This window comes from Caballeronia sp. INML1, from assembly GCF_023631085.1.
GTDB classification, from domain to species: Bacteria; Pseudomonadota; Gammaproteobacteria; order Burkholderiales; family Burkholderiaceae; genus Caballeronia; species Caballeronia turbans.
This window is the reverse complement of sequence record NZ_JALQDT010000013.1, coordinates 57,672-111,752: the sequence shown is the minus strand read 5'-3', so window position 1 is coordinate 111,752 and position 54,081 is coordinate 57,672. Positions and strand designations below refer to the sequence as shown.

Below are 54,081 nucleotides of genomic sequence, written 5' to 3'. Positions count from 1 at the left end.
GGCTGAGTCCTGTAATGTACAGAACTCAGCCCTCACGGCCTTAGCCCAAACCTGTCCAACTTTGCGGGGTCAGTTCATTGACCGGGCTTTTTGAGTAATGCTGGACGGTGTTGGTTGCGGGGGTAGGATTTGAACCTACGACCTTCGGGTTATGAGCCCGACGAGCTGCCAGACTGCTCCACCCCGCGTCCGTCGAAGAAAAGATTATAAGTCCTCGCTTAGTTTGCCGCAATACCCCGTTTGCTTCGATCTTCCAAAAAGAAGAAACGAAGCTGCGTCGCAGCGTCTCGCGTCGAAGCGAAGCCATGGAAACACGCGTGGCATAATCGTCCGTTCGTCATGGTCTCCATATCGACAACGGATCAAACGCGGCATGCATCACTTGCGTCGGGGCATCATCGGAAAGATCAGCGGGTTCGCGGCGATATGCGCGATCCTGCTGCTCTCGCTCGCGCCCGTCGCATCGCAGGCGTTCGAACATGCGCGCATCGAATCGCTGCTCGCTTCCGTGTGCGCATCCGATGCGCAGGCATCGCGCGATTCGCATCCAGCGAACCACCACGTCGCCGATCATCTTCAGGCATGCGCTTATTGCGATCTCATCGCGCACGCGCCAACGCCGCCGGTATCGCTCGATCGAGCTTTCTCCGCGTTTTCACCACGCGATGTATTCCCTTCCGCCCCGCTCACGGATGCGCCGCGACGCGAGTTGGTCAACGCTGCGCAACCGCGCGCCCCGCCCGCTTTCGCCTGAATCAATTTCCCATGCACGGGCTTCGTCCATCGCACAGCGCGAGAGAAGTCTTTCATTCGCATGCAGCAAATATCGCCCGAAGCGTCGACTGCTTCGAGCACGCAAGGAACCATCATGCTTTCATCATCGTTCAGGCGGGGCGCGCTCGCGCTGGCGTTCTTCGGCTCGACGCAACTCGCGTTCGCGCACGCATTGCCTAAGCTGCAACAGCCCGGCCCCGGCGCGACCGTCAGTGGGCCGCACGAAGTCGCGATCGACTTCGGGGAGGCGCTCGAGCCGACCTTCAGCAAGCTCATCGTCACCAATGCGCGCGGCACGCAGGTCAACACCGCGAGCTCCACCGTCGATGCCGGCAACAAAAAGCACATGAGCGTCGCGCTTCCCGATCTCGCGCCGGGCGTCTACGAAGTGCAATGGACCGCTGTCGCGGCGGACGGTCATCGGACGCAAGGTCACTACAACTTCACCGTCAAGTGAGGACAATATGAAAAAAATCGCTGTACTCGTGGGCACGCTCGCCTGCGCATCGTTCGCCCAGGCCGCCACGCTCGAAGCCCGCGATTGCTGGATTCGCGCGATGCCGCCGAACCTGCCATCATCGGGCTACTTCATCGTTACGAATAACGGCGACAAGCCCGCCACACTCACGGCCGCCGAGACCCCCGCCTTCGGCATGGCGATGATGCACAAGTCCGAGAGTAAAAACGGCACGGCGACGATGTCGCCGGTCGACTCGGTCGACGTCCCCCCGCACGGCACGCTGAGCTTCGCGCCCAAGGGCTATCACCTGATGCTCGAAGAACCCGGCAAGCCGCTCAAGGTAGGCTCGACGATTCCCCTCACCCTTTCGTTCGCGGACAAATCCACGCTCAACGCGAACTGCGAAGTGAAGTCGCCGGCGACGGTCGGTCATTGAGATCACGCAGCTCACGCTTCTTAAAAACAAAGCGCGCCGGATTTCCAGCCCGGCGCGCTTTTTTAGCGGCTACACAGCATTACTTCACGGCCTGCTGAACATGTCCATGATCTGCTTGCGTTCGTCGGTCGTGACTTGCGGCGTTGGGGGCGCCTGCATGCCGGCCGGTCCCACGCCGCCCATCGTGGTCGCATCGCTCGCCATGGGGTTGGTGTTATCCAGTCCGATGCTCGCGACGAAGCCGGCGCCCGGCGTGCGGTCGGCATAGAACAACTCGCCGTCGACAGTCGTAATGCCATCGGGCTTCGCCATCTGCTCCTGCGGAATCCCCCGCAGCGCGCGTCCCATGTATTCGACCCAGATCGGCAGCGCGAGCTGCGCGCCGAACTCGCGGCTGCCGAGCGTCTTGGGCTGGTCATAGCCCATCCACGCGACCGCGACGAGTTGCTTCTGATACCCGGCGAACCAGCCATCCTTCGCGTCGTTGGTCGTGCCGGTCTTGCCTTGCAGGTCGTTGCGCTTCAGGACGTTGGTGCCCGAGCCCGTGCCCTGCGTCGCGACCGTATGCAGCAGGCTGTTCATGATGTACGCGTTGCGCGGCTCGAGCGTCTGCGGTGCGTTGCTGCCGGCCGTGAGCGGATTCGCGCGCGAGATCACGGTGCCGCGCGCATCGGCGACATCGGCGATGAGATAAGGATTGATGCGATAGCCGCCGTTCGCAAACACCGAATACGCGCCGCTCAGTTGCAAAGGCGTGACGAGCCCGGCGCCGAGCGCAAGCGGCAGATAAGGCGGCGTCTTGTCCTTGTCGAAGCCGAACTTCTGGGTGACGAAGTCCTGCGCGTAGCCCGTGCCGATATACGACAGGATGCGGATCGACACCAGGTTCTTCGACTTCTGCAGGCCGGTGCGCATCGACATCGGGCCGTCCGGCTGGTCGTCGTCCTTCGGTTCCCACGCGTCGCCGCCGCCGGCCGCGGGGAAGTACAGCGGCGCATCGTTGATGATGGTCGCCGGTCCGAGACCCTTGTCGAGCGCCGCCGAATAGATGAACGGCTTGAAGCTCGAGCCCGGCTGGCGCCAAGCCTGCGTGACGTGATTGAACTTGTTCTTGTTGAAGTCGAAGCCGCCGACGAGCGCGCGGATCGCACCGTCCTGCGGCGTCATCGACACGAGCGCGCCCTCGACCTGCGGCAGTTGCGTGAGCTGCCAGTTGCCCTTGTCGTCCTTCGCGAGACGCACGATCGAGCCCGGCTTGATCGCAAGCGCCTTCGTCGCGTTGCTGCGCAGCCCCGCCGCCACAAAGCGCACGCCTTCGCCGGAAATGGTCGCGGTATCGCCGCCGACGAACTGCGCCGTCACCTGCTTCGGGCTCGCGCTCGTCACGACCGCCGCAACGAGCTCGCCGTTGTCCGGATGTTCGACGAGCGCGTCTTCGATCGCCTCGGCGCGGTCGTCCGCGTTCGACGGCAGATTGATGTTGCCCTCCGGGCCACGATAGCCATGCCGGCGCTCGTAATCCATCACGCCCTTGCGCACGGCCTTGTAGGCGGCGTCCTGATCGGCGGAATCGATGGTCGTCGTCACCGTGAGGCCGCGCGTATAGGTCTCTTCCTTGTACTGCGCGTACATCATCTGCCGCACCATTTCCGCGACGTATTCCGCATGCACGCCGTACTCGGTGCCCGCGGACTTCGTGCGAATATCCTCGGCGATCGCCTGATCGTACTGCTCGCGCGTGATGAAGTTGAGGTCCAGCATGCGCTTGAGAATGTATTGCTGGCGCACCTTCGCGCGCTTCGGATTGACGACCGGGTTATACGCAGACGGCGCTTTCGGCAGGCCCGCGAGCATCGCCGCTTCGGCGAGCGTGATGTCCTTCAGATCCTTGCCGAAGTACACGCGCGCCGCAGCCGAAAACCCGTAGGCGCGCTCGCCGAGATAAATCTGGTTCATGTACAGCTCGAGGATCTGATCTTTCGTCAGCGCGCGCTCGATCTTGTACGCGAGCAGCATCTCGTAGATCTTGCGCGTGTAGGTCTTCTCGCTTGACAGGAAGAAGTTGCGCGCGACCTGCATCGTGATCGTGCTCGCGCCCTGCGATGCGCCGCCGTGCGTCAGATCGGTCACGCCCGCGCGCAGAATCCCGACGAAGTCGACGCCGCCATGATCGTAGAAGCGGTAATCCTCGATCGCGAGGACGGCCTTCTTCATCTGGTCGGGAATGTCCTGGAAGCGCACGAGGCTGCGCCGTTCCTCGCCGAACTCGCCGATCAGCACGTGATCCGCGGTGTAGACGCGCAGCGGCACCTTCGGCCGATAGTCGATGAGCGCATTGAGCGACGGCAGGTTCGGCCCCATGACGACGAGCGCATAACCGACGATGAGCGCGCCAATCACCACGCCGATCGCGGCGAGGCCCGCAAACCAGAGCGCGATGCGCGCGAAGGGCGAACGCCCTCGCCCGTCGCCGTTACGATCGTTGCGGCCGCCGCGGCCATTTCCGCCGTTGCGTCCGCCGCCGTCGCGGCCGCCCGAGTCATTGCGTGAGTCGTTGCGAGAGTCGTTCCAGCGGGGCTCGCGATCGTATCGCGAAGACTTCGATGAGTCGGGTCGTTTGATGATAGGCATGTGTGGTTTGTTCAGCGTGCCTTGAAGCGCGCGCGCTGCCGGGCTGCGATGCGACGCGCCGAAGCCTCGGCGCTACTGCAAAGACGGGACGAACGAATGGGGCCGGTTTCGACCGAGAATAACTGCCCATTTTAAAGAATTCGTGCGCGCCCCTACAAAACCAGCGGGAATTTTTTGTAAGTAAATGCCGCGCGCCTGGCGAACGCCTGCGTATGTCGGGTTACCCACAGAAAGTGTTGAGAGCCTTGTGGACAACCGTATGAGAAAATATCCAAGTTGTTGATCGCGCGCCGTTTTTGCGCGACGCTCAAACGCGTGCGATGCGAGGTGGCTCACACGCACGGCCGGCGCGCAAACCGATATGATGGTTGAGTGGATCGCGGGTTCCCCGCAACCACTCGGGCGTGCCTGAGATATAGATGTCGTGCCGTTTGATGAACCGAAGCCGCGATCTTTCCATACGATCGCCTTACTGTTTGCGAGCCGCTCATGACGACCAAACCCAGCGAACGCATCGTTGTTTTCGTGACTCCCGCGCAGAAGCTGGCCATCAGCAATACAGCGGACACCCTCGGCATCAGCGTGAGCGAGCTCATGCGACGCGCGGTGCTGAACTTCAACGCGACGAGCGAGCAGATCAAGGTGGCTGGCATCGTCGATCGTCTGCGTGCGCCGAAGGCCCCCGATCCGCTCAACGCCGCGCTGAAAAGCGTCGCCGCGAAAGCAGCCGCGCGAGAAGCCCGGGAAGCTGCGGCGAGCGCGACCAAGCGCGCCGCGCAGGCGCGCACCGTCACCGAGCCCCTTCCTGACCCCGCTTTAGCCGAAGATGAAGTCGTGCACGACACCGATCACGACGACGATGCCTCCCTGACGGACGACACGCGTTCCGAACGCTAGCTCTGCCCCGCTGCGGCCGCGCGCGTCGTTACACTCCTTAACCTTCCGTTAAGGCCCGATTAAGTCACGGCATGATTTAATGAGCGGGTAAACCCGGCGTGAACGCAAGGCTCACGCCGCTTGCAATCCCGCGCGTTGCGCCTCACATTCGAGCCGCGTGGCACGCTGATGAGCGCGCACGCCGCCGTCTTCATCCAGGAGAAATACATGTCGCTTTTCGATTCCATCACGCGCACCGTCAGAGGCCTCTTGAACGACGCCGCCGATACCATGCAGGACCCTTCGCGCGACGCGCGCCAGATCGTGCGCGAGCTCGACGACAGCATCGCGAAGGCGGAGAACTCGCTCATCGAGATAGAAGCGCAGGTCGCGACGCAGCAAAGCAAGCGCGACGCCGCCGCCGACAAGGCGAAGAAGTACGGCGACGGTGCGAAGCGCGCACTGCAGACAGGCGATGAAGGACTCGCGCGCGAAGCACTCGCGGCGCAGGCGAACGCCGAATCCGAACGCGACGCGCTCGCGGCGGAACTGCAGACGCTGGAGCCTTCGGTCGAGCATCTGAAAAAGCAGATCGCGGACATGCGTCAGCGCCGCAACGATCTCAACGCGCGTTCCAATATTCTTCAGGCAAAGCAGCAGATCGCGCAGGCGAAGGACACCGCGGCGACGGCGCTGGGCGGCATCGGCGGAAAAAATCTTTCAGAGGACTTTCAGAAGCTCGAAGACAAGGTTCAGCTCGCCAACGCCCGCTCGGACGCGCGTCTGAATTCGGCGGACCAGAAATCCGGCAAGGCGCTCGACGACAAACTCGCGGAACTCAATCGCGGGCCTTCGGTCGAGGATCGTCTCGAGGCGCTGAAGAAGCAGTTGAATACGCCGGCGCAATAAGTGCTGGTGTTGAAGGCGTCGACGCATGGCGAACTCCTGGGTTCGCGACGCGTTGCACGAACATGCGCTACTTTGAGTATCACCACTTGCATCACTCGTTCGCAGCATCGACAGGAGACGGACGTTCATCGCGTCCGGCCCGCATCATGAAAAAGACTTTGACGGCTCTGGCGTTGTCGCTGTCGCTTGCTTCCCCGCTCGCGTTCGCCGTGCCGACCGCGCAGCAGGTAGAGCAGTCGATGACGCAAGGCAACTGGCAACAGGCCGACTCCCAGTTGAGCGAAGTGCTTGGCGCGCATCCGAAGAATGCGCATGCGCACTATCTCTATGCGCAGGTGCTCGACCGCGAAGGCCGTTACAGCGATGCTCTTTCGCATCTTCAACAGGCGAAATCGCTCGATCCTTCCCTGAGCTTCACGGATCCGTCGCGCTTCGCCGCCACGCAAGCCCGCATTCAGGCCGATGCGACGCGCGCCAGCATCTCGCCGCGCTCGAGCAACGGCACGACTACATCGAGCGCGCAGAATCCCTTCAATCAGGATCAGGCCGCCGCGGCACCGCAAAAGCACGGCATCGGCATGGGCGCGTGGATCGGTTTGGCGCTGCTGATCGCGGCGATCGCGCTCGTGCTGCGCTGGGGCTTGCGACGCGCCCGCGCACGCGACGACGGTCAGGCCGAAAACGACCGCCGCTCGCAGATGAAGCGCGCGACCGAACTGCTCAACGACGTGCGCACGCTCAAGCTCGATGTACGGCTGTCTACTGCGCCCGGTCACGAAGCGCTGCTGAGAGACGTCGAAGGCGCCGAGACTCAACTGCGCGAGATGGTCGAGTCGCTATCGAACTCGAAGAATCCGGTGCCGCCGTATGCGATCGAAGATCTGGAAAATCAGGTCGCGAGCCTGAAGGCCCGTGCCGAGGGCCGTCCCGATCCGAACGTTGGCAACAACGCTCAGCCGGGCGCGCCGAACGGCTCGCCCTATGCGCAGGAAGCCGAGCGTTTCGGGCGCGGCCAGCAGTATCCGCAGCAAGGGCCTTATCCGCCTTATCCGCCCCAGCAGGGGCAGCAGCAGCCGCCCGTCATCATTCAGCAAGGCGGCGGCGGTTTCGCCGGCGGCATGGGAGGCCTGCTCACCGGCGTACTGCTCGGCGAAGCGTTGTCACATGGACGCGATCGCGTGATCGAGCGCGAGGTGCCCGTCGATCGTCCGCCGCAGAACGATAACGGCGGACTGGATTTCGGCAACAACAGCGGCGGCGGCCTCGATCTCGGCAACGGGTCGAACGACTGGAACGACGGCAGCGGCGGCGGCGGGCTCGATCTCGGCAGCAACGACGACAACTGGCGCGACTCCTGACCTTGCCACGCACGCATCAATGAGGGCCCCGTTTTCGCGGGGCCCTTTTTCGTTCTGACTTGAAGAACCGGCGCGCAGAAGTCAGCGCGTCACCCGCCGCCGAGAAAGCGCAGCAGGCCCCACAGAAACCTGAAGAAGCCGACGATGAACTCCCAGATGCGCTCGAGCTGATCCCAGCTCGCGACGTGCAGGATGGCGCGGAGGATCATGCCGTCGGCGTCGCGCGGCCTTCGACGAGCGCGCGTTCATGCTTGAATGAAACATCCATCGTGGAAAAAAGAAGGCGGCTCTCGCCGCCTCCTGTGCCTGTCGCAAAAATCGCATGATACCCGGTCGGGCATGGCGGCCCGCCGAGTCGAGCTTCACCCCTGCGCTTTCTTCTCCTCGCTTTCGGGCGGTGCTTCGTCGGTCAGCGCCTCCTCCAGTCGGTCAAAGATTCGCTTCGTTGCGCCGCGCGGCTGAAGCGCGAACAACAGCAACGAGCGGCCCGTCACCTGATATACGTCGTCCGAGCCGAACTCGGGCAACTCCTCACGGATCGGCGCGTTCGTGTCGATCAGACAAATCCACTCGTCCGGACCCGGGATGTCCGGCAGCGTGAAATCGACCACGTCGTGATACGCGTTCACGATGAGCAACAGCGTCGCGTCCGATGCCGGCTTGCGGATGCCTGACGCCCGCGCGCGGCCGTCGAAGACGACGCCGAAGCAGCGCATGTTCGGATCGTCCCATTGTTCCTGCGTGAGTTCGTCGCCGGTCGTACCGAGCCATCTGACGTCGGCCACCTGCAAGTCGGCGTTGTACTCGCCCGTGAGGAAGCGCTGGCGGCGCAGCACCGGCAGCGTGTGGCGCAGCGTCGTGAGCTTGCGCACGAACTCGGTGAGCGCGCGGCCATCGTCATCGATTTCCCAATTCACCCAGCTGATTTCGTTGTCCTGGCAGTACGCATTGTTGTTGCCCTTCTGCGTGCGGCCGAACTCGTCGCCCGCGAGCAGCATCGGCGTGCCTTGCGAGAACAGCAGCGTCGCGAGCATGTTGCGTTTCTGGCGCTCGCGCAGCGTGCGGATTTCCACATCGTCGGTCGGGCCTTCGGCGCCGCAGTTCCACGACTTGTTGTCCGAGTGGCCGTCGTTGTTGTCCTCGCCGTTCGCCTCGTTGTGCTTTTCGTTGTACGACACGAGATCGTTCAGCGTGAAGCCGTCGTGCGCCGTGATGAAGTTGACGCTCGCCCACGGCCTGCGTCCGCGCTTGTTGAACTTGTCGCCCGACGCGGTGATCCGCGTCCCGAGCTCCGGCGCGACGCCCTCGTCGCCCTTCCAGAATTCGCGCACCGTGTCGCGATAGCGATCGTTCCATTCCGCCCAGCCCGGCGGAAAGCCGCCGACCTGATAGCCGCCCGGCCCGCAATCCCAGGGCTCCGCGATGAGCTTGACGCTCGAGAGAATCGGGTCCTGCCGGCAACTGTCGAGAAAGCCGCCGCCTTCGTCGAAGCCGTACGGCTCGCGGCCGAGAATCGTCGCAAGGTCGAAGCGGAAGCCGTCGACATTCATCTCCGTCACCCAGTAGCGCAGGCTGTCGGTGACCATCTGCAGCACGCGCGGATGCGAGAGATTGAGCGTGTTGCCCGTGCCGGTATCGTTGATGTAGTAGCGCGTCTCTTCCGGCATCAGCCGATAGTACGACGCATTGTCGATGCCGCGGAACGACAGCGTCGGCCCGCGCTCGTTGCCTTCGGCGGTGTGGTTGTACACGACGTCGAGGATCACTTCGAGGCCGGCTTCATGCAGCCGGTCGACCATCTCCTTGAACTCGGCGACGGCGCCCGGCCCGCGCGCGAAATAGCGCGGATCGGCGGCGAAAAAGCCGATCGTGTTGTAGCCCCAGTAATTCGTGAGACCCTTGTCGAGCAGGTAACTGTCGTTGACGAACGCGTGAATCGGCATCAGTTCCACCGACGTCACGCCGAGGCTCTTGATGTATTCGACGACCTCTTCCTGCCCGAGCCCTTCGAAGGTGCCGCGCATGTGCTCCGGAATCGCCGGATGCAGCTTCGTGTAGCCGCGCACGTGGGTCTCGTAGAAGATCGTGTGCTCCCACGGCACGCGCACGCGCGTCGCATGGGTCCAGCTAAAAGTCTGATCGACGACCTGGCACTTCTGCATGAAAGGCGCGCTGTCGCGTTCGTCGAAGGTGAGATCGTCGCCTTCGGCGTCGAGCGTGTAGCCGAACAACGCCGGGTCCCATTTAAGCGTGCCGACGTGCGCCTTCGCATAGGGATCGAGCAACAGCTTGTTCGGGTTGAAGCGATGTCCGGCTTCCGGTTCGTATGGACCGTGCACGCGGTAGCCGTACACCGTGCCGGGTTCGAGCCCGTGCACATAAACGTGCCAGACTTCGTCGGTATATTCGGGCAGCTCGATACGCTGCGTTTCCTTCTCGCCCTTCTCGTCGAAGAGGCATAGTTCGACCTTGGTCGCGTTCGCGGAGAAAAGCGCGAAATTGACGCCCGTTCCGTCCCAGCTCGCGCCGAGCGGAAACGGGGAGCCTTCAGCAATGCGGAGTTCTTTCGGCATGAGATGATGTGTTCGAGTGGTTGACACGCGGTGCGTCGGGATCGTGCGTGGGCATTGCGGGGCTTCCAACGGATCGTAAGGAGCATTTAGCGTGCCCATGCGCTGATTCGGCGCGCGGCTCGCTTCGGATTGGCTGCAACGTCCGAAGCGTTACGCGCCCACCGCCCCGCGTGTAAAACGTTCGCTTACCGGAGCGCGAAATGCTCGGCGCCCGAATGACGTTCGACACACCCGCCCATCGCAGCAGGAGAACACGCCTTGTCCACACGCCCAGGTCCCGCCATGTCGATTTCCCCGATCAACGGCACAGCCGAAGACAGCCGCGGGGCCGGCCGCGCGCTGCGCGACGCCGTTCCGTTCGAGGCCCACGGCGCGTGGTCGCCCGAGCCCGACCGGCCCGACCCGGTCGAGCGCGTACTCGCAGGCAACGCGGGCCGGCAGGAGCGGCTCATTCCGCTACGCATGCAGCGTATGGCCGAGTCGCCGTTCGCCTTCCTGCGCGGCTCCGCGACCGTGATGGCGTGGGATCTGGCGAAGTCGCCGTCGATCGGGCACAACGTGATCATCGACGGCGATGCGCATGTCAACAATTTCGGCCTCTTTCGCACGCCGCGCCAGGACGTGGTGTTCGATCTGAACGATTTCGATGAAACGCTCGTCGGCCCGTGGGAGTGGGATCTGAAGCGCCTGACGGCGAGCATCAACGTCGCGGCGCGCGAGAACGGCGTGGACGCCGCGGGGCGCGAGCGCGCGGTGCGCTCGGCCTGCTTGGCGTATCGCACGACGATGGCCGGCCTCTGGCAAGTGAGCCCTTACGATCTCTGGCAGATGCGCTCCTACGCGAGCGCGCTGCACATGGACGCCCCGACGAAGCTTAACGCCGAAGAAAAAGCGACCATCGAAAAGACCGTCGAGCGTGCGATGAAGCGCTCGCACGCGACCATGCTCGCGAAAGTCGCGGAACCGGTCGGCAAGAGCTATCGCTTCAAGGTCGATCCGCCGATCCTCACGAGCCTCGACGCCGCCGAGAAAAATCATGTGATCGACGGCCTGAAGGCGTATCTGCAGACCATCGCGGGCGAATGGCGCATGATGCTCGAGCGATACGACGTCGTGGATGTCGCGCATCGCGTCGTCGGCGTGGGCAGCGTCGGCACGCGCGCGTATCTCGTGCTGATGCTGAGCCGCGCGCTCGGCGATCCGCTTTTCATTCAGGTCAAGGAAGGCATCGTGCCCGCCGCCGCGCCGTTCGTGCCGCCGCTCGAGGAGCCGTATCGGCACCAGGGACGGCGCGTCGTGCATGGCCAGCGGCTCTTGCAGAGTTCGTCGGACGCGCTGCTCGGCTGGACGACCATCTCCGGCCGCGATTTCTACGTACGACAGATGAAGCAGATCCGCGGCTCGATTCCGATGGACTGGCTGCACGGCGCCACGTTCGATTTCTACGCGTGGTGTCTCGGCCTCCTGCTCGCCCGCGCCCACGCGCGCACGGGAGACGCCGCGCTCATCGCGGGCTATTGCGGCAATTCGGATCGCCTGGATGCCGCGTACGCGACCTGGGCCGAGCGCTACGGCGCACAGACGGTCGCCGATCACGCCGCCTTTTGCGCGGCGATCAGCGTGGGCCGCGTCCCGGCCGCCTGACGGTCGAACGGGCGCGATTCTCAGCGCGCGGGCGGTCCGCAGTCGAATTGACTATCATTGTCGGAGCCCGCAATGGAACGCACTTTGCCGCATGTTTCGCGGGCTTTTCAATGGCATAGCCCTTGCTGCCGCTTTGGCCCGCACAACCGTCTAACTCAAACTGGAGGAAGCCGCGCATGAGCATGATCGATGAATTCAAGAACTTCGCCTTGAAGGGCAACGTCATGGACCTCGCGGTCGGTGTGATCATCGGCGGCGCTTTCTCGACGATCGTGAACTCCGTCGTGAAGGATCTGATCATGCCGGTGGTCGGTCTCGCCACCGGCGGCCTCGACTTTTCGAACCTCTTCGTAAGACTCGGTCAGATACCGCCTACCTTCAAGGGCAATCCGGATTCGTACAAGGATCTGCAGACCGCGGGTGTCGCCGTGTTCGGCTACGGTTCGTTCATCACGACGCTGATCAATTTCATCATCCTCGCGTTCATCATCTTTCTGATGGTCAAGTTCATCAACAATCTGCGCAAGCCCAATGAAGCCACGCCGCCGCCCGCGACGCCGGAAGACGTGCTGCTGCTGCGCGAAATTCGCGACGAACTCAAGAACGCGCCGCGCGTCTAGCCGGACAAACCCGCTCGAAACAGATTGAACCCACGCGGCTCGCGCGGGTCTGCCCGGGTAGCCCACCCCCGCTCGCTTGGTGCGCCCACCCGCTTTTTTCTTTACGAAAGCTGTTCGCGCGGGTAGCAGCAGGACTATTATTGGGATAGATGCTCAGAGGGATGCCAAGCGGGCCGCCAAACGGTCATCGGCACGAATCATGCGCCACGGACGTGCACCGGCACCTTGCCGGTCACGACGAGATGGCCCGATTCACCGTGACCTAATCACATCGATGCGCTATAAAAGATCGACGTGCGGCGCGCAAGACGGGAGTGGCCGCATGAGGACGCTGCGTTTCTTGCAAATCTTTTTCAGGCGAGTTTTTATGTCCTTCCCGAAAAGGCGTAAGCGCGTGAAGGCCGATGGCGACGAGTCTTTTCTCGCCGTGCTGCGGCATTTCAAGCCATTTGGTCAGCTCGACACGAAGATCGCCCGGGCTCGCGCCCAGGATGAACCGGTGCTCTACGCACACGTTCTGCCCGGTCTCGATGTCCTTCTGTGCAGCGTGCGAGGCGCACAGCCACCGTACCCGGCCATCGACGAGTTACACAGGCGCTGCGTCGAATCGATCACCAATGCGCTCGAGCAGCCGCTCGACGGACTGGAGAACGGCGGCTACTGGTACGAGGCAAACGGCTTTGGTTTCCTCGTGTTCGCGAGCCGCGCCCGTGCGCAGATCCTGAGCGAATTCGGTGCGACGGTGTCAGCGCGCAGGCGTCGCGGCACCCGCCGGCAGGACGCGGGCGATGCCGCATCGCGGCCGCTGCGTTGATCCCTCTCTGACCTTTCCCGTGTGTCTTTGATGCGCGCGGGCCTCGTGAACGAGGCCCGGCGTGCCGTCGGCTGCGCGTCGAGGCGCTTCGCGCAAACCCCGACTACTCCCGCGCGCTTTCGTGTTCTTTAATGGAAGCCACGCGCGAAAGCGTGATGGCGCGTGCCTTGCTGCGTCGGGATTGCAAGCTGCCTACCCGATCCATCATGCCCTGAGGAAATCGCCTTGGGGACTACAAGGAGAACACCATGTCGGAACACGTCTACAAGCAGATCGAATTGACCGGCTCCTCGACGCAATCGAGCGATGACGCCGTACGCGTCGCGCTGGACAAGGCGTCGAAAACGCTGCGCAACATGCACTGGTTCGAAGTGGTGGAAACACGAGGGCACATCGAGGACGGCAAGATCCTGCACTGGCAGGTGACGATCAAGGTGGGATTGCGCATCGATTGATCCGCTCGCTGCATCGCATGAAAAAACCGCGCTTCGTTTTGCAACGAAGCGCGGTTCGTCATTGCGCGGACTGAAGGTAGAGACGCGAGCTTACTTCGGCAGCGAGCCGTCAACGCCCTCGACATACCAGTTGATGCGCTGCAGTTCCGGATCGGTCAGCGTCTTGCCAGCCGGCACTTTCTCCGCGCCCGACTGATCCTTGATCGGACCGCTGAACACATCCCACTTGCCCGCGTGCAGTTCGTCACGCTTCGCGGCAACCGCCTGCACCGCCTTCGCCGGAATCACGCCGGTGTTCAGGTCTTCGAGATCCACGGCCTTCTGCGGAATGCCGAGCCACACCGGATCGTTTTTCCACTTGCCGTCGAGCACTTGCTGGATCACCGAGTTGTAGTACACGCCCCAGTGCGCGACCACCGAGCCCAGATGCGCGCCCGGGCCAAACTTCTTCATGTTCGAATCCCAGCCGAACGCGAAGACCTTCTTTTCGGCGGCGGTGTTGAGCGTCGCGTTCGAGTCCGTGTTCTGCAGCAGCACGTCGGCGCCCTGGCCGATCAGCGTCTCGGCAGCCTGCTTTTCCTTGCCCGGATCGAACCAGCTGTTGATCCAGATGACCTTCGTGTGGACCTTCGGGTTCACGGAGCGCGCGCCCATCGTGTAGGCGTTGATGTTGCGCACGACTTCCGGAATCGGCACCGACGCGACGAAGCCGAGCGTGTTGGTCTTCGTCACGTAGCCCGCGGCGACGCCGGCCAGATACGCGCCCTGATACATGCGCACGTCATAGGTGCCGAAGTTTTTCGCTTTCTTGAAGCCGGTTGCCGTCAGGAAGATGGTGTCCGGGAAATCCTTCGCGACCTTCAGCGCAAAATCCTGATAGCCGAAGCTCGTAGCGAGGATGACCTTGTTGCCCTTGTTCGCGAGGTCGCGGAACACGCGTTCCGAATCCGCCGACTCCGGCACGTTTTCCACGCGCGTGATCTTGATCTTGTTGCCGAACTTCGCTTCGGCTTCCTTGCTGCCCGCATCGTGCGCGAAGGTCCACCCCGCATCGCCCGGATTGCCGAGATAGACGAACGCGACGCCCGGCGCATCCGCCGCCTGCGCGCTCAGCGCCGCGACGGTGGCGGACAATGCGACCGTCGCGGTGATCGCCTTCAGCCATGGTTTATTCATTGTGATTCTCCTGGTCGATGTTGTGTGTGAAACGATATTTCAGGCCCGCATCAGTGTGGTCGGTCAAAAATGAGAGCGGAACCGCGATGCTGCGCAAGAACAACAGCATCAGCTCGCCGCGAAAAACGGCTTGCCGAGCGATGCGGGCGCGTTGAGCTTGATGGTGTTCGGGTTGCGTGAGATGAGCACGAGGACGACGATCGTCGCGATATAAGGCAGCATCGCGAGAAATTGCGTCGGGACGGGCACGCCGATCGCCTGTGCGTAGAACTGCAGCGCCATCACCGCGCCGAAGAGCAGCGCGCCGATCAACAGGCGGCCGGGGCGCCATGTCGCGAACACGACGAGCGCGAGCGCGATCCAGCCGCGACCCGAAGTCAGTTGTTCCTGCCAGACATGCAGATAGACGATCGAGTAATAGCCGCCCGCGATGCCGGCCATCGCGCCGCCGAAGAGCGTCGCGCCATAGCGCACGCCGACGACCGGAAAGCCCACCGCATGCGCGACCGCCGGCGACTCGCCGACCGAGCGCAGCACGAGGCCCGCGCGCGTCTTGTAGAGAAACCAGCCGATGACGGCGAACATGATGAACGCGAGATAGCCGAGCGGCGTGAGCGAGAAGATCGCGGGTCCGAGCACGGGAACGTTGGCGAGGCCGGGAATCGGCATCACGTCGATGGTCGAGCGCACCGCCGCCGACGTATAAGGCTTGCCGACATACGCCGAAAAGCCGATGCCGAAGATCGTCAGCGACAGGCCCGTCGCGACCTGATTGGCGAGCATCGTGATGGTGAGAAAGCCGAAGAGCAGCGCCATCGCGAGTCCCGCGAACACGGACGCGACGATCCCGAGCCACGGACTTCCGGTGATCGCCGTGACGGCGTAGCCGGTGACGGCGCCCATCAGCATCATTCCTTCGACGCCGAGATTCAGCACGCCGGATTTTTCCGCGACGAGTTCGCCCGCGCCCGCGTACATCAGCGGGATGGCGGCGATCACGGCGCTCGACGCGAGGTTGCTGGCCTGATTGATGTCCATTTCTTATTGCCTCGTCATGCGGCGTGATGCGCAGGCGTCCTGCGCTTGATGCGGAAATTCACGAACAGATCGCAGCCGAGCAGGCAAAAGAGCAGCAAGCCCTGGAACACGCCCGCGAGCGCTTGTGGCAATTGCAGCGAGGTCTGCACGGCTTCGCCGCCGAGATACAAGAGCGCCATCAGCAGGCTGGCGAGCACGATGCCCACCGGATGCAGACGTCCCACGAACACGACGATGATCGCCGTGAAGCCGTAGCCCGGCGACCAGCCCGCCTGAAGCTGGCCGATCGGGCCGGCCACTTCGCCCATGCCGGCGAGTCCCGCCAGGCCGCCGGAGAGCAGGAGCGAAGTCCAGATCGTTTTCTTGTCGGAGAAACCGGCGTAGCGCGCGGCGAGCGGCGCGAGACCGCCGACGTTCATGCGAAAGCCCGCGAAACTCTTGCGCATGAAGAGCCACACGCACGGAATCGCGATCGCCGTCAGAAACACCGACGCATTGATGCGCGTGCCCTTGAGCCACGTCCAGTGCCAGTCGCCGTAGAGGCGCGGGAACAGCGCGTCGTCGCCGAACATCGCCGAGATCGGGAAGTTCATGCCTTCCGGGTCGCGCCACGGGCCGCTCACCAGATAGATCAGCAATTGCGTCGCGACGTAGGTGAGCATCAGGCTCGTCAGGATTTCGTTGGTGTTGAAGCGGCTCTTGAGGAGCGCGGGAATCGCCGCCCACACCATGCCGCCGACGACGCCGCCCGCCATCATCAGCGGCAGCGTCCACCAGCCGGACGCATCGCCGGCGTGAATCGCGATGCCGCCCGCGACGATTCCGCCGAGCAGCATCTGCCCTTCCGCGCCGATGTTCCACACATTCGCGCGATAGCCGACCGCGAGTCCGAGCCCGATCAGGCACAGCGGCGACGCCTTCAGCACGAGCTCGGACCAGCCGTTGATGCTGGAAAGCGGCTCGATGAAGAACGCGTGCATCGCGCGCAGCGGGTCCTGTCCGACGAGGCTGAAAATCAGAAAGCCGATGACGAGGGTCGCGACGGCGGCAACTACCGGCACCGCGAGCTGCATGACGCGCGAGGGCGTCGGGCGCGCTTCGAGTCGATAAGGAAAGGTCATCGTGCTTAATGCTTCAAGAGAGAGTCGGGTTCGGCGGCGGGCGCGGTCTTGCCTTCGAAAAGACCGGCCATGAAGAGGCCGACCTCCTCCGCGTTGGTTTCGCTCGTCTTGCGCACCGGCGAGAGCTTGCCGCGCGCGATCACGGCGAGCCGGTCGCAGATGTCGAAAAGTTCTTCGAGCTCTTCGGAAATGACGAGGATGGCGACGCCGCGCGCCGACAGATCGAGCAGTTGCTGACGAATGAAGCCCGCCGCGCCCACATCGACGCCCCAGGTCGGCTGCGCGACCACGAGCACCTTCGGCTCCTGAAGAATCTCGCGCCCGACGATGAACTTCTGCAAGTTCCCGCCCGACAGGCTCTGCGCGAGCGCACCGCTGCCGCCGCAGCGCACGTCGAACGCCTTGATGCAACGCTCGGCGAACAATTTCACCGCCGCAGTTTTTATCCAGCCGCCGCGCACCATGTTTTCGCGGTGCGCGGTGAGCAGACCGTTATCGGCGAGGGACATCGCCGGAACCGCGCCGCGCCCGAGGCGTTCTTCGGGCACGAAGGCAAAGCCGAGCCTGCGCCGTCCGCCCGCGGTCAGACGTGCGGCGGGCTTGCCGCAGATTGAGACGGCATCGGGCGCGACGTGCCGGTCGCGGATCTCGCCCGAGAGCGCCGCGAGCAGCTCCGCCTGTCCATTCCCCGACACGCCCGCAATACCGAAGATCTCGCCCGCGTGCACGGCGAACGAAACGTTCTCCAGCGACGTGCCGAACGGATCGGGGCTCGCCACCGACAGGTTCTTCACCGCGAGCCGCACGTCGCCCGGATTGTGCTCGCGCCGCGTGTAGTCGGGCAGCGAATGGCCGACCATCAGCTGCGCGAGCGACGCCTGCGTCTGCTTGCGCGGATCGACGTTGCCGGTCACGCGCCCGCCTCGCATCACGGTGGCGTTTTCGCAGAGCGACTGAATTTCGTCGAGCTTGTGGCTGATGTAGAGAATGCTGCAACCTTCAGAGGCGAGGCGTCGCAGTACTTTGAAGAGCTTCTGGACGGCCTGCGGCGTGAGCACCGAGGTCGGCTCGTCCATGATGAGCAGACGCGGATTCTGCAGCAGGCATCGCACGATTTCCACGCGTTGCCGCTCGCCGACCGTCAGGCTGTGGACGTGCCGCTGCGGATCGACATCGAGACCGTAATCCTTTGAGACGTCGCGGATGCGTTTGCCCAGCGCCTTCATGTCGAACTTCTCGTCGAGCGCGAGCGCGATGTTCTCGCCGACCGTCAGCGTCTCGAAGAGCGAAAAGTGCTGGAACACCATGCCGATGCCGAGCTTGCGCGCGGCGGCCGGGCTGCCGATCTCGACCGCTTGGCCCTGCCAGCGGATCTCGCCTTCGTCCGGACGCACCGCGCCGTAGATGATCTTCATCAGCGTGGACTTGCCCGCGCCGTTCTCGCCGAGCACGGCGTGAATTTCCCCCGGCATGACGACGAGATTCACGCCGTCGTTCGCCTTGACGGACGGATACTGTTTGCTGATACCCGACAACGCCAGGCGCGGTGGCGTCATCGACGTGGAAATGGCGTCGCCCATTGAGATCCAGAAATGCGCCCGGCCACCGAGCAGGCCAGGCTGGAAAGATTACCGCTCATGAGCGCGAGACAGGTCATGTCGCACGAACTCATATCGCGGGCAGAATTTACAGAATTCGGGGCCCTAAGTCGATAACTCAAAATTAGTGTTGCGTGCCGGTAAAGCCAGTGTTTGCGGGTATCCCACACCTTGACGAATTTTTCACGTCATATTAAAAACGATATGTCGCACCCCCGCGTCGATCAGCCAGAACATATAGTGGAGATAACATGAGTCAGCAGCGCGAGGCGATCGATACGTATCTGTTACGCGTCTTGCATACCCTTCTGATGGAACGCAGCGTGACGCGTGCGGCCGTCAAGCTCAATCAGTCGCAACCCGCCATCAGCGCAGCCTTGCGCCGGCTGCGCGATATCACCGGCGACCCGCTGCTGGTACGCGGCAAGTCCGGCATGGTGCCGACCGAATACGGTCTGCGCCTGCTCGAGCCCACGCAGAACGCGCTGCGTGAAATCGAGCGCATCAAGGTCCAGCAGCACAACTTCGATCCGTCGACCTCCGTGCGGTGCTATCGCATCGGCTGCCCCGACTATCTGAACGTGCTGTTCGTGCCGACCGTCGTCGAACGATTCCGGCAGGCTGCGCCCAACGCGACGCTCGAGTTCCATTCGCTCGGCCCCGCGTTCGATTACGAACTCGCGCTCGAGGACGGCAAGCTCGATATCGTCGTCGGCAACTGGCCTGAGCCGCCCGAGCAGTTGCATCTCTCAAACTTGTTCGTCGACAAGATCGTGTGTCTTGTCAGCAACACGCATCCGTTCGCCAAGCGCGGCGGGCTTACGCTCGATCAATACCTCAACGCGCCGCATCTCGCGCCGACGCCCTATTCCGTCGGCCAGCGCGGCGCAATCGACGTGCATCTCGCGCGCGAGCGCCTGAAGCGCCATGTCGTCGTCACGCTGCCGTATTTCAACCTCGCGCCTTACGTGCTGATCAAGTCGGATCTCGTCTTCACGACCACGCGCCTTTTCGCGGACCATTACGCGCGGTTCCTGCCCCTCGCGGTCGTGCCCGCGCCGCTCGATTTCCCGCCGATGCAGTATTACCAGCTCTGGCATGAGCGCTGTCATTATTCCGACGAAGTCCGCTGGCTGCGGGGGCTCGTCGCGGAAGCGACGCGGTCGTTGATCGATCAGCCTTAGGGCGTGGTTGCCGCTTGTTTGATCGTCGCGAAAACTGGTGTTCGTGTTGGTGTATTTGCACTGCCCCTGTGCGGGGCGCAGTGCTCATAACCAACACGTAGACAGGTTTCACGAACGCAAACCAAACCAGACAAGTCAAGCCACCGCGCAGCCGACCCTCACACACCCGAAGCCTCAACCAGCCCCCGCGCCAGGCGATTGTGGCGCTCCACCACCACGCCCAGATCGACTGTCGTCAGCCGCCCTTCCTTCACCACGATCTTCCCGTCGATGACACTCGTCGACACCTGCGACGGCGCGCAAAACACGAGCGCCGCCACCGGATCGTGCAGCGCGCCTGCAAACGCCGCCTGCGACAGGTCGAACGACACGAAATCCGCCGCCATGCCGGGCGCGAGCGCACCGATGTCGTCGCGATTGAGCACTTTCGCGCCACCGAGTGTCGCGATTTCGAGCGCCTCGCGCGCAGTCATTGCGTCCGGCCCGAAGCCGACACGTTGCAAAAGCAGCGCCTGACGCACTTCCGCGACCATCTGCGCACCATCGTTCGACGCCGAGCCATCCACGCCGATACCCACCGGCACGCCCGCGTCACGCATCGCGCGGATCGGCGCGATGCCCGACGCGAGGCGCATGTTCGAGCAAGGGCAATGCGCGACCCCCGTGCCCGTGCGCGCGAACAGCTCGATGCCCGCCCTGTCGAGCTGCACGCAGTGCGCATGCCATACGTCGTGCCCGACCCAGCCGAGGTCCTCCGCATATTCGGCGGGCGTCATGCCGAATTTCTCGCGGCTGTACGCAACATCGTTCACATTCTCGGCCAGATGCGTGTGCAGCGACACGCCGTATTCGCGCGCGAGCAGCGCCGAATCGCGCATCAATTCGCGGCTCACCGAAAACGGCGAGCAAGGCGCGACGACCACGCGCAGCATCGCGCAGCGGCCCTCGTCGTGATACGTCTCGATCAGGCGCTGCGAATCCTTCAGAATCGCGTCTTCCTTTTCGACGACCGAATCGGGCGGCAAGCCGCCATCCTTCTGCCCGACGCTCATGCTGCCGCGCGCCGCGTGAAAACGCATGCCGATTTCCCGCGCCGCCGCGATGCTGTCGTCGAGCCGGCTGCCGTTCGGATAGATATACAGATGGTCGCTCGACGTCGTGCAGCCGGACAGCAGCAGCTCCGCCATTGCCGTCTTGGTCGAAACGTCGATCATTTCGGGCGTGAGATGCGCCCAGATCCGGTAGAGATTCGTGAGCCAGCCGAAGAGTTCGGCGTTCTGCGCCGCGGGAATCGCGCGCGTCAGGCTCTGGTACATGTGATGGTGCGTGTTGACGAGGCCCGGAATGACGAGATGGCCGCGCATGTCGAGCACCTCGTCGGCGGATGGCGGAAGCTCGCTCGTCGGTCCCGTCTGGACGATCCGGTTGTCTTCGATATACATGCCGCCGTCGCGAATCTCGCGGCGATGCTCATCCATCGTGACGAGCATGTGGGCGTTCTTGACCAAAAGACTGCGTGGCATCAGCGTTATCTCCAGAGACGGTGAGGGAAACCAGTAAAAGCCCCGGTTACCCAGCGTGTGCCGCCGTCTTCGGGACGCGGCCAATATGCATCAGATATTGCGCGCTTCGCCACTGTCCGCAACCAAAAAATCGGACGCAATCAAGCCGCCGTCATAGTCGTCTTCACGGCGGCGATATATTCCCGAATTTTGGCGCGGGTAGCATCGCCGGAAAAGCCGTCGGGAGCCGCCGGAAACGCCGGCGAACCCTTTGCCGCAGGGCTTACGCGCCGCTGTCATGCGTTGGGCATTATCTTTCCTATCGCGGGCGCACAGCGCGTCTCAAATTCCTACAATGCTGTACACGGCGCGCATCTGAAACGCCGACGGGTATGTAGCCACTGACGTGGAGCCTCGATCCGCCGCAGACGCACTGATGTTTCAAGGTGCCGAATTTCGGATCGATGCGCAAAGCCGGATCTCGCACAACTCAAGGAAACTGCGAATGGGCAAGCTCACCACCCACGTCCTAGACACCGCGCACGGCCGCCCGGGCGCAAACATCAAAGTCGAGCTGTTCGCGCTCAACGGCGACGTCCGCCGCGCGATCAAGACCATCCACACCAACGACGACGGCCGCGCCGATGCGCCGCTGCTCGAAGGCGCCGATCTCGAAACCGGCGAATACGAACTGGTGTTCCACGCGGGCGATTATTTCGCCGCGATCGGCGTGAACGTGCCCGAACCGCGCTTCGTCGATCGTGTGGTGCTGCGCTTCGGCATCGCGGATTCCGGCGCGCATTATCACGTGCCGCTGCTCGTGTCGCCTTGGGCGTACAGCACGTATCGCGGCAGCTAATAAAAAAGACATCCAGGCACATCGCGCCCGTCCCCATCAACTCGACGATGTGCGCATAACGAATCGGTAGTGGAGGAGTACATGGAAGGCTTTGTCACCGACTGGCTCAATCTCGTATTGCGCTGTCTGCACGTCATCGTCGCGATCGCGTGGATCGGCGAATCGTTCTATTTCGTTGCGCTCGATAACAGTCTGAAACCGCCCACGGATCCGAATGCGCGCCGTCGCGGCGTGTTCGGCGATTTCTGGCACGTCCACGGCGGCGGCTTCTATCACATGCAGAAGTATTCCGTCGCGCCGCAGGACATGCCCGAGAACCTGCACTGGTCGTTCTGGCCGTCTTACACCACGTGGATGTCGGGCTTCGGCCTCTTCTTGGTGCTGTATCTGTTGTCGCCGAGCACCTATCTGATCGACAAGAGCGTGCTCGACATGGGCCCGGTCGTCGCGGTGTCCGCCGCGCTCGGCTTCCTGATGGCCGGCTGGATCGTGTACGACACGCTGTGCCGCGTACTCGGCACCAACGACAAGCTGCTCGGCATCTGCGTCGGCATCTACGTGCTGATCGCGGCATTCATCGCGTGCCAAGTGTTCGCGGGCCGCGCCGCTTATCTGATCACCGGCGCGATGATCGCGACGATCATGTCGGCGAACGTGTTCTTCGTCATCATTCCGGGCCAGCGCAAGATGGTCGCCGCGATGCTCAAGGGCGAGACGCCGAACGCGATCTACGGCAAGCGCGGCAAGCAGCGCTCCGTGCACAACACGTATTTCACGCTGCCGGTGGTGTTTGCGATGCTGTCGAACCACTACGCGATGACCTACACGCACAAGTTCAACTGGCTGATTCTCGTGTTGATCATGCTGGCGGGCGCGCTCATTCGCCAGTTCTTCGTGATGCGCCATCGCGGCCAGGTGCTGTGGTACATGCCGGTCGCGGGTCTGGTGCTGGTGCTCGGCGCATTCGCATGGACGATGCCCGCGCCCACCGTGCCGGTCGCACAGGCCGCAGGCGCGCCGACGATCAAGGTCGCCGACATCCAGCCGATCATCCAGCAGCGTTGCGCGACATGCCACTCCGCGCATCCGACGATGATGGGCAGCGCCCCCGCCGGTGTCTTGCTCGATACGCCCGCGGAGATCAAGCAGAACGCCCAGCGCGTGCATCAGCAGGCCGTGACGTTGAAAGCGATGCCGCTCGGCAATGTCACGCAGATGACGGATGCCGAGCGCCAGAAGGTGGCGGCCTGGTTTGCAGGCGGCGCCGTCGAATAAATCTGCCGTTCCGAGGCGCGAATGCCCCGCTCATGTTTCGAGCGGGGCATTTTTCATTTACCGCGAAAAATAGTCCTTCACCGCTCGAATGACGCTATCGAGATCCGCGCGCGACACATCGCGGTGCGTGACGAAGCGCGACGCATAGAGCATCTGCATGAGGATGCCGCGCTCTTTCAGAAAGGCTTCGAGCGGTGCGCAATGCGACTCGGGAATCTGCGCGAAGACCATGTTCGTTGCGTGCGATTGCACTTCGATCTGATCGATCTGGGCGAGGCCGGCGGCGAGATACGCAGCGTTGTCGTGATCCCGCGCGAGGCCGTCGACGTGATGATCGAGCGCATACAGACACGCCGCGGCGAGCAGGCCCGACTGACGCATGCCGCCGCCGAGCACCTTGCGCCAGCGGCTCGCGGCATCGATCAACGCCTTCGATCCGACCAGCACCGAACCGACCGGCGCGCCCAGCCCTTTCGAGAAGCAGATCGACACGCTGTCGAACGGTGCGCACAACGCGCTGACCGGTTTGTCCGACGCCACCGCCGCATTGAACACGCGCGCGCCGTCGAGGTGCGTGGACAAGCCGCGATCGCGCGCGAGCTGCGTCGCCTTCGCCACGTACTCGGCCAGCAGCACTTTTCCGCCGATGGTGTTCTCCAGCGCCAGCAAGCGCGTGCGCGCGAAGTGATTGTCGATCGGCTTGATCGCCGCCGCGATCTTGTCGAGCGGCAACGAGCCGTCGGGCGCGTTTTCGATCGGCTGCGGCTGGATGCTCCCGAGCACCGCCGCGCCTCCGCCTTCGTACTTGTATGTGTGCGCAGACTGCCCGACGATGTATTCGTCGCCGCGCGCGCAATGCGCCATCAACGCGGCGAGATTGCTTTGCGTGCCGCTCGGGAAGAAGAGGCCTGCTTCCTTGCCCGTGCGTTCGGCAAGCGTGGACTGAAGCCGGATGACGGTGGGATCGTCGCCCCAGACATCGTCGCCGACATCGGCGGCCGACATCGCGGCGAGCATGGACTGGCTGGGACGGGTGACGGTATCGCTGCGCAGATCGATCATCGTTGGGTCGGGGTCGTCGGAAAAGAACTGCTTATCTTAACGCCCCAAAAGGAAAAGGACCGGCCCTACCGCACCGGTCCTTCCCTGGCCCGAAAGAAGCGTCCTAGCGCATTGCCTCTTCCGTCAGCCACAGCGATTCCTTCAGATCCAGCTCGTTGAGGTTGCGCCCTTCGCCACCGCCGCGATCGACGACGATGTAATCGCTCACCTTCCCCAACGCGAGCAGCGGATGGTGCCACACGCCTTTTGCATAGTTCACGCCCTGCCAGCCGCTCGTGACGAACGCGCGGATCTTCGACTCGTCGAGATCGCCCGCGGGCGCTACGACGACGAGATACGGCCGGTCGTCGAGCGGAATGAACGCCTGGCTGCCGAGCGGATGCCGTTCCATCATCTTGCATTCGAACGGCAGCGTGCGCGGCTGCCCGCGAAAGAGACTGACGATCGCATGGCCGCCCTGATCCGTCACGTCCACGTTGCACAGATCGTGAAAGCGGATCGTGGTGCCGAGGTTGATCGGGATCTGCTTCGCGCCATCGAGTTCGATGACATCGCCATAAGGCTTGAACGCGGCGCGCGTCAACGGAACGATCTCGAGCTTTTTCATTATGCGAGGGTGCCGAAGAGACGAAGACGCGACACGCCGCCGTCGGGATAAATATTGAAGCGCACGTGCGTCACCGGGCCGAGCGCAGCCAGTTCCGACTCGAAGACATGCTGCTTGTCCATCTGCAGTTTCTGCTCGCCGAGCAGCACCGGCCAGAACATGGCCTGCGTCACGAGGGAACTGTCCGTGCCGCCCTTCACGTAAGCGGCCTGAAGCGAGCAGCGATCCGGGAAATTGCCCTTGAAGTGCGCGGTGTCCACTTCGACCTTCTTGATGACGCCCGGCTGCGCCAGCGCGACGATACACCAGTCGTTGCCCGGCTCCCGACGGCGACGGGTTTCCCAGCCATCGCCCATGTTCACGCCGCGGCCGGGCATCAGCAACGTCGATGCGAGACCGAAGTGCTGGTTGTTCGTGCCCACCATGTACGCGCCGTTCTCCATCGCGCCGAGATCGACGAGCTGGTTGCGGTCGGCGTTGCTCCAGTCGAGCTGCGGCTGGCCGTACACGCGCAGACGCGCAATGCCGCCGTCCGGATAGATGTTCACGCGCAGGTGGGTGAACGGCTCTTCGGCCTTGACTTCGAGATAGTGGTGACTGTTGCCCTGGAGCGTCGTCGAGGGGACGATTTCCGTCCATTGCGTCGACTGGTTCGGCGACCCCTCGGCGACATGCGCGCCTTCGATCGACGCCGCGGGCGGGAAGTTGCCGGTGAAGTGGCTCGTGTCCACGTCGATGCCCTTGATCACGCCCGGACGCGCCAGCTTGACGATGCACCAGTCGTAGCCCGTCGTGCGCTTGCGGCGCGTTTCCCAGCCGTCCATCCACTTGCCGTGATCGTCGTACTTGCCGGGAATGAACACCGCCGGCTCCGGGTTCAGCATGCGTTCCTTCGGCGCGAAGAAATCGTCGCTCGCCTCGAGTGCCTGCGCGCCCAGACGCGGGTCCGCGAGATTCACATAGCGGCGCGTGAATTCGGGCGCGTTGGGATCGAGTGTCGGAATTGCCATTGTCTTCGTCCTTGCTCTTCGTTACGTTCAGTTCGGTTACGGTTGATGCGGAATCACGCGGCCTGGATCAGGTCGTTCAGCCTGAAACGCGCGATCCGGTAAATCTGGTCGAGACTCGTGCGCAGCTCTTCGGCGCGATCGTGATTCACGCGCTTTTCGAAGTTCGCGATGATGCCGTGACGGTCATACCCGCGCACGGCGAGAATGAAGGGAAAGCCGAACTTCTCGCGATACTGCGCATTGAGCGATTGCAGCCGGTCGAATTCTTCCTGCGTGCAGAGATCGAGGCCCGCGCCGCTTTGCTCGCGCGTCGATTCGGCCGTCAGTTCGCCGCGCACCGCGGCCTTGCCCGCGAGTTCCGGGTGCGCGTTGATCAGCGCGAGCTGCCTGTCATCGCCCGCGCTTTCGACGATATGCGACATCGCCGCGTGCAACGTGTCGATGTCCTTGAAAGGCCGCTGCTTCGCCGCCGCTTCCGGCACCCACGGCGAATGTTCGAAGATGCCCGCCAGCACCGTCACGAACGTGTCGGCGGGCATGGTGTTGAGTTGGTCGAGTGTGTATTGCATCGCCTTCATGCCGCCGTCCCGGTGTTGGTTCTTTCGAAAGGATGTTGCTCGCGCCAGTGACGCGCGATGTCGACACGCCGCGTGACCCACACGCGATCATGCTTTTCGATGTGATCGAGAAATTTCTGCAGACCGCGGAAACGCGCGGGACGCCCGAGCAGGCGGCAATGCATGCCGATGGACAGCATCTTTGGCGCTTCGTCGCCTTCTTCGTAGAGCACGTCGAAGGCGTCCTTCAGATACGTGAAAAAGTGATCGCCCGTGTTGAAGCCCTGTGGCGTCGCGAAACGCATGTCGTTCGTGTCGAGCGTGTACGGCACGATCAGATGCGGCTTCTTCTCGCCGCCCGTCACTTCCACTTCGGTCCAGAACGGCAGGTCATCGCCGTAATTGTCCGAGTCATAGAGGAAGCCGCCGTATTCCGCGACCAGCCGATGGGTGTTGGGACTGTCACGCCCGGTGTACCAGCCGAGCGGACGCACGCCCGTCACGCGCTCGATCGCTTCCATGCCGAGGCGCATGTGCTCCGCCTCGCGCTCCGGCGACATGTCCTGATAGTGAATCCAGCGATACCCGTGACACGCGATTTCATGCCCCAGTTCGACGAACGCCTTCGCCAGTTCCGGATGCCGTTCGATCGCCATGCCGACGCCGAAGATCGTCAGCGGCATGCCGCGCTTTTCGAACTCGCGCAGGATGCGCCACACGCCCGCACGCGAGCCGTATTCGTAAATCGACTCCATGCTCATGTGCCGCGAGGGGTACGCCGCCGCGCCCACGATCTCCGACAGAAACTGCTCCGAGCCCGGATCGCCGTGCAGCACGCAATTCTCGCCGCCTTCTTCGTAATTGAGCACGAATTGCACGGCGACGCGCGCGCGTCCCGGCCAGTTGGCCTGCACCGGGTGGCGGCCGTAGCCGATCAGGTCGCGTGGATAGTTCGGATCGAGTGACATGGCTAGCGTTGAGCTCAAGCGTTTAAAAAACGGGATTGTTGACGATCGAGTGTAGCTAAAAGACCCGGACGCGCCCATACATCAGGGCAGATAATCCGGGTCACGTCGGGAGTATGTGTCCTTCGGAAACGCGATCAGCGCGGGCTGAAATCCGACAGCACGCCCTCATACCGTTTCGCGAGCGGGCGCGCATAGTCGCCGCGTTTCGCGGTGTGGAGTTTCAGCGCGATCAACGCCTCCGCCCATTTCACCGCCGCCGTCACACCCTCGACCACCGGCGCGCCGATCGCGTCCTCCACCTCGCGGCAGAACTCCGCCATGCCCGCGCAGCCGAGGACGATCGCATCCGAGCCGTCCTCGTCGAGCGCGCGCCGGCATTCGTCGATGATCGTCTGGCGCGCGGGCGACCCCGGCACGTCCAGTTCGAGCACGGGGACGTCGGTCGCGCGAACGTTTTTGCAAAAGCGCGTCATGCCGTAGCGCTCCGCCAGATGCCATGCCATGCCGACCGTGCGCTGCAACGTCGTGACGACGGAAAATCCCGGCGCGATCACGCTCGCCGCGTGCATCGCCGCTTCCGCGATGCCGATCACCGGACCGCGCGCCAATTCACGTGCGGCGTAAAGGGCCGGATCGCCGAAGCAGGCAATCACGTAACCGTCGAAACCCTGCTTTTCTCCCGCTTCCACTTCCGCCAGAAGTCCGAGCGAGGCGATCGCTTCGTCGTAATAGCCCTCGATGGACGGCGGGCCCATCGTCGGGCTCACGGCGACGATCTCCGTGCCGGGCGCCGCGACTTCGCGGGCGCAGCGGCCCATCGAATCGGTCATGCGCTGCGTCGTGTTCGGGTTGATCAGTTTGATGCGCATTGCTGTTCTCCACACTGCTTTGGAAGGTTCTCTCAGGTTCTATCGTGTGTTATAGGCGATGGGTCAGACCGGACGCTTGCGATCCGCCAGGAAGTAATAGAACACCGCGCCCAGGCCCGCACCGATGAACCAGGAGAAGTTCGCGGCGCCTTCGAGCGACGGCAGCATCACACAGAGAACCGCGATGACGGCGGCCGGCAGGAGCGCCATCACCGCACGGCGGTTCACGCCCTTCGTGTACCAGTACTTGCCTTCTTCGGACACCGAGTAGAGATCGTCCACCGCGAGCTTGCCGCGCTTCACGAGATAGAAGTCGAGGATCAGCACGCCGTACAACGGTCCGATGAAGCTGCCGAGAATATCCAGCGTGTAGTGGATCACCGCCGGATTGTTGAACAGGTTCCACGGCGTGATGAAGATCGACGCGGTCGCGGCCATCATGCCGCCCATACGCCAGCTGATGAGCTTCGGCGCGACGTTGGAGAAGTCGAACGCCGGCGATACGAAGTTGGCCACGATGTTGATGCCGATGGTCGCGATCGTGAAGGTCAGCGCGCCGAGAATCACGGCGGTCGGGTGATCGATGCGGCCGACGGTTTCGACCGGATCGGTGATCAATTGGCCGAACACCGGCAGCGTGGCCGCGGTCGTGATGACGGTCACCAGCGAGAACGCCAGGAAGTTGACCGGCAGGCCCCAGAAGTTGCCGCGCTTTACGCTGCGAAAGCTCTTGCAGTAGCGGGAGAAGTCGCCGAAATTCAGCATCGGGCCGGAGAAGTACGACACGACGAGCGAGATCGCGGTAATCATCACGGGAATCACTTCCATGCCGTGATACTTCACGCCGCCCAGATTCAGGCCGATGTTCTTGATGCCCGCGCGCCACACCATGTAGCCGGCGAGCAGGAACATCACGACGTAGACGGCCGGACCTGCGAAGTCGATGAACTTCTTGATCATCTCCATGCCGCGCCAGAACACGATGGCCTGCAGCACCCAGAGCAGCATGAAGCCCGCCCAGCCGAGCGCCGACAGACCCACGAAGCCGTACTTGTGCACGTCGGCGTAAGGCATCAGCGACGGCACGAACTTCAGCACGACGATGACGAGCGCGCTCGAAGCCAGATACGTCTGAATGCCATACCACGCGACCGCGATGAGCCCGCGGATCACGGCTGGAATGTTCGCACCGAGCACGCCGAACGTGGCGCGGCACGCGACGGGATACGGCACGCCGGCCACCTGGCTCGGCTTCGCGATCATGTTGCACAACGCGTTCACCAAGCCGATGCCGATCAGCAACGACACCAGCACTTGCCAGCTCGTCAGGCCGAGCGCGAAGAGACTGCCCGCGAACACATAGCCGCCGACGCTATGCACGTCGGACATCCAGAACGCGAAGATGTTGTATGCGCCCCAGGTCTGGTTCTTGAGCGGGGCGAGGTCTTCGTTGTAAAGGCGGTCGCTGTAACCGGCGGGTAGATTCGGATCGTGTTCCGCTGTCTGCTCTTCGTATTGCGGCAAGGCTGAACTGCCGGGTGCACTGAACTGGGCCATGACGTCTCCTTCATTGGCTGCTTGCGTAAGAAAAAACTGCAAATGCTGCTGTGACGAGCTTCGATCGGACACCTTCGCTGACATTTCGAATCAGCGCGGCATTCTTCGGATTTGCGTTTTCGCTTTGGGGCGTCACGCCAGAAGCGCGCGAGCACATGGCCCGGCACGCTCGCCCTGCGGCGACTTTCATCTCACGCTCACATGAGCGTCGTGTTCGATGCAGTGCACGCTGCTGATTTTTTTGCGCGTGCGACTCTCCGCGCGCCCGGCGCGGGGCGCGAGCACGGTCTTCGATTATTTAGTGCTGCTATCTTCAGCCGATGGCAGATTCTGCGATCTGCACTGTCACTGCTGCCTACGTATCGAGCGCCCTTTCGCGCTCGGCGGGCCTTGTGAATACTTCCTTCAAATCGACCGCGCCACGCGCCGGCCGCTCCAGCATCTTCAGCTCGACATCGCGCAGATGCTGCGCCATCAGGTCGCCGGCTTTCGCTGCATCGCCGGCATCGAGCGCGGCAAGAATGTCTTCGTGATCCTCGAATGAGCACGAGCTCTTTCCGAGCGACTCATACAGCGCCGAGATCAGCGTCGAGCGCGCGACGAGTCCCGACAGACATTCGCACAACACCGTATTGCCGGTGAGCGCCGCGAGTTCGGTGTGAAATTCGCCGGACAGCCGGATCCACGAAGAAAAATCGTGGCTCTCGAATGCGCGGCGCTCCTTGCCGATGGTCGCACTGATCGACTTCAGCCGGCGCGTGCCGTGTCCCTGCGCAATCCGCTCCACCACCGCCAGCTCGATGATGCGGCGCATCTCGAACACCTCATGCACTTCCTGCAGCGACGGACTTGCGACGAAGGCGCCGCGGTTCGGCTCCAGATCGACGAGCCGTTCGTTCGACAGTTGCGCGAGTGCCTGACGGACGGTGCCGCGCTTCACTGCGAACACCTCGCACAACTGCGCTTCGGTCAGCTTCGCGCCTGGCGCCAACCGATGTTCGAGAATCGCGGCGCGGATGCTCTCGGCGATCGACTCGGCATTCGCCCCGTTCGGAGCGACCGGTGAAGCATCGGATGCAGCACTACATTTGGCGTCGGACATGATGTGCTCGCTTGCATGTTAAGCATCTTAGAATCGACATAAAGATTGTCAACAATTCATTTCAAAACCGGAGGTCTCGAAGCGGTTCTTTAGGCAGAGCATCGGCCTGCGAGCCAGCTCCGGCAGGCCTCTGCGCCAATTTCACACGTTTTTGTCAGCATTGCCGGCACTTTTTTGTCGACAATTCATGCGTCTGATTTAGGGTGTAGTTGAATTCCGGATGGTGCACTTTAAGACCGTTAGTTGCACATATCCATTAAAAGAGAGGCGCTCGCTGGAGCGCCTTTTGTGCTCAAGTCAGGCCAGATGCGGGTAATCGGACAGTTTCAGCGTAAATCCCCGCTCGGTCGCGACGAGGTGCGCCGTCGCTCCGAAAGGAAGCGTCAGAAGATTTTCCACGTGTCCGAACTGCAACCCGGTCACCACAGGAATGCCGATCACGGATCTGACCTGCTCGATCATCGCGTCGAGCGAATAGCCGTTGTCGTAATCCGAAAGCCGGCCGCCCGAAAATTCGCCCATGACGATCGCCTGCTGACGGCCGAGCATGCCCGACTGATGCAACTGATAAATCATCCGTTCGATCCGGAACGGATGCTCGTTCACATCTTCGACGTAGAGAATTCCACCGTCGATCGGCGGCATATACGGCGTGCCGACGAGCGAGGCCAGAATCGCGAGATTGCCGCCCCACAGCGTGCCGGTCGCGTCCACTGACTGGCGCTGCGGCGTGTTGCTCGTCACGGTGAAACTAGAATGCGATATCGCGTTCCAGAAGTGCTGCATCGTGAACGGGCTCACCTGTTCGGCGCCGAAATCGCCTGCGAACATGGGGCCGCCGAAGCTTTTCACGCCGGCGTGCGCAAAGAGCGCGCACTGGATCGCCGTGAAATCGCTGTGACCGATGATGGCGACCGGCTGATCGGCGAGTCTGCGCAGGCCGAGATAGTCGAGTCCGTGCAGAATGCGCGATGCCCCATAGCCGCCGCGCACGGCAAGTACGATGTCAGGCAACGGCCGCGACGCGTCCGCGAGCCGGTTGAGGTCGGCCGCACGCTCGGCGTCGGTGCCGCCGAAGCGTTGAAAGCGCCGCCGCGTGGCATTGACGTTCTCCAGGCGATGCCCTTCCCTGCGCAAGCGTCCGAGGGCGCGCTCCACAGCCGCCGGATCGTGCGGATAGCCCGAGGGCGCGACGAGGTCGATGGTGCGTGATTTCACGATGTTGTCGTTGGATTCGTTGTCGGATCGGAGGTATCGGTCGCGGCGAGCAGGCCGGCTTCGCGCGCACGGCGCGCATCGCGCTCTTCACGTGCCAGGCGGCGGCGCTCGGCGAAGAAATTCTTGAGCGCGTGCCCGCATTCGTCTGCCAGCACGCCGCCCGTCACCATGGTGTGATGATTGAGCTGCGCATTCGCGAACATGTCGACGACACTGCCGCACGCGCCCGTTTTCGGGTCCGTCGCGCCGAAGACGACGCGTGCAATCCGCGCGTGCATGATGGCGCCCGCGCACATCAGGCACGGCTCGAGCGTCACATAGAGTTCACAGCCCGGCAGACGGTAGTTCTCGAGCTTCTGGGCGGCGGCGCGCAGCGCGGCCATTTCGGCATGCGCGGACGGATCGTGTCCGCGAATCGGATGATTGAAACCCGTGGCGATGACTTCATCGCCCAGCACGATCACCGCACCCACGGGCACTTCGCCCGCACGACGGGCTTCGTCGGCGGCGCTTTGCGCAAGCGCCATGAAGCGGCGATCGCGTTCGCTTGAAGGATCGGCGATGGCAGCGCTGGGCGCGGGCTCCGGCGCGTCCGGTGTCCCGATCACTTGACTTCCACCGCCACGCGCGACTGTGCGCGCTCGGAGAGCCGCTCGGCGATGCGCCGGCGGTACTCATGCGGCACGCAGCCGCCGCCACGGAGCGATTCGAGCGCCATGTCGAGCGCGAGCATCTTGGCTTGCAACTGACAACGGGCCGCGGGGTCCGTCACCTTGTCGAACTCTTCCTGCAGCCCGCGCAACGCGCGCAGCTGTTCGACGGCGGGTGGGACGAAGCCCGCATTTTTGAGGATTCGATTGGCGACACGCACTTCCTCGGGCACGAGGACGTCGTCGTCGAAGTGCAGCGGAGCGCCCGCGCCCGGCAGGTTGTTGAACTCGCCACGCGCAGCGGCTTCGTTGATCCGCTGTTCGACCAAAGCATCTAGCAATTTCATCGGGGATTACGACCGGCTTTCACCCGCGAACGGGCGCGGTCTGTCACGATTTCCGTTGGTTAGCTCGAAGTCGGAAGGCAGCCGGAAAACCACGCTCGCGCGTTGTTCGGCACGTCTCGACAATCCAAGCCCTATTCTATCAGCGGCTGCCGCGAGGTTTTCGGGCGACGCACGCCTGTTCGCGGCGCTTCACCGTATACGGGGCTTATCGCTGTCCATATGCGTCGTTTGCGCAACATTCGTTGACTGCTTCGTGGCAACTGTGCTTGTACGATGACTACGTGCCCGGCTCGCGCTCCAGACGCGTGGCGCTGTCGCGCGTGTAGCCCTCCGTCGCGAGAAGCAGCCGGCGCGTATATTCGTGCGCGACATCGCGCGAGCGCACCGCGTCCACGTCCAGTTGCTCGACGATCTCGCCATTGCGCATCACCGCGACGCGCTGACAGAGAAAGCCGATCACCGCGAGGTTGTGGCTCACGAGAATCATCGTCAGCTTGCGCTCGCGGTGCAGACGCCGAAGCAGGTTCAGAATCTCGGCCTGCACGGACACGTCGAGCGCGGAGGTCGGCTCGTCCAGCAACAGGACGCGCGGCTCGACGATCAGCGCCCGCGCGATCGACACGCGCTGGCGCTGGCCGCCCGACAACTGATGCGGATAGCGAAAGCGGAACGCCGGGCCGAGTCCGACTTCGCCGAGCGCATCGAGGATGCGCGCGTCTTCGTCACCGATGCCGTTGATCGCGAGCGGCTCGCGCAAGGTCTTGTCGACCGTGAAGCGCGGATGCAGCGCGCCGTAGGGGTCCTGAAACACCATCTGCACGTCGCGCCTGACGGGACGCGAACCGATGCGTATGCTGCCACCCGCGAGCGGCGTCAGTCCGGCGAGCGCGCGAAGCAGCGTCGACTTGCCGCTGCCCGATTCGCCGACCAGCCCAAAGACTTCACCCTCTTCCACGCGCAGGGAAACGTCGCGCACCGCGTCGACGTGGCCGGTCTTCGTCTTGAAACGGATGCAGGCGCGCTCGATGTCGATCATCGCGTCGTCCTTTCATCGAGCCACGCCGGGTCCCGTCGCAAGGTCGGCAGTTCGTCGGGCGGATTATCGAGCGGCGGATTCGCTTCGAGCAGCCCGCGCGTGTACGGATGGGTCGCGTGCGCGAGATCGCGCGCCGCGCACGTCTCGACGACGCGTCCGCCATACATCACCGCGACGCGGTCGCAAAACGACATCACGAGCGGCAGATCGTGGCTGATGAACACGAGCCCCGTGTCGTGGCGCTCGATCATCTCGTCGAGCACGGCGAGCACCTGCATCGACACGAGGACGTCCAGCGCGCTCGTGGGCTCGTCGGCGATCAAGAGGCGCGGCCCGGCAGAGACCATCATCGCGATCATCACGCGCTGGCCCATGCCACCTGAAAGCTCATGCGGATATGCATCCGCGACGCGCTGCGGATCGCGGATATGCACCGCTTCCAGCGCCGCGACGATGCGCTCGCGCAGCACGCGCCGGCTCTCTTTCACGCCTTGCCGCACGAAGGTTTCGCGCATCTGCTGCGCGACGGTCATCACCGGATTGAGCGAGAACTTCGGGTCTTGCAGGATCATGCTCATGCGTGTGCCGCACAAGCGGCGGCGCTCTTTGGGGCGCATCGCGAGCAGGTCCCGATCTTCGAAGCGCAGCGCCTTGGCGGACCATTTCGCCTCGGGCGGCAAGAGCCCGAGCAACGCGCGCCCCGTCAGGGATTTGCCCGATCCCGATTCCCCGACGATGCCGAGCCGCTCGCCCCGCCGCACCGTCAGCGATACGCCGCGCACCGCGGGCATGAGCGCGCCGTCGTGGCCCGTGAAGGCCACTTCCAGCTCGTCGATATGCGCCAGCGCGTCGGACAAGTCAGCCTCCATGACGCGGATCGAAGACGTCGCGCAGACCGTCGCCGAGCAGGTTAAAGGCGAGGCTCACCGCGAGGATCGCGAGGCCGGGAATCGTCGCGACCCACCACGCGTCGAGCAACACATTGCGGCCCGCCGCAACCATGTAACCCCATTCCGGGCTCGGCGGCTGAGCGCCCAGGCCGAGAAACCCCAGTCCCGCGACGGCGAGAATGATGCCGGCCATGTCGAGCGTCGCCCGCACGATCACCGACGACGAGCACAGCGGCACGATATAGCGCAGCAGAATGCGCAGGTGCGATGCGCCTTGCAGACGCGCGGCGTGGATGTAATCGGCCCGCGCGAGCCGCAGCGATTCCGCGCGCGCGAGTCGCGCATACGGCCGCCATGCGGTGATGGACAGCGCGATCACCGCATTGAGCACGCCCGGCCCGAGCGCGGCGGCGAACGCGAGCGCGAGCACGATCTTCGGAAACGCGAGCGCAACATCGGTCACGCGCATCAGCACCGTATCGACGATGCCGCCGCAGTAGCCCGCCACCGTGCCGATCGCGAGGCCGACCGGCACGACGAGCACGACGACGAGCATGGCGATGGCCAGCGTGAGGCGCGAGCCGTGCACGAGCCGCGAGAGAATGTCGCGGCCGAGCTGGTCGGTGCCGAACCAGTGCGCCGCGCCGGGCGGCGTGAGACGTTCGGCGAGCACTTGCTGCAACGGATCCTGCGAGACGAGTATCGGCCCGACTGCCGCAACCACGACGAGCAGCAGCAGGATCGCGAGTCCGAGCATGCTGAGCGGATTCGACGAGAACCGCCGCCAGCGCCGATAAGCCCGGCCGAGCGCGGCCTGGCGCGGGGACGCGGGCGTATCGGTGAGAAGCCACGTGCGCAAACCCGATCGCGCCGGTTTCATCTGCGCAAAGTCCTCCATGTCAGCGCGTGCGCGGGTCGAACACGCGGTAGAGCGCGTCGGTCAAAAGATTGAGCGCGATGAACGTCGCGCCGATCACGAGCGTGCTGCCGAGCACGGCGTTCATGTCGGCATTGAGCAACGCGCCCGTCAGATACGAACCGATGCCCGGCCACGCGAACACGATCTCGGTCAGCACCGAACCTTCGAGCAGATAGCTGTACGCGAGCGCGATCACCGTCAGAAGCGGCACGGCGATATTGCCGAACGCATGCCGCCAGATCACGCGGCGCTCGGGCAGGCCTTTGGCACGCGCGGTCGTCACGTATTCCTGGCTCAGTTGTTCGAGCATGAACGAGCGCGTCATGCGCGACAGATACGCGATCGAATAAAACGCGAGTACGCTCGCCGGCAGCGCGATATGAGAGAACGCGTTCCTGAAGACATCCCATTCGCCGGCGACGAGCGAGTCGATCAGCAGACTGCCCGTGCGCGTGTCGACCATGCCGTCGTAGACCGGATCGATGCGCCCCGGCCCCGACACCCAATGCAGCCGCGCATAGAACAGCAGGAGGCCCATCAGCGCGAGCCAGAACACCGGCACCGAACTGCCCGCGAGCCCGATCACGCGCGCAATGTGATCGACGATGCGATTGTGCTTCACCGCGGCCGCGACGCCGAGCGGCACGCCGATCGCAATGCCGATGAACGTCGAGAGCGTCGCGAGTTCCAGCGTCGCCGGAAAGACGCGTTTGATGTCGTCGATCACGGGATTGGCCGTCAGCAATGAGACGCCGAGATTGCCGTGCAGCACGTCGCGCGCGTAGATCACGAACTGATCGATGAGCGGCTTGTCGAGCCCGAGCCGCAAGCGCGCGGCGGCATACGCGCCCGCGGACGCGCGGTCGCCGAGAATTGCAAGCACCGGATCGATCGGAATCTTGCGGCCGATGAAGAACGTGATGGCAAGCAGGCCCGTGAACGTGATGACGAGCATCGCGATCCAGTGCGCGAGCGCAAGCGCGATGCGCACGCCGCCCCGATGCGCGCTCATGGCGCGCACGCGCTCGATGAACGTGACCGTACTCACTACTTCCTGATGTTTCGGTAGGACACGAGATCGTTGATCGGCCCGACTTCGAGACCGGTCACACCGGGACGCGCCGCGACCTGCGACACCTTCTGGAACATGATCACGAACGGCGACTTCGCGAGCACTTCACGCTGCATTTTCTCGTAGAGCTGCGCACGCTTTTTCGTATCGCTTTCGGCGAGCGCCGCGTTGGTTTCCTTAGTGAGTTGCGCAATGTCCCACGCGTTGCGCCATGCAAGCATCTTGTAGCTCGATGCATCCGAGTTGTCGGGGTTCCACACGAAACCCTGCGCGTTGCTGTGCGGATCGATGTAATCCGCCGACCACTCGCCGATATAGATGTCATGCGCGCGCGCCCGATAGCGTCCGAGCGTCTGCTTGTTATCGCTCGGCATGAGCTGCACCTTGATGTTGGCGAGCGCGAGATTCGCCTGCACCGCCTGCGCGATCTCGCTGTACGGATAGTCGTTGCGCACGTCCATCTTCACGGTGAACCCGTTGGTCAGACCCGCCTTGGCGAGCAGCGCCTTCGCCTTCGCGACGTCCTGGTGATACGGGTTCTCGTTCAGCGCGCCGAGAAAGCCTTCAGGCAGAAACGTCTCGTGAACCTTGTAGGTCGTCCGGATCACGTTTTTCTGGATGCCCTGATAGTCGATCAGCCACTTCATTGCTTCCCAGACCTCGGGCTTCGCGAGATTCGGGTTCTTGTTGTTGAGGCCGAGATACATGAGCGTGGCCTGAGGCACGGCCGTCGCCTTGATGACGCCGCTCTTCGAGAGCGTGTCGAGATCGTCGGGGCTCAGATCGCGCGCGACGTCGATGTCGCCGTTCTGGATCATCAGGCGCTGGCTTGCCGCCTCTGTCACGTGACGCAGCACGATGCGCTTCATGGCGAGCGGAATGCGATAGCCCTCGAAGCGCTGCAGCACGATACTGTCGTTCGCGGTCCACTTCACGAGCTTGTAGGCGCCCGAGCCGGCTTCGTTGGTCTTGAGCCACTCATTGCCGTAGTCGTTGCCCTTCGCGTGCGACTGGACGAGCTTGCGATCCACCACCGACGCCGGCCACGAACCGAGCACGTTGAGCACGAAGGTCGGCGCGTAACGTTGGTCAGTCGTGATGGAGACGGTCGTATCGTCGATCTTCTTCACGTTCTGCAATGCGTTCGCCTTGGTCAGGCCGATGCCCGCGAGCACCGCCGCCGCACCCTTGTCGAGCAGCGCGGTGCGCTGAATCGACCATGCGACGTCGTCGGCTGTCAGCGGATTGCCGGAGTGGAACTTGAGGCCCGGGCGAATCTTGAACGTGAACGTGAGGCCATCCTGACTCGCGCTCCAGGACTCGGCGACGTCGCCATTGAATTTCGACGGGTCTTTCAGGTCGACGCGCACCAGCCGGTCATACGTGTTCGCGACATATTCCTCCGGCACCAGTTCGTAGATTTCGCCGGGATCGAGCGAAGTGAATTCATCGAGCAGCGTCGCCATGACGAACATGTCCTTCGGCGTCGCCGCCTGCACGCCCGACAAGCCCGTGAATGCCGTCAGCGCCGAGGCGAGCATGACCGCCGCCAATGCCTTTTTCATGTGATGTCGTCCTGTTGGTATCGGGTTCACATCAGCCGCAGCGGGCCGCTTTCTTCGTTGTCGATCAGAGCAAGTTCGCGCGAGCCTGGCAATTCGTAATGCCACCACTCGCTTTTGATGTGCGTGAAGCCCGCGCCGTGCATCACGCCGAGCAACAGCGTTCGATTACGCTGGACGTGCTCCGGCAGGCCGAAGTGGAAATGCTCGGATTCGACGACCATCGCGTCGAATTCGGTGCCCATGTCGAGCGCGTTGCCATCGCGATCGACGAGTGTCAGGTCCACCGCCGTGCCGCGGCTATGGTTCGAGCCGCGGCCGAGTTCGGCGATGAACGTCGGATCGGGCAGGAAATCCCACAGCACCTTCTGCGCTTGCGGCGGACGATAGGCGTCGAAAATCCGAAGCGTCGTGCCGATGCTGCGCGCGATATCGACGGCCTTTCTTAGCGCGGCTTCGGCGGGTTCGAGCAGCAGGCAATGCTGCGCCTTGTAGATCGGCTTGCCGGTGAAGTTGCGATCGGTCGCGTAGACGAGATCGATCTGGACATTGTGCGTTTCGGGCGTGATATGCAGCAGGCGGGACCGGGTCATGTAAGCGCTTCGTATCGATTTATTCCGATACACGAACCTTAACGCGTTAGAAAAATCCGCGAAACCCTTTATTTCGGGTGGTTCCGGCGATTCACGACAGGAGCGGCCAGCGCGCGAGGACTTCGTATTGCGACCGGCCGATGAAGCTGCGCACGAGCGCGAACTCGCGCGCGGTCCATGCGATGGGTTCGACGGCCTGGCGCGCGATGCGGTGCTCGTCGTAGAGCAAGGTCACGTGGGGCGTGAAGCGGGGATGGCGTTTGAGGGCGATGCCGGCGGCTTCGAGCGCGGTGCCGAGCGTGTGTTCGAGGGCGCCGAGTGGCTCGGCGACATCGCCCGACAGAACGAGCGGGCGCTTCGCGCGGCGGCCGGCAAAGCTCCCGATGCGATCGAGGACGAGTTCGACGGGCGGCGATGCGATTCGGCAAGCCGCGGTGCATGCTTGCGCGACCACATCTGCGGGAACGCCTGCGAAGGCGCCGAGATAAAGCAGCGTGACGTGAAGGCGATCGGCGGAAATCGCCCTCGCCTTCAGCCTATGTTCGATGCGCAGCCGCGCCGCCAGTTCGGCGATTCGTGCAGCGGCGGCTGCGTCGGGATAGAGCGCGAAAAAGAGCGAGTCGGTGATGCGCTCGCCCGGTTTGAGGTCGGGTGCCGTGTCACTCATGCGCCCGACTCGTGGTCAATGTGAAGCGACGCGCGGTCACTCCCACTCGATTGTCGCCGGCGGCTTCCCCGAGATGTCATACACCACCCGATTGATGCCACGCACTTCATTGATGATGCGGTTGCTCACATGCCCGAGCAGTTCATGCGGCAGATGCGCCCAATGCGCGGTCATGAAGTCGAGCGTCTGCACGGCGCGCAGCGCGACGACGTACTCGTACGTGCGGCCATCGCCCATCACGCCGACGCTCTTCACCGGCAGGAACACCGCGAACGCCTGGCTCGTGAGGTCATACCACGACTTGCCGGTTTCCTTGTCGATGGTATTGCGCAGCGTCTCGATGAAAATCGCATCCGCACGACGCAGCAAATCCGCAAACTCGCGCTTCACTTCGCCGAGAATCCGCACGCCGAGACCCGGACCCGGGAACGGATGGCGATACACCATCGCAGGCGGCAGTCCGAGCTTCACGCCGAGCTCGCGCACTTCGTCCTTGAAGAGTTCACGCAACGGCTCGAGCAACTTGAGATTCAGCGTCTCCGGCAGGCCGCCGACATTGTGATGGCTCTTGATGGTGTGCGCGCCCTTCTTGCCCTTGCCCGCCGATTCGATCACGTCCGGATAGATCGTGCCCTGCGCGAGCCACCTGGCGTCGGTGAGCTTGTCCGATTCCTTATGAAACACTTCGACGAACTCCGCGCCGATGATCTTGCGCTTCGCTTCCGGATCGGTGACGCCTGCGAGCTTTTGCAGAAACTCCTCGCTCGCGTCGACGTGAATCACTTTCACGCCCAGATGATCCGCGAACGTCGACATCACCTGCTCCGCCTCGTTCTGGCGCAGCAATCCGTGATCGACGAACACGCACGTCAACTGATCGCCGATCGCGCGATGCAACAGCGCCGCCGCCACCGACGAATCGACGCCACCCGAAAGGCCGAGAATGACGTGCTCACCGCCGACCTGCGCACGGATCTTCTCCACCGCCTCGTCGATGTAATGGCCCATCTCCCAATCCGCTTTCGCGCCGCACAGCTCCAGCACGAAGCGCTCGAGCATCGCGCGACCCTGCACCGTGTGCGTGACTTCCGGATGCCATTGCAGGCCGTAGAAGCGGCGGTCGTCGTCGGCCATCGCGGCGATCGGGCACGACGGCGTCGAGGCCATCAGCCGGAAGCCCGCAGGCAAGTCGACGACCTTGTCGCCGTGGCTCATCCACACCTTGAGCATCGACTCGCCCTGAGCGGCCTTGAAGTCCTCGATGCCTTCCAGGAAACCCGTGTGATTCAGCGCCTGCACTTCCGCATAGCCGAATTCGCGCACGTTGCCCAGTTCGACTTTGCCGCCGAGCTGATCGGCCATCGTCTGCATGCCGTAACAGATGCCGAGCACCGGCACGCCGAGATCGAAGACGATTTGCGGCGCGCGCGGCGACTTGGCCTCGGTGACCGAGCTCGGCCCGCCCGACAGGATGATGCCCTTGGGATCGAATTCGCGGATGAACGTCTCATCGACGTCGTACGGATGGATTTCCGAGTAGACGTGCGACTCGCGGATGCGCCGTGCGATCAGCTGGGTGACTTGGGAGCCGAAATCGAGAATCAGGATTTTGTCGTGCATGGCTGCGGCCAAAGGCTAGTGAACGATGAATGTCTGTGCTGCCGGACGCGACGTCGCGCAGCCCGTCTGCAAATAAATCGACGGCCGGCGAAAGGGCCGACCGTGCTTGTCTTGCGTGTTTGTCTTGCGTGTTTGCGCTGCATGTTTGCGCTGCTGCACGTGCGTGCCTTGCGGCATGTGCTTCGCGCCCTCAACGTGGTGCGCGGCTCGCGTCGGGCCCGAGCGGATCGACTCTTCGACCCGTCGCCGGATCGATCTCGCCGCTGATCAGGGGTTCGATGCGCTTGCCGGTGACCGGATCGATCGCGCGGCCCGTCACCGGATCGAGCGTGCCGCCCGTGACGGGATCGACGGCGCCGTCCGGATGCGCGCGTATCGCGGCCGATGAGATCGGTGAAGCCGGATCGAGCGGACGCCCCGTTGAATCGATCGCGCGACCGGAAACCGGATCGATGGCCGTCGCTCCCGGCGCGCGCGCCGCGGGACGGACGCCGGCATCGATCGGCTCGACGCGCGACGAAGGCGCCGTGGCGCCCGTGCGAACGTCCTCGCGCTTTTGCGCCGCCTTCTTCTCCGCGCGCTGGGCCGACGCGGCGCCAGCCAGCGCCGCGCGCTCGCGTCGCCGCACCACCGACGACAGTCTCACGCTGCCCAAACCGAGTACCAGAAGCACGGCGCCGACCACCGCTGCGCTGATCTGTCCGAAGCCATCGACCTGCGGCGCATGCAGACCGAGCAGCCACACCAGCACCACGACCCCCGAGAGCCATTGCACATGACCCGAGACGCGGGCGGCCCGGGCCGACAACGCGCCATCGACGGCCGCATGAAACGCGAGCCACGAAAGCCCGATGAGCGCGATGCCGAGCAGTTGCCCGGCAAACGCCGGCTGCACGCGGATCGAATCCAGTTGCAGCGCGCCGTACAAGCCCGCCCACGGCGTCAGCAGAAATAGCAGACCGAACGCCAGAAAAATCAGGGCATTGATGACGAGCACGACCCGCAGCAACGGCTTCATGATCGCTCCGCTTGATTAGTCGACGTGATAGTTGGGTGCTTCCTTCGTGATCTGCACGTCGTGCACATGCGACTCGCGCATGCCGGCCGCCGTGATCTGCACGAATTCCGCCTTCTCGTGCATTTCGCCGATGGTGCGGCAACCGCAATAGCCCATGCTCGCGCGCACGCCGCCGACGATCTGGAACAGGATTGCGTTGACCGAGCCCTTGTAGGCCACGCGGCCTTCGATGCCTTCCGGCACGAGCTTGTCGATGTTCGCCGAGTTGTCCTGGAAGTAGCGGTCCGCCGCCCCGTCCTTCATCGCGCCGACCGAGCCCATGCCGCGGTACGACTTGTATTGACGGCCCTGGTACAGGAAGACGTCGCCCGGGGATTCTTCCGTGCCGGCGAGCATGCTGCCCATCATGACGACGTTCGCGCCCGCCGCAAGCGCCTTCGAGACGTCGCCCGAGAAGCGCACGCCCCCATCCGCGATGACCGGCACGCCGGTGCCGCGCAGCGCTTCGGAGACGTTGGCGATCGCCGTGATCTGCGGCACGCCGACGCCCGCGACGATCCGCGTCGTGCAGATCGAGCCCGGGCCGATACCGACCTTCACCGCGTCCGCGCCGTATTCGACGAGCGATTTCGCCGCCGCTGCCGTCGCGATATTGCCGCCGATGACCTGCACGCGCGGGTAATTCTGCTTGACCCAGCGCACGCGCTCGAGCACGCCCTGGCTGTGGCCGTGCGCGGTATCGACGACGATCACGTCGACGCCCGCCTGCGCCAGCAGGTCCACGCGCTCTTCATTGTCCGGACCTACGCCGACCGCCGCGCCCACACGCAGCTTGCCGTCCTCGTCCTTGCAGGCGTCCGGGTTTTCGGTCTGCTTGGTGATGTCTTTCACCGTCATCAGGCCGCGCAGCTCGAAGGCGTCGTTGACGACCAGCACGCGTTCCAGGCGATGGCTGTGCATCAACGCCTTCGCTTCGGCGAGCGACGTGCCTTCCTTGACCGTCACGAGACGCTCGCGCGGCGTCATGATGTTGCGCACCGGCTCGTCGAGACGCTCCTCGAAACGCAGGTCGCGGTTGGTGACGATGCCGATCAGTTGCGCGCCCTCGACCACCGGGAAGCCCGAAATGCCGTGCTGCTGCGTCAGCGCGATGACGTCGCGCACGCGCATCTGCGGCGGCACCGTGATCGGATCACGCACGACGCCCGACTCGAAGCGCTTCACTTTCGCGACTTCGCGGGCCTGTTCCTTGGCGGTGAGATTCTTGTGGACGATGCCGATGCCGCCCATCTGCGCCATCGCGATGGCGAGCCGGCCTTCGGTGACCGTGTCCATGGCTGCGGACACGAGAGGCATGTTCAGGGAAATATTGCGAGTCAGCTGGGATTTCAGGCTGGTGTCGCGCGGGAGAACGCTGGAGAACGCAGGCACGAGGAGCACATCATCGAACGTGAGTGCTTTCTGGATCAGACGCATGGCAAATCCTATGGGCGCAAAAGCAGATTATACCGATAGTTCCCTGCATTTTCACTGCCCGAACAGCAGCTTAGGCCATTCCGGCGCAAAATCCGCGCCGTGCGCGCCCGCGTGCCGGACACACCCGCCGTTGCAGTTTTCGACAAGACGGCCGCCCGGGGCCGCGTGCTACGCTTCGCGCCGTCAAGTGAAATAACGACCGGAGTCGGGCAATGCAGCGCGGTGTGATGTACGGAATGGCAGCGGGTGCGATCTGGGGCTTCATCTTTCTCGCACCACGGCTCTTGCCGGATTTTTCGCCGCTCGCCCTGAGCGTGGGACGCTATCTGATGTACGGCGCCGTGTCGCTCGCGGTCGCGCTGCCGATCGCTCGAAGGCTCCTCGCCAAACTCACGCGCGCCGATTTCATCGCGCTCGTGAAGCTGGCGCTGGTCGGCAACCTGCTCTACTACATGCTGCTCGCGAGCGCGGTGCAGCTCGTGGGCGTCGCGCCTTCGTCGCTGATCGTGGGGATTTTGCCCGTGACCGTCACGCTCGCCGGACGGCGCGACCACGGCGCGATCGACCTCAGGCGGCTCGTCGGGCCTTTGCTGCTCGTGCTGGCGGGCATCGCATGCATCAACCTGGACGTGTTCAGCGACGTGCTTTCACCCGCGGTCAGCAGCGAGCACGCGACCAGCGTGCTCACGCGACTGACCGGTCTGGCGTGCGCCCTCGGGGCGCTTGCGTCCTGGACCTGGTACGCGGTTGTCAACGCGCGCTATCTGCAAGCGAATCGCCACTTCGACGGCAACGAGTGGTCCGTGCTGTGGGGCATCGTGACGGGCCTGCTCGGACTCGTGCTCGGCGCGGTCATCTGGATGTTGCCCGCGGGCACGGTTCAGGGGAGCGTGCCGGTCGCACGCTGGCACCTGTTCTGGATCGTCTGTTTCGCGCTGGCGACCGGCGGCTCGTGGCTCGGCAACATGCTGTGGAATGCGGCGGCCAAGCGCTTGCCGCTCACGCTCGCGGGCCAGATGATCGTGTTCGAAACGCTCTTCGCCTTGCTTTACGCTTTCGTCTACGACGGCCGCTGGCCCCGTACGCCGGAAGTGCTGGCGATTGTACTGCTGCTCGTCGGCGTGCTCTGGTCGGTCAGACAACACACGCTGGAGCCCGCCCCGGCGGGGGCGAAGGAAGCGCCCGCGCATTGAATCCGCTCAGCGCGAATCCTTCGACTGCCACTTGCGCCCTTCGATCGACCCAGCCTTGCGCGCCTTGTCGACACGGCGCTGACGCGCGGCCTTCGGATCGACCAACAGCCGCCGATAAATCTCCACGCGGTCGAAATCGGCGAGCGCCGTATCGAGCGCCTTCACCTTGCCGAACACGCCGACCTTTTGCGTCGTCAGGTCGATGTCCGGATGCGCGCGCACCACGCCGCTCGCGTCGATTGCATCGCGCACCGTCGCGCCCTCTTGCAGATCCACGCGCTTCAGAAACGCGCCGTCGGGCAGACCGTAGCAAACGTCGATATGCATCATGGCTTGCCGTAGCGCTGATCCGCACGCTTCACGAAGGAATCGACGAAAGTGTTGGCAATATGGCTGAACACCGGCCCGATGAGCTTCTCCAGGATCACATTGGAGAATTCATAGTGAAGCGCGAATTCGATCTTGCACGCGTCCGCGCGCAGCGGCGTGAAGCGCCAGTAACCGGTGAACTTCTTGAACGGGCCGCTCAGGAACTCCATATCGATGTTGGTCGGACGGTTCTGCGTGTTGCGCGTTGCGAAGTGCTGTTTGATGCCCTTGAAGCTGATGTCGATCTTCGCTTCCATGCCGCTTTCGTCCTGGCGGCCGATTTCGACGCCACCGCACCAGGGCAGGAAATTGGGGTAGTCGGCGACATCGGTGACGAGGTCGAACATTTCTTCCGCTGAATGGCGGATCAATACGGTTTTCTGGACGTCTGCCATATAGGGCGCAGCGGTGGCTGAATTGGGCGGCAACGCGCAAGAGAACGCGGGAGAAGTTCGAATGCCCGCCGGCGCGCTGCTAAAATCGTGATTTTAAACGAGTTGGGCACTTTCCATTCATGAGCATCATCGACAACAGAAAAGCCTTCTTCGATTACTTCGTCGAAGAGCGCTACGAGGCCGGTCTCGTGCTCGAAGGCTGGGAAGTCAAGGCGCTGCGCGCGGGCCGCGCGCAGATCAAGGAAGGCTATGTCGTGATCAAGAACGGCGAGCTCTTTCTGATCGGCACGCATATCAGCCCGCTGCCCGAGGCGTCGAAATTCGCCAATCTGGATCCGGTGCGCACGCGCAAGCTGCTGCTGCATCGCGACCAGATCGACAAGCTCATCGGCAAGGTCGAGCAGCGCGGGCATACGCTCGTGCCGCTCAACTTCCATTACAAGGACGGCCGCGTGAAATGCGAGATCGGGCTGGCGAAGGGCAAGAAGCTGCACGACAAGCGCGAGACCGAAAAGAAGCGCGACTGGGAACGCGAGCGCGGGCGGCTGATGCGCACGGCTTCGCGTTGAACGAATCGGGGCGCTTTGCAGCGCCCCGATTGCTTTGCCGCGTCAGCTCTTTCTGATGACGCCGCCGCCCTCGCCTCTCACGATGGTCAACGCCGACGCGATCATCGAACTCATATCGGACAGGTTACCCGGCACGATCAACGTATTGCCCGTCTTCGCAATGTTGCCGAACGCGCCGACATACTGCTCCGCGATCTTCAGGTTCACCGCTTCCATGCCGCCCGTCGTCTGAATCGCCGTGCCGATTTTCTGAATGGCCTGCGCATTCGCCTCGGCCACCGCGAGAATCGCCGATGCCTCGCCTTGCGCCTGATTGATCGCCGCCTGACGCTCGCCTTCGGACTTCTGGATCGCGGCTTCGCGCGCGCCGGCGGCGAGATTGATCTGCTCCTGCTTGCGGCCTTCGGACGCGGCGATCAACGCGCGCTTTTCGCGCTCCGCGGTGATCTGCGCCTGCATGGCGTGGAGGATTTCCTTCGGCGGCGTCAGATCCTTGATCTCGTAGCGCAGCACTTTCACGCCCCAGTTCGACGCGGCTTCGTCGAGCGCATTCACGATGCTCTGGTTGATGAAATCGCGCTCCTCGAACGTCTTGTCGAGCTCCAGCTTGCCGATGACCGAGCGCAATGTCGTCTGCGACAACTGCGTGATCGCGAACACGAAGTTACTCGAGCCGTACGACGCCTTCATCGCGTCGGTGACCTGGAAGTACAGCACGCCGTCGACTTGCAACTGAGTGTTGTCGCGCGTGATGCATACCTGGCTCGGCACTTCGAGCGGAATCTCCTTGAGCATGTGCTTGTACGCGATGCGATCGATGAACGGCAGCACGATATTGAGACCCGGCGTGAGCGTCGCGTGATAGCGGCCGAGCCGTTCCAGCACCCACGCATGCTGCTGCGGGACGATCTTGACCGTGTTCATCACGATCACAATGGCGATGATGAGCACGATGAGCGCGAAATACATTGTGTGACTCCTTCTTGTTGAGCGAGCTTGCTAGCGTTTGGCCGCGACGATCAGCCGATTCCCGTCCAGCGCCGTGATCCGGTAGTACCGCGCGCCTTCGGCTTCACCCGGCGCGAGTTCGACGTCCCACTGCGCGCCGCGGTACATCACGCGCGCGCGACCGTCGCGCCATTGATCCACTTCCAGCGTCGCGCCGATATCGAGATTCACGGCCACGTCCCGCGACGCGTCGCGCCGTTTCCGGCTGCCGAGGCGCGAGCGCCGCAGCACCGCGACGGCGATCAGCGCGATCACGGCCGCCGCGCCCATTTGCACATGCGGCAACGCGCCTGACACGTAAGCGATGCCGCCGGCGATCATCCCCAGCGCGATCATGAGCAGATAGAACGTGCCGGTGAACAGCTCCGCGACGATCAGCGCGCCCGCCGCGACCCACCAGATCAATCCACTCGTCACCATCGCCGGTCTCCAAACGAAAACACCCCGGAGAAGTCCGGGGTGTTTTTTATAGCACGCTCGCGCCTTTCCGAAAGCATCCGGAAAGGCACTTCTGACTTATTTTGACAAGGTCTTAGCCAGTTGCTGCCATGTCTCGATGATCGTGTCCGGATTCAGCGACATCGACTCGATGCCCTGCTTCGCGAGCCACTCCGCGAGGTCCGGATGATCGGACGGGCCCTGGCCGCAAATGCCGACGTACTTGTTCATCCGCAGACACGTTTCGATCGCGCGCTTGAGCATGAACAGCACCGCTTCGTCGCGCTCGTCGAAGTCCGCCGCGAGCAGCTCCATGCCGGAGTCGCGGTCGAGGCCGAGTGTCAACTGCGTCAGATCGTTCGAGCCGATCGAGAAGCCGTCGAAGCGTTCCAGGAACTGCTCGGCGAGAATCGCGTTGGACGGCACTTCGCACATCATCACGAGCTTCAGATCGTTCTTGCCGCGTTCGAGACCGAACTTCTTCAGCAGTTCGACGACGCGATCCGCCTGCTTCACCGTGCGCACGAACGGCACCATGATCTGCACGTTGTCGAGACCCATTTCCTCGCGCACCTTCTTCAGCGCGATGCATTCCATGTGGAACGCCTCGGCGAAGTCTTCCGCGATATAGCGCGAAGCGCCGCGGAAACCGAGCATCGGATTCTCTTCGTCCGGCTCATAGCGCGAGCCGCCGATCAGCTTCTTGTACTCGTTCGACTTGAAGTCCGACAGACGCACGATGACGGGCTTCGGATAGAACGCCGCCGCGATCGTGGCGATGCCTTCGGTCAGCTTGTCGACGTAAAACGCACGGGGCGACGCGTGACCGCGCGCGACGCTCTCGACCGCCTTCTTGAGATCGGCATCGACGTTCGGGTACTCGAGAATCGCCTTCGGATGCACGCCGATGTTGTTGTTGATGATGAATTCGAGCCGCGCCAGACCAACGCCCGCATTGGGCAACTGCGCGAAGTCGAACGCAAGCTGCGGATTGCCGACGTTCATCATGATCTTGACCGGAATCTTCGGCAGTTCGCCGCGCTGCACTTCGGTCACTTCGGTTTCGAGCAGGCCGTCGTAGATCTTGCCTTCGTCACCTTCCGCACACGATACCGTGACGAGCGCGCCGTCCTTCAGCACGTCCGTGGCGTCGCCGCAACCGACCACGGCCGGTACGCCCAGTTCACGCGCGATGATCGCCGCGTGGCACGTACGGCCGCCGCGATTCGTCACGATGGCCGATGCGCGCTTCATCACCGGCTCCCAGTTCGGGTCGGTCATGTCGGCGACGAGCACGTCACCCGGCTGAACGCGTTCCATTTCCGACGGATCGTGAATCACGCGCACGGGACCCGCGCCGATCTTTTGGCCGATCGCGCGGCCAGTCGCCAGCACGTTCGACTGACCCTTGAGCTTGAAGCGCATCTCGGCCTTGCCGGACGCCTGGCTCTTGACCGTTTCCGGGCGCGCCTGGAGGATGAAGATCTTGCCGTCGCGGCCGTCCTTGCCCCACTCGATGTCCATCGGACGCTGATAGTGCTTCTCGATGATGACCGCGTACTTCGCGAGTTCGATCACGTCTTCGTCGGTGATCGAGAAGCGGTTGCGCTGCTCGTGCGGCACGTCGACGGTCTTCACCCGGCCCGGCTCACCCGGCTTCGTGAATTCCATCTTGATGAGCTTCGAGCCGATCGAGCGGCGGATGATCGGATACTTGCCCTGCTCGAGCGTGGTCTTGAAGACGTGGAACTCGTCCGGATTCACCGCGCCCTGCACGACCGTCTCACCGAGGCCGTAGCTCGACGTGATGAACACGGTTTCCTTGAAGCCCGATTCGGTGTCGATGGTGAACATCACGCCCGCCGCGCCGACGTCCGAGCGGACCATGCGCTGCACGCCCGCCGACAACGCAACTTCGGCGTGCGTGAAGCCCTTGTGGACGCGATAGGAAATGGCGCGGTCGTTGTAGAGCGACGCGAACACGTGCTTCATGCGATCGAGGACGTCCTCGATGCCGACCACGTTCAAATAGCTTTCCTGCTGGCCCGCGAACGATGCGTCCGGCAAGTCCTCGGCGGTCGCGGACGAGCGCACGGCGAATGAAAGCTCTTCGGGCGAGCTGTTCTGGAGCACCTCGAATCCACGGCGGATTTCGTCTTCGAGACGCGGCTGCATCGGCGCGTCCACGATCCACTGGCGGATTTCCTTGCCCGCTTCGGCGAGCGCTTTCACGTCGTCGACATCGAGCGTCTCGAGACGCTTGGCGATGCGGTCGGTCAGGTCGTTGTGCTGGAGAAAGTCGCGGAACGCGAGCGCAGTTGTGGCAAAGCCCGTCGGCACGCGAACGCCGGCTTCGGAAAGCTGGCTGATCATTTCGCCGAGCGACGCATTCTTGCCCCCGACGATTTCCACGTCGGTCATTCGCAACTGCTCGAATGGAACTACATACGCCTGATCCTTTGCGACATCTTTCGCAACATTGACTGCGTTAGTCATACAAGCCCCTAAGGTGGATGGAATTCACGATCGCACGAGTGGGCTCATATGCGGCGGCGCTCATTGGAAGCGCGGACGCATCTCGTACAACCTGTTTGATAAACCATCGGGGAGCGCGTCACGGGAGCCGGCGCGCGTTGCAAAAAGAAGCGGGACGTCTGAAATCTGCTCGAAACCGTGGGTTTTTGCTGCCAAAACCGACGAACCGACCGCGATTTGACGAAAATCCGAATCAATTTCTCCGCAATTGCTTATCGAACAGGTTGCCGCTATTCTACCGTGCCGATTCTCAATTTGTTTCGGCAGAGACGGCAATTCCACGGCAGAATCGAAGACTTTTACGCCGTTGGGTTCGCCGGCGCTCATCGCTGGGCAACCAATGTAACACAGGCGCTTTCGTCCGCCGTGCCGGGCGTTCCCGCGGTTTGTTTCGCGTGTTACCGTTTGAGCGCGCCCGCCCCAACTCGTTCCCATTTGGTCCTTTGCCGATGCCGCCTTCCGTATTCATCGTTTCCGACGGGACCGGGATCACTGCCGAAACGTTCGCGCATTCGATCCTCGCCCAGTTCGATCAAAAATTCCGGCTCGTGCGCGTGCCTTTCGTCGATTCGATCGACAAGGCGCACGCGACGGTCGAGAAGATCAACGAGGTCGTGGAACTCGATGGCCGCCGGCCGATCGTCTTCACCACGCTCGTCGACAGTGCGTCGAACGAAGTGGTCAAGCGCTGCAACGCGCTCGTTCTCGACATGTTCCAGACCTTCATCGAGCCCCTCGAGCACGAACTGGAAATGAAGTCGACGCACGCGATGGGCCGCGTCCACCAGAACGCCGACACCGAGGAATACAAGAACCGCATCGAGGCAATCAACTTCTCGCTCGCGCACGACGACGGCCAGTCCAATCGCAACCTCGCCGACGCCGATGTCATTCTGGTCGGCGTGTCGCGCAGCGGCAAAACGCCGACGAGCCTCTATCTGGCGATGCAGTACGGCGTGAAGGCCGCGAACTATCCGCTGATCCCGGAAGATTTCGAGCGCGGCAAGCTGCCTACGCCTTTGCTCGAACATCGGTCGAAGATGTTCGGTCTGTCGATCGACCCACAGCGGCTCGCGGAAATTCGCAACGAGCGCCGCCCGGGCAGCAAGTACGCGGCGCTGGAGAACTGCCGCTACGAGATCAACGAAGCGGAAATGATGATGAAGCGCGAAGGCATCAAGTGGCTTTCGTCGACGCACAAGTCGATCGAGGAAATCGCCACGACGATCCTGCAGGAAATCAAGCCGGAACGGCCGTCGTATTACTGAATCTCCTGCTCAGCGCTGCTGGCGGCACTGCTCGAAAAGACAGATCGCCGCCGCGGCCGCCACGTTGAGCGACTCCATGCCGCCCGGCTGCGGAATGGTCACGCGATGCGTCACGGCATCGCGCCAGATCTGCGACACGCCCGCGCCTTCGTTGCCGAACACCCACGCAAGCGCCCCCGACAGATCGCAATCGTAGAGCGGAACGGCGCCGTGCGAATCGGTGATGGTCACGGGCGCATCGAGCCGCGCGATCAGATCCGCAGGCTCCACGTCCTCGAAAATATCCAGCAGGAAGTGCGCACCCATTCCCGAGCGCAGTACTTTCGATGACCATGCATATGCGGTGCCCGGCGCGCAGAACACGCGCGTGATGCCCGCAGCCGCCGCGCTGCGCAGAATCGAGCCGACATTGCCGGCGTCCTGAATGCCGTCGAGGATCACGCACGTTTCGGCGACGCGCGCGGGCAACGCGGCATCGATCTTCTCGACCTGCAGCAACATTCCCACGCCGTGCACGACGCTCGAAAGCTGTCCGAAAAGCGCGTCCGGCAACACGACGACACGCTTCTCCTCGATACGCGCGACGATTTCGCGGGCTTCCTCGTGCGTGAGCGCGCCTTCGGTGACTACGCACGTTTCGGGCTGTCCCGCTGCATCGAGATAAGCCGACGCCAGATGCAGCCCTTCGAGCAGGGCATGCCCGCTGCGACGCTGCTGCGCGGTCGAGCCGGCCAGCGCCTTGATACGCTTATAGAGCGGATTGTCCCGCGAAGTGATGGATTTCACGTTTGGATTAGTGCCGCTCAGAAGGCACGCGCGTCCGGATCGTCTTCGAGCGTCGAGGCGGCCTGAAGCACTTCAGGCGCGATCTCGGGCAGGACGGAGCCGAACAGGAGATGCGCCTCGCGCACCGGCGCGAACGAACGCCGATGATGCTCGCACGGGCCGTGCTCGCGCAGCGCCCTGAGATGCTGCGGCGTGCCGTAGCCGGAATGCGCATCGAAGCCGTAGACCGGATAGGTTTCGTGAAGCTCGACCAGCATGCGATCGCGCGTGACCTTCGCGAGAATCGATGCCGCCGAAATCTGCTTGATGAGCGCGTCGCCGCCAATCACGGCTTCGGCGCGAATCGACAGAACCGGGCAGCGGTTGCCATCGACCTTGACGAGCGTCGGCGCGACCGACAGTCCTTCCACCGCGCGCTTCATCGCGAGCATGCTCGCATGCAGGATGTTGATCGTGTCGATTTCCTCGACGCTCGCCGACGCGACGCAATACGCGAGCGCGCGATCGACGATCTTCTCGTAGAGCTCCTCGCGTCTTTTGGCGGTCAGCGCCTTGGAATCGTCGAGACCGTTGATGCGCGGCCTGGCGGGATCGAAAATCACGGCCGCGGCCACGACCGGGCCGGCCAGCGGACCGCGCCCCGCCTCATCGACGCCGCAAACGATGTCGAAAGGTGAACTGAAATCGAGTCCGGCCTGAGCCGATCGTTTCGCCGCCATTATCGCGGGCTCCGCGTTTCGAGCACTCGCGCAACCGCCTCGGCCGCCTTCTGCGCCGTGTTCTGGCGCAGCGCGATGTGCATGTCGGTGAAGATTTCTGTCAGGGTACGGCGGTTGGCGTCGTCATTCAACTGTTTCAGCGTCGCGTCGGCGAGCGCTTCGGGGGTCGCGAAGTGCTGGAGAATTTCCGGCACGACGAAGCGGCCCGCCAGAATGTTCGGCAAACCGACATACGGCAGATAACCCTGCCGCTTCATGATCTGACCAGTCAGCCAGGGCACCTTGTACGAGATGACCATCGGCTTCTTGAGCAGCGCCGCTTCCAGCGTCACCGTGCCGCTCTTCACGAGAATCGCGTCGGCGGCGGTCATCGCGGTTTGGGCGCGGCCGTCGGTGATCGTCAGTGACAGATGCGGATGCGCGTCCACGAGCGGCTGCAGCAGCGCGCGCAACGCCGGATTCGCGGCGGGCATCAGAAAGCGCACGCCCGGTTCGCGAAGCTGCATCAGTTCCATCGCGTCGAAGAAGGTCGGACCGATCAGCGAAATTTCGGAGCGTCGGCTGCCCGGCAGCACGGCGATCACAGGGCCGCCTTCCGCGATACCGAGTTCGCGGCGCGCGCCCATGACGTCCGGCTCGAGCGGAATTTCGTCTGCGAGCGGATGACCGACGTAGCTCGCCGCCACGCCCGCCTTCGC

General features: G+C 63.3%; 53 protein-coding genes and 1 tRNA gene (1 of these 54 cut by a window edge). 16 read left to right on the top strand and 38 right to left on the bottom strand.

Translation table 11 applies throughout. The annotated features are described in order from the left end of the window. Positions 1-111: 111 nt before the first annotated feature. Positions 112-188, bottom strand: a tRNA-Met gene (locus NCR38_RS05960). Between the two features lie 185 nt (positions 189-373). Here NCR38_RS05960 and NCR38_RS05955 point away from each other — a divergent pair. The 3 genes from NCR38_RS05955 (at position 374) to NCR38_RS05945 (ending at position 1,670) form a co-directional block, all read left to right on the top strand. Then, positions 374-754 carry a DUF2946 domain-containing protein gene (locus NCR38_RS05955; protein WP_061117512.1) on the top strand — a complete coding sequence of 127 codons (381 nt, stop codon included), beginning with the start codon at positions 374-376 and terminating at the stop codon, positions 752-754. Positions 755-868: 114 nt separating this feature from the next. Then, a complete protein-coding gene (locus NCR38_RS05950; protein ID WP_061117629.1) occupies positions 869-1,231 on the top strand; it encodes a copper resistance protein CopC in 363 nt (120 codons plus the stop codon). A 7-nt stretch (positions 1,232-1,238) separates the two neighbouring features. After that, complete coding sequence (locus tag NCR38_RS05945; RefSeq protein WP_061117513.1) at positions 1,239-1,670, top strand: copper chaperone PCu(A)C; 432 nt, start codon at positions 1,239-1,241, stop codon at positions 1,668-1,670. Positions 1,671-1,754: 84 nt separating this feature from the next. On the opposite strand, the gene NCR38_RS05940 is transcribed toward NCR38_RS05945, so the two are convergent. After that, positions 1,755-4,301, bottom strand: a complete 2,547-nt coding sequence (locus NCR38_RS05940) for a penicillin-binding protein 1A (RefSeq protein WP_250476573.1) — start codon at positions 4,299-4,301, stop codon at positions 1,755-1,757. 489 nt (positions 4,302-4,790) lie between these two features. On the opposite strand from NCR38_RS05940, the gene NCR38_RS34440 reads away from it, so the two are divergent. From NCR38_RS34440 to NCR38_RS05925, 3 genes are all read left to right on the top strand, one after another. Further along, the gene (locus NCR38_RS34440) at positions 4,791-5,198 is read left to right on the top strand and encodes a plasmid mobilization protein (RefSeq protein WP_250476572.1); all 408 of its coding nucleotides are present in this window, start codon (positions 4,791-4,793) and stop codon (positions 5,196-5,198) included. A gap of 207 nt (positions 5,199-5,405) precedes the next feature. Beyond that, positions 5,406-6,086, top strand: coding sequence for a PspA/IM30 family protein (locus NCR38_RS05930; RefSeq protein ID WP_250476578.1), 681 nt, complete (start codon positions 5,406-5,408; stop codon positions 6,084-6,086). A 146-nt stretch (positions 6,087-6,232) separates the two neighbouring features. After that, a complete protein-coding gene (locus NCR38_RS05925) occupies positions 6,233-7,444 on the top strand; it encodes a lipopolysaccharide assembly protein LapB (protein ID WP_250476571.1) in 1,212 nt (403 codons plus the stop codon). A 362-nt stretch (positions 7,445-7,806) separates the two neighbouring features. Here NCR38_RS05925 and glgX read toward each other — a convergent pair whose 3' ends face one another. Next, the gene (gene glgX / locus NCR38_RS05920; RefSeq protein WP_250476570.1) at positions 7,807-10,017 is read right to left on the bottom strand and encodes a glycogen debranching protein GlgX; all 2,211 of its coding nucleotides are present in this window, start codon (positions 10,015-10,017) and stop codon (positions 7,807-7,809) included. A gap of 258 nt (positions 10,018-10,275) precedes the next feature. On the opposite strand from glgX, the gene NCR38_RS05915 reads away from it, so the two are divergent. The 4 genes from NCR38_RS05915 (at position 10,276) to NCR38_RS05900 (ending at position 13,550) form a co-directional block, all read left to right on the top strand. Then, a complete protein-coding gene (locus NCR38_RS05915) occupies positions 10,276-11,661 on the top strand; it encodes a DUF2252 domain-containing protein (RefSeq protein ID WP_250476569.1) in 1,386 nt (461 codons plus the stop codon). Positions 11,662-11,837: 176 nt separating this feature from the next. Continuing rightward, a complete protein-coding gene (mscL, locus tag NCR38_RS05910; protein ID WP_061117519.1) occupies positions 11,838-12,281 on the top strand; it encodes a large conductance mechanosensitive channel protein MscL in 444 nt (147 codons plus the stop codon). A 322-nt stretch (positions 12,282-12,603) separates the two neighbouring features. After that, positions 12,604-13,095 carry a hypothetical protein gene (locus NCR38_RS05905; RefSeq protein WP_250476568.1) on the top strand — a complete coding sequence of 164 codons (492 nt, stop codon included), beginning with the start codon at positions 12,604-12,606 and terminating at the stop codon, positions 13,093-13,095. 248 nt (positions 13,096-13,343) lie between these two features. After that, complete coding sequence (locus tag NCR38_RS05900; RefSeq protein ID WP_061117521.1) at positions 13,344-13,550, top strand: dodecin; 207 nt, start codon at positions 13,344-13,346, stop codon at positions 13,548-13,550. 90 nt (positions 13,551-13,640) lie between these two features. Here the strand turns inward: NCR38_RS05900 and NCR38_RS05895 are convergent, their stop codons facing one another. The 4 genes from NCR38_RS05895 to NCR38_RS05880 form a co-directional block, all read right to left on the bottom strand. Beyond that, entirely contained in the window at positions 13,641-14,726 is a 1,086-nt protein-coding gene (locus NCR38_RS05895) for a BMP family ABC transporter substrate-binding protein (RefSeq protein WP_061117522.1), read from the bottom strand. Between the two features lie 108 nt (positions 14,727-14,834). Beyond that, positions 14,835-15,764, bottom strand: a complete 930-nt coding sequence (locus NCR38_RS05890; RefSeq protein WP_061117523.1) for an ABC transporter permease — start codon at positions 15,762-15,764, stop codon at positions 14,835-14,837. Positions 15,765-15,778: 14 nt separating this feature from the next. After that, the gene (locus tag NCR38_RS05885) at positions 15,779-16,885 is read right to left on the bottom strand and encodes an ABC transporter permease (RefSeq protein WP_061117524.1); all 1,107 of its coding nucleotides are present in this window, start codon (positions 16,883-16,885) and stop codon (positions 15,779-15,781) included. A gap of 5 nt (positions 16,886-16,890) precedes the next feature. Then, positions 16,891-18,465, bottom strand: coding sequence for an ABC transporter ATP-binding protein (locus tag NCR38_RS05880; protein WP_250476567.1), 1,575 nt, complete (start codon positions 18,463-18,465; stop codon positions 16,891-16,893). Positions 18,466-18,734: 269 nt separating this feature from the next. On the opposite strand from NCR38_RS05880, the gene NCR38_RS05875 reads away from it, so the two are divergent. Next, positions 18,735-19,667 (top strand): LysR substrate-binding domain-containing protein, encoded by a 933-nt coding sequence (locus tag NCR38_RS05875; protein WP_008349998.1) that lies wholly within the window; start codon positions 18,735-18,737, stop codon positions 19,665-19,667. 158 nt (positions 19,668-19,825) lie between these two features. Here the strand turns inward: NCR38_RS05875 and NCR38_RS05870 are convergent, their stop codons facing one another. Next, positions 19,826-21,190: an 8-oxoguanine deaminase gene (locus tag NCR38_RS05870; protein WP_250476566.1), complete on the bottom strand. Its 1,365-nt coding sequence runs from the start codon at positions 21,188-21,190 to the stop codon at positions 19,826-19,828. A gap of 484 nt (positions 21,191-21,674) precedes the next feature. Between NCR38_RS05870 and uraH the strand changes: the two genes are divergently transcribed. Then, positions 21,675-22,028: a hydroxyisourate hydrolase gene (gene uraH / locus NCR38_RS05865; protein WP_250476565.1), complete on the top strand. Its 354-nt coding sequence runs from the start codon at positions 21,675-21,677 to the stop codon at positions 22,026-22,028. A gap of 81 nt (positions 22,029-22,109) precedes the next feature. Next, entirely contained in the window at positions 22,110-23,303 is a 1,194-nt protein-coding gene (locus NCR38_RS05860; RefSeq protein WP_250476564.1) for a urate hydroxylase PuuD, read from the top strand. 57 nt (positions 23,304-23,360) lie between these two features. Here NCR38_RS05860 and ltaE read toward each other — a convergent pair whose 3' ends face one another. From ltaE to guaB, 21 genes are all read right to left on the bottom strand, one after another. Continuing rightward, a complete protein-coding gene (ltaE, locus tag NCR38_RS05855) occupies positions 23,361-24,365 on the bottom strand; it encodes a low-specificity L-threonine aldolase (protein ID WP_250476563.1) in 1,005 nt (334 codons plus the stop codon). Between the two features lie 103 nt (positions 24,366-24,468). Further along, on the bottom strand, positions 24,469-24,972 hold the full coding sequence (locus NCR38_RS05850) for an ureidoglycolate lyase (protein ID WP_250476562.1): 504 nt from the start codon (positions 24,970-24,972) through the stop codon (positions 24,469-24,471). Further along, on the bottom strand, positions 24,972-25,982 hold the full coding sequence (gene alc / locus NCR38_RS05845; RefSeq protein ID WP_250476561.1) for an allantoicase: 1,011 nt from the start codon (positions 25,980-25,982) through the stop codon (positions 24,972-24,974). Before alc ends, NCR38_RS05850 begins: the two co-directional genes overlap by 1 nt. A gap of 53 nt (positions 25,983-26,035) precedes the next feature. Beyond that, complete coding sequence (gene uraD / locus NCR38_RS05840; RefSeq protein ID WP_250476560.1) at positions 26,036-26,560, bottom strand: 2-oxo-4-hydroxy-4-carboxy-5-ureidoimidazoline decarboxylase; 525 nt, start codon at positions 26,558-26,560, stop codon at positions 26,036-26,038. Next, positions 26,557-27,507 carry an allantoinase PuuE gene (gene puuE, locus NCR38_RS05835; RefSeq protein WP_250476559.1) on the bottom strand — a complete coding sequence of 317 codons (951 nt, stop codon included), beginning with the start codon at positions 27,505-27,507 and terminating at the stop codon, positions 26,557-26,559. The genes uraD and puuE overlap by 4 nt, the downstream gene beginning before the upstream one ends. A 134-nt stretch (positions 27,508-27,641) precedes the next feature. Next, positions 27,642-28,376: an aspartate/glutamate racemase family protein gene (locus NCR38_RS05830; protein ID WP_250476558.1), complete on the bottom strand. Its 735-nt coding sequence runs from the start codon at positions 28,374-28,376 to the stop codon at positions 27,642-27,644. A gap of 63 nt (positions 28,377-28,439) precedes the next feature. Further along, a complete protein-coding gene (locus tag NCR38_RS05825) occupies positions 28,440-29,933 on the bottom strand; it encodes an NCS1 family nucleobase:cation symporter-1 (protein WP_250476557.1) in 1,494 nt (497 codons plus the stop codon). A gap of 355 nt (positions 29,934-30,288) precedes the next feature. Then, positions 30,289-31,035, bottom strand: coding sequence for a GntR family transcriptional regulator (locus tag NCR38_RS05820; RefSeq protein WP_250476556.1), 747 nt, complete (start codon positions 31,033-31,035; stop codon positions 30,289-30,291). A gap of 297 nt (positions 31,036-31,332) precedes the next feature. Next, entirely contained in the window at positions 31,333-32,256 is a 924-nt protein-coding gene (gene ldcA / locus NCR38_RS05815; RefSeq protein WP_250476577.1) for a muramoyltetrapeptide carboxypeptidase, read from the bottom strand. Beyond that, a complete protein-coding gene (gene tadA, locus NCR38_RS05810) occupies positions 32,250-32,861 on the bottom strand; it encodes a tRNA adenosine(34) deaminase TadA (protein WP_250476555.1) in 612 nt (203 codons plus the stop codon). Before tadA ends, ldcA begins: the two co-directional genes overlap by 7 nt. Beyond that, positions 32,858-33,250, bottom strand: a complete 393-nt coding sequence (locus NCR38_RS05805; protein WP_061117539.1) for a DUF1992 domain-containing protein — start codon at positions 33,248-33,250, stop codon at positions 32,858-32,860. Before NCR38_RS05805 ends, tadA begins: the two co-directional genes overlap by 4 nt. A gap of 277 nt (positions 33,251-33,527) precedes the next feature. Next, entirely contained in the window at positions 33,528-34,286 is a 759-nt protein-coding gene (locus tag NCR38_RS05800; RefSeq protein ID WP_061117540.1) for an ABC transporter ATP-binding protein, read from the bottom strand. Beyond that, on the bottom strand, positions 34,283-35,155 hold the full coding sequence (locus NCR38_RS05795) for an ABC transporter ATP-binding protein (protein WP_061117541.1): 873 nt from the start codon (positions 35,153-35,155) through the stop codon (positions 34,283-34,285). Before NCR38_RS05795 ends, NCR38_RS05800 begins: the two co-directional genes overlap by 4 nt. After that, on the bottom strand, positions 35,145-36,056 hold the full coding sequence (gene nikC / locus NCR38_RS05790; protein ID WP_250476554.1) for a nickel transporter permease: 912 nt from the start codon (positions 36,054-36,056) through the stop codon (positions 35,145-35,147). The genes NCR38_RS05795 and nikC overlap by 11 nt, the downstream gene beginning before the upstream one ends. 19 nt (positions 36,057-36,075) lie before the next feature. Further along, entirely contained in the window at positions 36,076-37,107 is a 1,032-nt protein-coding gene (locus tag NCR38_RS05785) for an ABC transporter permease (RefSeq protein ID WP_250476576.1), read from the bottom strand. A gap of 35 nt (positions 37,108-37,142) precedes the next feature. Further along, on the bottom strand, positions 37,143-38,708 hold the full coding sequence (locus NCR38_RS05780; protein ID WP_250476575.1) for an ABC transporter substrate-binding protein: 1,566 nt from the start codon (positions 38,706-38,708) through the stop codon (positions 37,143-37,145). A gap of 50 nt (positions 38,709-38,758) precedes the next feature. Next, positions 38,759-39,322 carry a D-alanyl-D-alanine dipeptidase gene (ddpX, locus tag NCR38_RS05775; RefSeq protein ID WP_061117544.1) on the bottom strand — a complete coding sequence of 188 codons (564 nt, stop codon included), beginning with the start codon at positions 39,320-39,322 and terminating at the stop codon, positions 38,759-38,761. A gap of 91 nt (positions 39,323-39,413) precedes the next feature. Beyond that, a complete protein-coding gene (gene thpR / locus NCR38_RS05770) occupies positions 39,414-39,989 on the bottom strand; it encodes an RNA 2',3'-cyclic phosphodiesterase (RefSeq protein ID WP_250476553.1) in 576 nt (191 codons plus the stop codon). A 36-nt stretch (positions 39,990-40,025) separates the two neighbouring features. Beyond that, positions 40,026-41,609 carry a glutamine-hydrolyzing GMP synthase gene (gene guaA / locus NCR38_RS05765; RefSeq protein ID WP_061117546.1) on the bottom strand — a complete coding sequence of 528 codons (1,584 nt, stop codon included), beginning with the start codon at positions 41,607-41,609 and terminating at the stop codon, positions 40,026-40,028. Between the two features lie 190 nt (positions 41,610-41,799). Next, positions 41,800-42,627 (bottom strand): hypothetical protein, encoded by an 828-nt coding sequence (locus NCR38_RS05760; RefSeq protein WP_061117547.1) that lies wholly within the window; start codon positions 42,625-42,627, stop codon positions 41,800-41,802. A gap of 15 nt (positions 42,628-42,642) precedes the next feature. After that, the gene (gene guaB, locus NCR38_RS05755) at positions 42,643-44,103 is read right to left on the bottom strand and encodes an IMP dehydrogenase (RefSeq protein ID WP_061117548.1); all 1,461 of its coding nucleotides are present in this window, start codon (positions 44,101-44,103) and stop codon (positions 42,643-42,645) included. Positions 44,104-44,315: 212 nt separating this feature from the next. Between guaB and NCR38_RS05750 the strand changes: the two genes are divergently transcribed. After that, positions 44,316-45,296 (top strand): DMT family transporter, encoded by a 981-nt coding sequence (locus NCR38_RS05750; RefSeq protein WP_061117549.1) that lies wholly within the window; start codon positions 44,316-44,318, stop codon positions 45,294-45,296. Positions 45,297-45,302: 6 nt separating this feature from the next. On the opposite strand, the gene NCR38_RS05745 is transcribed toward NCR38_RS05750, so the two are convergent. Both NCR38_RS05745 and NCR38_RS05740 read right to left on the bottom strand, forming a co-directional pair. Continuing rightward, on the bottom strand, positions 45,303-45,626 hold the full coding sequence (locus tag NCR38_RS05745; RefSeq protein ID WP_250476552.1) for an RnfH family protein: 324 nt from the start codon (positions 45,624-45,626) through the stop codon (positions 45,303-45,305). Next, a complete protein-coding gene (locus NCR38_RS05740; RefSeq protein ID WP_061117551.1) occupies positions 45,623-46,060 on the bottom strand; it encodes a type II toxin-antitoxin system RatA family toxin in 438 nt (145 codons plus the stop codon). The genes NCR38_RS05745 and NCR38_RS05740 overlap by 4 nt, the downstream gene beginning before the upstream one ends. A gap of 119 nt (positions 46,061-46,179) precedes the next feature. Between NCR38_RS05740 and smpB the strand changes: the two genes are divergently transcribed. Further along, positions 46,180-46,629 (top strand): SsrA-binding protein SmpB, encoded by a 450-nt coding sequence (smpB, locus tag NCR38_RS05735; RefSeq protein ID WP_061117552.1) that lies wholly within the window; start codon positions 46,180-46,182, stop codon positions 46,627-46,629. Positions 46,630-46,671: 42 nt separating this feature from the next. On the opposite strand, the gene NCR38_RS05730 is transcribed toward smpB, so the two are convergent. The 4 genes from NCR38_RS05730 to NCR38_RS05715 form a co-directional block, all read right to left on the bottom strand. Then, positions 46,672-47,598 carry an SPFH domain-containing protein gene (locus tag NCR38_RS05730; RefSeq protein WP_061117553.1) on the bottom strand — a complete coding sequence of 309 codons (927 nt, stop codon included), beginning with the start codon at positions 47,596-47,598 and terminating at the stop codon, positions 46,672-46,674. A 30-nt stretch (positions 47,599-47,628) separates the two neighbouring features. Continuing rightward, complete coding sequence (locus tag NCR38_RS05725; protein ID WP_250476551.1) at positions 47,629-48,057, bottom strand: NfeD family protein; 429 nt, start codon at positions 48,055-48,057, stop codon at positions 47,629-47,631. A 96-nt stretch (positions 48,058-48,153) separates the two neighbouring features. Beyond that, positions 48,154-50,571: a phosphoenolpyruvate synthase gene (gene ppsA / locus NCR38_RS05720; RefSeq protein ID WP_061117555.1), complete on the bottom strand. Its 2,418-nt coding sequence runs from the start codon at positions 50,569-50,571 to the stop codon at positions 48,154-48,156. 60 nt (positions 50,572-50,631) lie between these two features. Beyond that, entirely contained in the window at positions 50,632-50,937 is a 306-nt protein-coding gene (locus tag NCR38_RS05715; RefSeq protein WP_143756311.1) for a hypothetical protein, read from the bottom strand. 122 nt (positions 50,938-51,059) lie between these two features. Between NCR38_RS05715 and NCR38_RS05710 the strand changes: the two genes are divergently transcribed. Then, positions 51,060-51,878 (top strand): pyruvate, water dikinase regulatory protein, encoded by an 819-nt coding sequence (locus NCR38_RS05710; protein ID WP_061117556.1) that lies wholly within the window; start codon positions 51,060-51,062, stop codon positions 51,876-51,878. Between the two features lie 9 nt (positions 51,879-51,887). Here NCR38_RS05710 and NCR38_RS05705 read toward each other — a convergent pair whose 3' ends face one another. The 3 genes in view from NCR38_RS05705 to lpxB are tightly spaced (at most 17 nt apart) and all read right to left on the bottom strand, a layout consistent with a single transcriptional unit that may run on beyond the window. Then, a complete protein-coding gene (locus NCR38_RS05705; protein WP_061117557.1) occupies positions 51,888-52,664 on the bottom strand; it encodes an RNA methyltransferase in 777 nt (258 codons plus the stop codon). A gap of 17 nt (positions 52,665-52,681) precedes the next feature. After that, positions 52,682-53,383 (bottom strand): ribonuclease HII, encoded by a 702-nt coding sequence (rnhB, locus tag NCR38_RS05700; protein WP_061117558.1) that lies wholly within the window; start codon positions 53,381-53,383, stop codon positions 52,682-52,684. Beyond that, positions 53,383-54,081 carry the 3' portion of a lipid-A-disaccharide synthase gene (lpxB, locus tag NCR38_RS05695; protein ID WP_061117559.1) on the bottom strand. 468 nt of this gene lie beyond the right edge of the window, so 699 of the gene's 1,167 nt are visible here — the last part of the coding sequence; its start codon lies off the right edge, out of view; the stop codon is at positions 53,383-53,385. Before lpxB ends, rnhB begins: the two co-directional genes overlap by 1 nt.

Excerpts from the sequence above, each read along its gene's own strand:
- NCR38_RS05955 (WP_061117512.1), top strand. The coding sequence starts at position 374 with ATGCATCACTTGCGTCGGGGCATCATCGGAAAGATCAGCGGGTTCGCG.
- NCR38_RS05950 (WP_061117629.1), top strand. The coding sequence starts at position 869 with ATGCTTTCATCATCGTTCAGGCGGGGCGCGCTCGCGCTGGCGTTCTTC.
- NCR38_RS05945 (WP_061117513.1), top strand. The coding sequence starts at position 1,239 with ATGAAAAAAATCGCTGTACTCGTGGGCACGCTCGCCTGCGCATCGTTC.
- NCR38_RS05940 (WP_250476573.1), bottom strand. The coding sequence starts at position 4,301 with ATGCCTATCATCAAACGACCCGACTCATCGAAGTCTTCGCGATACGAT.
- NCR38_RS34440 (WP_250476572.1), top strand. The coding sequence starts at position 4,791 with ATGACGACCAAACCCAGCGAACGCATCGTTGTTTTCGTGACTCCCGCG.
- NCR38_RS05930 (WP_250476578.1), top strand. The coding sequence starts at position 5,406 with ATGTCGCTTTTCGATTCCATCACGCGCACCGTCAGAGGCCTCTTGAAC.
- NCR38_RS05925 (WP_250476571.1), top strand. The coding sequence starts at position 6,233 with ATGAAAAAGACTTTGACGGCTCTGGCGTTGTCGCTGTCGCTTGCTTCC.
- glgX (WP_250476570.1), bottom strand. The coding sequence starts at position 10,017 with ATGCCGAAAGAACTCCGCATTGCTGAAGGCTCCCCGTTTCCGCTCGGC.
- mscL (WP_061117519.1), top strand. The coding sequence starts at position 11,838 with ATGAGCATGATCGATGAATTCAAGAACTTCGCCTTGAAGGGCAACGTC.
- NCR38_RS05905 (WP_250476568.1), top strand. The coding sequence starts at position 12,604 with ATGAGGACGCTGCGTTTCTTGCAAATCTTTTTCAGGCGAGTTTTTATG.
- NCR38_RS05900 (WP_061117521.1), top strand. The coding sequence starts at position 13,344 with ATGTCGGAACACGTCTACAAGCAGATCGAATTGACCGGCTCCTCGACG.
- NCR38_RS05895 (WP_061117522.1), bottom strand. The coding sequence starts at position 14,726 with ATGAATAAACCATGGCTGAAGGCGATCACCGCGACGGTCGCATTGTCC.
- NCR38_RS05890 (WP_061117523.1), bottom strand. The coding sequence starts at position 15,764 with ATGGACATCAATCAGGCCAGCAACCTCGCGTCGAGCGCCGTGATCGCC.
- NCR38_RS05885 (WP_061117524.1), bottom strand. The coding sequence starts at position 16,885 with ATGACCTTTCCTTATCGACTCGAAGCGCGCCCGACGCCCTCGCGCGTC.
- NCR38_RS05880 (WP_250476567.1), bottom strand. The coding sequence starts at position 18,465 with ATGGGCGACGCCATTTCCACGTCGATGACGCCACCGCGCCTGGCGTTG.
- NCR38_RS05875 (WP_008349998.1), top strand. The coding sequence starts at position 18,735 with ATGAGTCAGCAGCGCGAGGCGATCGATACGTATCTGTTACGCGTCTTG.
- NCR38_RS05870 (WP_250476566.1), bottom strand. The coding sequence starts at position 21,190 with ATGCCACGCAGTCTTTTGGTCAAGAACGCCCACATGCTCGTCACGATG.
- uraH (WP_250476565.1), top strand. The coding sequence starts at position 21,675 with ATGGGCAAGCTCACCACCCACGTCCTAGACACCGCGCACGGCCGCCCG.
- NCR38_RS05860 (WP_250476564.1), top strand. The coding sequence starts at position 22,110 with ATGGAAGGCTTTGTCACCGACTGGCTCAATCTCGTATTGCGCTGTCTG.
- ltaE (WP_250476563.1), bottom strand. The coding sequence starts at position 24,365 with ATGATCGATCTGCGCAGCGATACCGTCACCCGTCCCAGCCAGTCCATG.
- NCR38_RS05850 (WP_250476562.1), bottom strand. The coding sequence starts at position 24,972 with ATGAAAAAGCTCGAGATCGTTCCGTTGACGCGCGCCGCGTTCAAGCCT.
- alc (WP_250476561.1), bottom strand. The coding sequence starts at position 25,982 with ATGGCAATTCCGACACTCGATCCCAACGCGCCCGAATTCACGCGCCGC.
- uraD (WP_250476560.1), bottom strand. The coding sequence starts at position 26,560 with ATGAAGGCGATGCAATACACACTCGACCAACTCAACACCATGCCCGCC.
- puuE (WP_250476559.1), bottom strand. The coding sequence starts at position 27,507 with ATGTCACTCGATCCGAACTATCCACGCGACCTGATCGGCTACGGCCGC.
- NCR38_RS05830 (WP_250476558.1), bottom strand. The coding sequence starts at position 28,376 with ATGCGCATCAAACTGATCAACCCGAACACGACGCAGCGCATGACCGAT.
- NCR38_RS05825 (WP_250476557.1), bottom strand. The coding sequence starts at position 29,933 with ATGGCCCAGTTCAGTGCACCCGGCAGTTCAGCCTTGCCGCAATACGAA.
- NCR38_RS05820 (WP_250476556.1), bottom strand. The coding sequence starts at position 31,035 with ATGTCCGACGCCAAATGTAGTGCTGCATCCGATGCTTCACCGGTCGCT.
- NCR38_RS05805 (WP_061117539.1), bottom strand. The coding sequence starts at position 33,250 with ATGAAATTGCTAGATGCTTTGGTCGAACAGCGGATCAACGAAGCCGCT.
- NCR38_RS05800 (WP_061117540.1), bottom strand. The coding sequence starts at position 34,286 with ATGATCGACATCGAGCGCGCCTGCATCCGTTTCAAGACGAAGACCGGC.
- NCR38_RS05795 (WP_061117541.1), bottom strand. The coding sequence starts at position 35,155 with ATGGAGGCTGACTTGTCCGACGCGCTGGCGCATATCGACGAGCTGGAA.
- nikC (WP_250476554.1), bottom strand. The coding sequence starts at position 36,056 with ATGAAACCGGCGCGATCGGGTTTGCGCACGTGGCTTCTCACCGATACG.
- NCR38_RS05785 (WP_250476576.1), bottom strand. The coding sequence starts at position 37,107 with ATGAGCGCGCATCGGGGCGGCGTGCGCATCGCGCTTGCGCTCGCGCAC.
- NCR38_RS05780 (WP_250476575.1), bottom strand. The coding sequence starts at position 38,708 with ATGCTCGCCTCGGCGCTGACGGCATTCACGGGCTTGTCGGGCGTGCAG.
- ddpX (WP_061117544.1), bottom strand. The coding sequence starts at position 39,322 with ATGACCCGGTCCCGCCTGCTGCATATCACGCCCGAAACGCACAATGTC.
- thpR (WP_250476553.1), bottom strand. The coding sequence starts at position 39,989 with ATGAGTGACACGGCACCCGACCTCAAACCGGGCGAGCGCATCACCGAC.
- guaA (WP_061117546.1), bottom strand. The coding sequence starts at position 41,609 with ATGCACGACAAAATCCTGATTCTCGATTTCGGCTCCCAAGTCACCCAG.
- NCR38_RS05760 (WP_061117547.1), bottom strand. The coding sequence starts at position 42,627 with ATGAAGCCGTTGCTGCGGGTCGTGCTCGTCATCAATGCCCTGATTTTT.
- guaB (WP_061117548.1), bottom strand. The coding sequence starts at position 44,103 with ATGCGTCTGATCCAGAAAGCACTCACGTTCGATGATGTGCTCCTCGTG.
- NCR38_RS05750 (WP_061117549.1), top strand. The coding sequence starts at position 44,316 with ATGCAGCGCGGTGTGATGTACGGAATGGCAGCGGGTGCGATCTGGGGC.
- NCR38_RS05745 (WP_250476552.1), bottom strand. The coding sequence starts at position 45,626 with ATGATGCATATCGACGTTTGCTACGGTCTGCCCGACGGCGCGTTTCTG.
- NCR38_RS05740 (WP_061117551.1), bottom strand. The coding sequence starts at position 46,060 with ATGGCAGACGTCCAGAAAACCGTATTGATCCGCCATTCAGCGGAAGAA.
- smpB (WP_061117552.1), top strand. The coding sequence starts at position 46,180 with ATGAGCATCATCGACAACAGAAAAGCCTTCTTCGATTACTTCGTCGAA.
- NCR38_RS05730 (WP_061117553.1), bottom strand. The coding sequence starts at position 47,598 with ATGTATTTCGCGCTCATCGTGCTCATCATCGCCATTGTGATCGTGATG.
- NCR38_RS05725 (WP_250476551.1), bottom strand. The coding sequence starts at position 48,057 with ATGGTGACGAGTGGATTGATCTGGTGGGTCGCGGCGGGCGCGCTGATC.
- ppsA (WP_061117555.1), bottom strand. The coding sequence starts at position 50,571 with ATGACTAACGCAGTCAATGTTGCGAAAGATGTCGCAAAGGATCAGGCG.
- NCR38_RS05715 (WP_143756311.1), bottom strand. The coding sequence starts at position 50,937 with ATGAGCGCCGGCGAACCCAACGGCGTAAAAGTCTTCGATTCTGCCGTG.
- NCR38_RS05710 (WP_061117556.1), top strand. The coding sequence starts at position 51,060 with ATGCCGCCTTCCGTATTCATCGTTTCCGACGGGACCGGGATCACTGCC.
- rnhB (WP_061117558.1), bottom strand. The coding sequence starts at position 53,383 with ATGGCGGCGAAACGATCGGCTCAGGCCGGACTCGATTTCAGTTCACCT.